Raw genomic sequence first — 57,671 nt, forward strand, 5'->3', positions numbered from 1 at the left:
AGCAGGCCCAGCCGATCTTCCACCCGGTGGCGTTGAAGGTCTTCGCGGCGCTCGACACCGTCACCGTGCGCTCGGCCATCCCGGGCAGCGTGGCGATCGGCACGTGCACCGCGTCGTCGAAGATCAGATGTTCGTAGACCTCGTCGGTCAGCACCAGCAGATCGTGCCGACGGGCGATGTCGGCGATCGCCTCGATGTCGGCCCGGGTGAAGACCGTGCCGGTCGGGTTGTGCGGGGAGTTGACCACGATCATCGCGGTCTTCTCGGTGACCGCCGCCTCGACCGCGGCCGCGTCGAGCCCGTAGCGGGTCCCGTCGAAGGTGAGCGCGACCGTGCGGCGCTCGGCGCCGGCCATCGCGACCGCCGCGGCGTACGAGTCGTAGTAGGGCTCGAGCAGGATCACCTCGCGGCCGGGTTCGACCAGCCCGAGGATCGTCGCGGCGATCGCCTCGGTGGCGCCCACGGTGACCAGCACCTCCCCGTCGGGGTTGTAGTCGACGCCGAACCGTGCCCGCTCGTCCGCGATCGCCTCCCGCAGCACCGGCATTCCGGGCCCCGGCGGGTATTGGTTGAGCCCGCCGGAGATCGCGGCACGGGCGGCTTCGAGCATGCTCGCCGGTCCATCGGAATCCGGAAATCCCTGCCCGAGGTTGACCGCGCCGGTGCGCACCGCCAGGGAGGTCATCTCGTGGAAGATCGTGCTGCCGAAGGGGCGCAGCCGAGCGACGGTAGGAATTTCACGCTCGCCCATGCTTCGCAGGGTAACCCGTAGGATTCGCGGCATGCGATTCGGCCTGTTCATTCCCCAGGGTTGGCGTTTGGATCTGGCGGATATTCCGCCGGAGCGGCAGTGGGAGACGATGACCTCGGTCGCCGCCCGCGCCGACGTGGGTCCCTGGGAGTCGGTCTGGGTATACGACCACTTCCACACCGTTCCGGTACCGACCACCGAGGCGACCCACGAGGCGTGGACGCTGATGGCGGCCTTGGCCCCGGTGACCAGCCGGGTGCGGTTGGGCCAGATGTGCACCGCGATCAGCTACCGCAACCCGGCCTATCTGGCGAAGGTGGCCGCCACCGTCGACGTGATCTCCGGCGGTCGGGTGGAGATGGGCATCGGCGCCGGCTGGTACGAGCAGGAATGGCGGGCCTACGGCTACGGCTTCCCGCCCGCCCGCGAACGCCTCGGCCGACTGCGCGAGGGCGTGCAGATCATGCGGCAGGCCTGGGCCGAGGGGGCGGCGACGCTCGACGGCGAGTACTACCAGGTCAACGAGGCGCGGGTCTATCCGAAGCCGCTGCAGGCCAACGGTATCCCGCTGTGGATCGCCGGCGGCGGGGAGAAGGTGACCTTGCGGATCGCGGCCCGGTACGCGCAGTACACCAACTTCGACGGGACGCTCGACGGGTTCCGCGGCAAGTCGCAGATCCTGCGCGACCACTGCGCGGACGTCGGCACCGACTACGACGCGATCGTGCGGTCGGCCAATTACAACGTCGTCATCGCGGAGACCGAGGCGCAGGTCGAGACGAAGCTGCAGCAGATCGAGGACAAGCTGGTGCACTTCGCCGGCGACGCCGGGCGCGCCTCGATGGGGGCCTACCGCGGGATGCCGGCGGTCGGAACGCCGGAGCAGATCGTCGCCAACCTGTCGGCGCTGCGCGACGCGGGGATGGGCTACGCGATCTGCTACTTCCCGGACGCCGCCTACGACCCGGCCTCTATCGAACTGTTCGAACGCGAGGTTGTTCCGCAACTCGCCTGAGGGCGCGTTCGATCGGAGTCGGTCCGACCGAAACGACATCGGCCGACCGGAGCGATTCCGGTCGGCCGATGCCGTCTGCGGGTCAGTTGTCGGTGCCGTCGTCCGGACGCAGGTCGTCCGGCAGTTCCGAGTCGTTCAGCTCGATGCGGCCCTCGGTGGTGCGGCGGGCGAGCTCGGCGCGATTGATATTCGCCGTCAGCACCTGCCACTCCGCGTCGTCGATCTGCGATTCCGCCTTGCGCACGACGGCCATATCGGCCGTCCCCCAGGCGATCGGCATAACCGAGGCCAGCTGCCAGGTATCGGAGGAGTGGCGGGTGCGATCGGAGAGGATCCCGATCGAGGGCACCCGTTCACCGACGGCCATCTTGTGGCCGGGCAGGGTGCGCACCTGGCGAGCGACCAGGGCGGGGCGGGATTCGTTGCCGGGCTTGGCGACGTCGATCAAGCCCAACAGCGTTGCGCCGCGGGGACCGACCTCGGCGATCACCGCGGGGACCAGGGGGCCCTTGGCGTACAGGTCCGCCATCGACCCCACCCGTCGGGGCGCCCAGAACGAGATGAAGACACAGCCCAACGCGGCGACCCCCAGCGCGGCGGCGATCACCAATTCCCAGGTCTGCCCGTCGCGGCTGACCCAGAGGGCGATCGCGGCGAAGACCAGCCCGAGGATCAAGGCCGAAAGCCTGAGTCGACGCACGTCGGCCAGAGTCTCGTTGGACTTGCTCGCGTGTCGCTGGTCGACGTCGAACTCGAACGTACGCACGACTCATTCCTAGCACGTCGATGACGGTCGACGACGCAGCACACGACCCTGCCGGGCGGTCGGCCGCACGGAAATCTCCCGAACGTCATTCCGTTCGGTCTATTCCTTTGGCGCAGCGTCCGTTCGGGCGCACCGAAGATATTCGGACAATTCGGTCGGAGTTCGCCGGAGATCCATCGGTGGTTCGATCATTGGCGCTGCACATCGACGCCGGGGGGTTTACGTTTCCCCCATAAATTTACGGAAGGAGGCCGCCATGGCCGTATCCCTGAGCGAGCAGTTGAAACGCCGCAAACCGATTGCCACGAAGTCGATCGCGGGCGAAGAACTGTCGCGAAACCTCGGAACGTTCTCGTTGATGATGTTCGGCGTCGGGGCCACGGTCGGTACCGGTATCTTCTTCGTGCTTCAGGAAGCCGTTCCGGACGCCGGACCGGCGGTCATCGTCGCCTTCCTCATCGCGGGCCTGGCGGCCGGCCTGTCGGCGATCTGTTACGCCGAGATGGCCAGTGCGATCCCGGTGAGCGGCTCGACCTATTCGTATACGTATCACGGTCTCGGCGAGCTGGTCGCGGTGATCATCGCCGCCTGCGTGCTGCTCGAATACGGTGTTGCCGCGTCGGCGGTCGCGGTCGGCTGGAGCGGCTACTTCAACGAACTGCTCGACAAGACGATCGGCCACTCGCTGCCGCAGGCCCTGTCGTACGCGCCGATCCCATTCGAGGACGCGCCGTCGGGCATCATCAACCTGCCCGCGGTCGTGCTGGTCTTCCTGTGCTGCCTGCTGCTGATCCGCGGCGCCAGCGAATCCGCGCGCGCCAACACGATCATGGTGCTGATCAAGCTCAGCGTGCTGGTGCTGTTCGTGGTCATCGCGATCACCGCCTTCCAGGCCGACCGCTTCGACAACTTCTTCGGCTCCGGCTTCCACGGCGTCAGCGCCGCGGCGGCGGTCATCTTCTTCTCCTTCATCGGACTCGACGCCGTCGCCACCGCCGGTGAAGAGGTCAAGAATCCGCAGAAGGCGCTGCCCACCGCCATCATCGGCGCCCTGGCGATCGTCGTGACCGTCTACTTGTTGGTGGCCTTCGCCGGCGTCGGCGCCCAGGACATCGAGGAGTTCTCGAACCCGGATCAGCAGAGCGCCGGGCTGTCGGTCATCCTCGAAAACATCACCGGCTCCGCGATTCCCGGCACGATCCTCGCCGCCGGCGCGGTGATCTCGGTCTTCTCGGTCACCCTGGTCACGCTCTACGGGCAGACCCGCATCCTGTTCGCCATGGGCCGCGACCGAATCATCTCGGAGAAGTTCGCCGAGGTGAATCCGCGCACGATGACCCCGGTCTTCAACACGATCGTCGTCTGCGTCGTCGTGGCGATCATCGCCGGCCTGGTGCCCGCCGGATACCTCTGGGACACCGTCTCGATCGGCACTCTGATCGCCTTCTCGGTGGTCGCCCTCGGCGTGATCGTGCTGCGCCAGACCAACCCCGATCTGCCCCGCCCCTTCAAGGTCCCCGGCTACCCGGTGACCCCGGTGTTGACCATCGTCATCTGCCTCTACGTGCTGTACGGCATCTCGCCGATCACCTGGGTGGTCTTCGGGATCTGGCTGCTGGTCGTCCTGGCGTTCTACTTCGCCTGGGGACGCAAGAATGCGCGCCTCAATGATCCGGAGGCGATGCGAGAGGTGTCGGAGTCATGACCCTGCTGGTGGGATTCGCCCCCGGCAAGGACGACCGCTCGGGCATCGAGTTTGCGGCCACCCTCGCCCGTTCGGTGACGCCGCAGGAGGATCTGCTGATCGTCTCGGTGGTCCCGGCGCCCTGGCCGACGCCGGTCGCCGGCAATACCGACCGGGAATTTGTCGAGTGGGCGGCCGGCCGTGGACAGGCCGCCGTCACCGAGGCCGAGGCCGTGCTGACCGAGTACTGCCCGGCGGTGACCGCCCGGGCGATCTGGGTACAGGGCCGATCGATCCCGACCACGCTGCTCGAGGAGGCCGAGAAGATCGGCGCCTCGACGATCGTGGTCGGCTCGGGCGACGACGGTGCCTACGGCGCCATCCACCTCAACTCGACCAGCGACCGGCTGCTGCACTCCTCGACCATCCCGGTCGCGATCGCCACCCGCGGCTACATCACCCGTCCGACGCCGCTGTCCCGGATCAGCTGCGCCTTCCGCGGTGACGAGGCCTCGAAGCGAACCCTGACCGCGGCGGCGGAGCTGGCGCTCAAGACCGGGGTCCCGCTGCGGGTGATCACCTTCGCGGTGCGCGGCCGCACGATGTATCCGCCGGAGATCGGCCTGAGGACCGAGGACGCGGTCCTCGAGAAGTGGGTCGAGCAGTCGAAGGTCGCGCAGGCGGCGGCGGAAACGCAGCTGCGGGCGGACGGTCGGGCGCCGGTCGAGATCGAATCGGTCGTCGCGGTCGGGCGCAGCTGGATGTCGACCGTCGACAGCGTCGAGTGGAACCGCGACGAGATTCTGGTGGTCGGCTCGTCGTCGACCAGCGTGCTCGAGCGGATCTTCCTGGGCTCGTCGGCCACCAAGATCGTCCGATACTCGCCGGTGCCGGTGATCGCGGTGCCCTGATACCGGGTGGGTGTGGAAGATGCCACCAATACGGGGAGCGAACACATATATGGTGTTCGCTCCCCGTATTCGTTCCGATTTCCACAGGCGGATCAGCCGATGGTCGGGCCCAACAGGTCGTCGGCGTCGGTGATCCGGTAGGCGTAGCCCTGTTCGGCCAGGAAGCGCTGCCGGTGCGCGGCGTAGTCGGCGTCGACGGTGTCGCGCGCGACCACCGAATAGAAGTACGCCTGGCTGCCGTCGTGCTTGGGCCGCAGCAGCCGGCCGAGACGCTGCGCCTCCTCCTGGCGGGAGCCGAAGGTGCCGGAGACCTGCACGGCGACCGACGCCTCGGGCAGGTCGATCGAGAAGTTCGCGACCTTGCTGACCACCAGCGTCCGGATCCGACCCTGGCGGAAGTCGTCGAACAGCTGCTCGCGTTCCTTGGTGCGGGTCGAGCCCTTGATCACCGGGGCGCCGAGCACCTCGCCGAGCTCGTCGAGCTGGTCGATATAGGCGCCGATCACCAGGGTCGAGGCGTCCGGGTGCTCGTCGAGGATCGAGCGCACCACCGCGACCTTGGTATGGGCGGTCGAGCAGAGCTTGTAGCGCTCCTCCGGCTCGGCCACCGCATAGGCCATCCGCTCGGCCTCGGTCAGCGTCACCCGGACCTCGATGCACTCCGCCGGCGCGATCCAGCCCTGCGCCTCGATGTCCTTCCACGGCGCGTCGTAGCGCTTCGGGCCGATCAGCGAGAAGACGTCGCCCTCGCGGCCGTCCTCGCGCACCAGAGTGGCGGTCAGGCCGAGGCGGCGGCGCGACTGCAGGTCCGCGGTCAGCCGGAAGACCGGCGCGGGCAGCAGGTGCACCTCGTCGTAGATGATCAGACCCCAGTCGCGGGAGTCGAAGATCTCCAGGTTCTTGTACTCACCCTTGGTCTTGCGGGTGATCACCTGATAGGTCGCGATCGTGACCGGGCGGATCTCCTTGCGCTCGCCGGAGTATTCGCCGATCTCCTCGTCGGTCAGCGAGGTGCGGGCGATCAGCTCGCGTCGCCACTGCCGCCCGGCGACGGTATTGGTCACCAGGATCAGCGTGGTCGCGCCGGCCTTGGCCATCGCCGCCGCGCCGACCATCGTCTTGCCGGCGCCACAGGGCAGCACGACGACGCCGGAGCCGCCGGCCCAGAACGAGTCGGCCGCCATCTGCTGGTAGTCGCGCAACTCCCAGGTGTCGTCGTGGAAGTCGAGGTCGATCGCGTGGGCTTCGCCGTCGACGTAGCCGGCGAGATCCTCGGCCGGCCAGCCGACCTTCAGCAGCATCTGCTTGAGTCGGCCGCGTTCGGACGGGTGCACCACGACGGTGTCCTCGTCGACGCGGGCGCCGAGCATGGGGGAGATCTTCTTGTTGCGCAGCACCTCTTCGAGGACCGCGCGATCGAAGCTGACCAGCGTCAGCCCGTGCGCCGGGTTCTTCACCAGCTGCAGCCGGCCGTAGCGGGCCATCGTGTCGACGACGTCGACCAACAGCGGCTGCGGTACCGCGAAGCGGGAGTAGCGCACCAGCGCGTCGACGACCTGCTCGGCGTCGTGCCCGGCGGCGCGGGCGTTCCACAACGCCAACGGGGTCACCCGGTAGGTGTGGACGTGTTCGGGGGCGCGTTCGAGCTCGGCGAACGGGGCGATCGCGGCGCGCGCCTCACCGGCCAGCGCGTGGTCGACCTCGAGCAGCAGCGTCTTGTCCGATTGGACGATCAGTGGGCCATCGGCCATACGGGCGCTTCCTCTCCAACTGTCCGGCGATCAGCTCATTGTTCACCGTCACCGCGACATCTGTCGTCGCCAGGCGGGTTGCGCCTGCCGTCGGCAGTACAACCACCACACCCCTGTGGTTGTTCCGCCGGGGTGGGCGCACGGGTGCTGCGTCGGGTCAGCGAGCGGCCGGGTCGCCGAGGACCGCGAGCAGCAGGCCGGGGAAGCGGGCGTCGAGGTCGTCGTGGCGCAGCGTCAACCGCCGATTGCGACCCTGCAGCTCGCTGATGATCACCCCGGCCTCGCGCAGCACCTTGACCTGGTGCGAGCGGGTCGACTTGGGCCGGTCCGGGCCGAGCGCGGAACAGTCGACCATGTCCAACGGGCCGGACGACAACTCGCGGACCAGGGCGAGGCGGGCCGGGTCGCTCAGGGCGAACAGCACCTCGGTCAGCTCGATCTCGTCGCGGGTGGGATGGGGGAATCGACTCACCTCCGACATGATTCGACAATAGTCGAACTGTTTCGCGGGTTCTCGCGTAGGCTCACGTTTCGTGACGGTTCCAGATAATTCGAACCATTCGGCAGTTGTTGTCGGTGAACCGGAGACACCGGACTTCGGTAGGCGGGGTCGGTTCGGGTTCGCGTTGGTGCTCTTCGCCCTCGCGGTGATGATGGTCGGCGCCGCGGCGCCGACGCCCTTCTATCCGGTGCTCGCCGAGCGTCTCGCGCTCAGTCCGCTGGTCATGACGCTGGTCTTCGCGGTCTACGCCGTCGCCCTGCTCATCGCGCTGCTCACCCTCGGCTCGCTGTCCGATCACATCGGGCGCAAGCCGGTGATCGCGGCCGGCTTCGTTCTGCTCGCCGCGGCGGCGGTGCTGTTCTGGCAGGCGGACAGCGCCGCCCTGCTACTGGGCGCCCGGGTATTGCAGGGGGTGGCCAGCGGCGTGCTGCTCGCCGCCCTGTCCGCCGCCGCGGTCGACCTGGAACCGCCGGACCGCCCCGGATCCGCGACGATCAGCAACGCGGTCTTCCCGCTGGTCGGCCTGGCGGTCGGCGCGCTGCTGTCCGCGGTGATTCTCGACCGGGTCGGCGCCGGAGCGATCGGCGCGGTCTTCGGCTCGCTCGCGGTCTGCTACCTGCTGCTCGTGGTCGCGGTGCTGACGCTGCCCGAGACCGTCGGACGGCGCGGCGGCGTGCTCGCCTCGCTGCTGCCTCGCGTCTCGCTGTCCCCGGAGGCGGCGCCGGTCTTCTGGCGCGGCGCCCCCGCCGTCGCGGCCGGCTGGGCCACCGGCGGGCTCTACCTGGCCTTGGGCCCGTCGATCATCGCCAACGAATTCGGTGGGCGGACCCATCTTTCGGGCGGCATCGTGGTGACCCTGCTCGCGGGTACCGGCGCCGCGGCCGGCTGGATCATGCGCAACCGCACCCCGCGGGCGATCAGCCTCTACGGCGCCACCCTGCTCGCCGTCGGCACCGCCGGCACGCTGGTCGCGATCGCCGTCCAGTGGCTGCCGGCCTATTACGCGACGATCATGATCGCCGGTCTCGGCTTCGGTACCGCCTTCTTCGGCGTCCTGCGCACGGTCGTCCCGCTGACCCACCCCGACGATCGCGCCGAGAATATCGCCGCGATCCTGGTGGTCTCCTACCTCGCCTTCGGGATACCCACCGTGATCGCGGGCCTGCTGATCCCGCGGATCGGTCTCGACGCCGCCGTCTACGGATACGGCACCCTGGTGATCCTCGCCGCCGGAACCGCCGCGCTGATGCGGCGCTTCGGCAGTTCCGACTGAGCCGAACCGGCCGGACCGGGCAGACCGGGGGTCCATCGGCCGGATCGATCGGCCGGGGTCGGTCGGCCGGTGCCCGTCGGCTGGGTGTCGGTCGGTCGGGTATCGGTCGGTGGGGTATCAGTCGGTGGGGGGAAGGTCCGCGCCGGTGACCGTCGTGGCGTATCCGCGCATCAACCGCAGGCCGGTCGCCCGGTCGATCTGCGGATCGCGCGCGACGATCCGGTAGCCGAAGTAGTCCTCCATCGCCATCAGCGTCATCGCGATGTCGGTGCTCTCGCCGACCAGGGTGAACGCCCCCGACCGCGCGCCGCGGGCGAGCACCTCGGCGTAGAGGCCGACCTGCCGGTGATAGATGCCCTGCACGTCGGAGCGCCGATCCAGCTCGAACCCGGCGGCCAGGATCGCCCGCCAGATCACCCGCCACTCCGCGTCCTCGGCGTCGGTGGGCAGCCCACCCGCGATCATCACGGCCAATTGCTCCGCGCTCGACGGAGTCCGCTCGACCAGCGCCTTGCGCTCGTCGTAGAAGCGCTGATCCGAGCGCAGCGCCAGGTGGGACAGCAGCGTGTCCATGTCCTTGTAGTAGTAGCGCACCGCATTGGCGGTCAGTCCGAGAGCGTCGGCGATATCGGTCAGCCGCAGGGTGGCCAGGTCGTGGCCCTCGATCAGCCGAATCGACGCGTCGAGGATCTCGCGGCGACGCTCGTTCTGCCGGTTGGGCCGCCCCACGGCCGGCCTGTAGTCGCCGGCCCCGCCCGGTTTGTCGCCGGCCGGCGCCTCGGCATCGGGCGCTGCCTCGGCGTCGGGCGATGTCAGGGTCTCGTCTGATGCCACGGTCATCGGTCCTACCACGAATCGGAACACGGAGTTAACGCTCGGGGCTTGTCTCGAAGGCGACGGTATCGCATTCTTTTCGTCAACGGAAAAAAATGCTCGATCAATGGCGCTCCGCTCCACCTCGAGGAGATTCTGATGTCTGCTGCGCCCCACGACCAACAGCCCCAACAACAGGCCCGCCTGGACGGTCGCCTCGGCCCCGTCGCCGTGGTGTTCATGGTGGTCGCGGCCGCCGCGCCACTGACGGTCATCGGCGGCAATATGCCGTTGGCCATCGGCATCGGCAACGGGGCGGGAGCGCCGGTCGGCTTCGTGATCGCCTCGCTGGTGCTGCTGGTCTTCAGCGTCGGCTTCGTGACGATGACGCCGCACGTCAAGGAGGCCGGGGCCTTCTTCTCCTATGTCAACGCCGGACTCGGCGACCGCGCCGGCACCGGCATCGCCGCGGTCGCCCTGATCGCGTACACCGCCATTCAGGTCGGTATCTACGGCTACATCGGCTGGGCGCTCGACGACACCGTGACCTTCTACGGCGGCCCGTCGATCCCGTGGCCGGTCTACTCCTTTGTGGTACTCGCGATCGTCGCCCTGCTCGGCTACCGGCATATCGGCCTGAGCGCCAAGGTCCTCGGCATCGCTCTGGCGTTGGAGATCGCGGTCGTCGTGGTGCTCGACGTGGTGATCTTCACCGACCCGGGGCCGGACGGCATCACCTTGCAGCCCTTCGTTCCGGACGTCTTCACCCAGGGCAGCATCGGCGTGGCGATCCTCTTCGCGCTGACCGGCTTCATCGGATTCGAGGCGACCGCGGTCTTCCGCGACGAGGCCCGCGACCCCGACCGGACCATCCCGCGCGCCACCTACGCCGCGGTGCTGATCATCGGCGGCTTCTACGCGCTGACCACCTGGGTCTTCGTGATCGCCTACGGCGTCGACCAGGTCCAGGGCGTCGCCCAACAGACCCTGGACGGCAACGCGAACATGCTGCTCGACACCACCGACGCGATGCTCGGCCGGGTCGGCCGCGACATCGTCAACGTGCTGCTGCTGACCAGCCTCTTCGCCTGCGTGCTGTCGTTCCACAATGTGATCGCCCGCTACCAGTTCGTCCTGGCGAACAAGGGCTATCTGCCCGCCCGGCTCGGCGAGGTGCACGAGAAGCATCAGTCGCCGGCGCGCAGCTCGGTGGTCCAGACGATCACGGCGATCGTCCTGGTGGCCCTGTTCGCGGTCTTCGGGGTCGAACCGCTGGTCGGCGTCTTCGGGTCGATGGCCGGCGTCGCGACCGTCGGCATGATGATCCTGCTGTTCACCACCTCGGCCGCCGTGCTGGTCTTCTTCGCCCGCAACTCCGACAAGGCCGCCGGCCGACCCTGGCAGACCCGGATCGCCCCGGCGCTCGCCTGCCTGGGCCTGCTGGGCTGTCTGTGGATCGTGCTGTCGAACTTCACCCTCGTCACCGGCGGAAGCGTCGCGCTGAGCACCTTCCTCGCGGCGATTCCGTTCATCGGCTTCGCCCTCGGCTACCTCGTCGGACCCCGCCTGGCCGCCCGCCCCTGACCGGCCCGGTCCCTCCGCGCCCCCCGCCGCCCCCTCCACACTGCCGACGCGAGAGTGACGATTTCTGCGGTTCAACCGTAGGAATCGTCACTCTCGCGGTCTGTGGCGGCGGGGGGTGGGCCAGTTCGGGCCGTGGAGGCGGGCGAGGGGCCCCGGGGCGAGGGCTTTGCGGGTTCCCGGTGGGTCAGTCGACGTCGGAGACGTCGGTGATCCGGTGCAGGGCGAAGGTGCGCATCGCCCCGGCGGCGGCGTCGAAGGCCTCCAACCGACCACCGCCGACGGCCACCGGATCGACGACGCGGCGGTGCGCGGTGCCGTGCGCGTCGACGTAGCCGATCGTCACCGAGCGCTGCGCCTTGGCCGCGGCCTGCAGGGCGGCCAGGGATTGGGCGCCGGTGATGCGGCTGCCGCCCGCGGTCTGCGTCGCCCGATCGCCGGCCCGGATCTCGCGGATCATCCGGTTGAGCTGGGTGTCGTCGGCCACCGCCGGCCCGCGCGCGGCCGGGCGGGCGCGCCGCACGTGCACCCGCGCCGCCCGGGGGCGCAGGTCGACGATCGCCCCGGACGAATCCTCGCCCGCCGGTGCGAAACCCGCCCGCCGCAACAGGTCGAGGACTTCGGCCAGCGGGGCCTGGGAGATCGCGACGGTCGCCGCGACCGGCCGCAGCGCCAACTCCGCGGCCGCCGGCGAGTTGAGCACCTCGGTCAACAGCGCCGGATCGTCGCAGCGCACGAACGCGGAGGCGACGCCCGCGCGCAGCCGACCGTGGCGTCGCGCGATGTCGTCGATCAGGTACTCGAGCGACTGCGGGACCGGGGTGCGCGAGTGGGCGGCGAAGAAGGCGTGGATCCGGTCGGCGGTCAGGCCCGCGTCGAGGCCCCGGCGCAGCGAGGCCTCCGACAGCCGGTACATCGTCGCGGCGCCCGCCGACTCGATATCCGCCAGCAGCGTCATCCGCTCGGCGAGCTCGCCGACCAGCGGCCCGGGCGCGATCACGGTCAGATCGGCCTGGACGAGGACATGATCGACCGGGGCGGGCAGCGCCTTGTCCATCGCGGTGACCGTCGCGGCCGCGGTGTCCTCGTCGGCCGGGTTCTCGGCCAGCAGGGCGCGCCCGGCGTTCGACAGGCCGTTGTGCGCGATCACCGCGACGGCGGTGGCCTCCCGCACGATCCGCTCGACCTGGGCGGTGGAGAAGCGGCCGGCGATGCGCGGCCGGCGGCGGCGCAGCACCGCGGCGAGCTCGCCCGGCGTCGCCGCGCCGTCGACCCCGAACTCGGCGAGGGTGGCCAGGATGTGGCCGCGCTCGCGGGCGGCGGCGGGGGAGCGCACCTCGTCGGACAGGGCGGCGATCGGCTTGTCGGCCGAGTCGCGCCCGCCGATCAGCCCGGGCTGCCGCGGTAGGTGCAGCCAGGCGCGGGCGAGCACCGCCCAACGATGCGCGGTATCGGACTCGAACCAGCCGTCGGCGGCGACGGTCGGCGCCCAGAAATCGTCGACCTGGTCGCCGTCCGGCAGCGGCTCGGGGGAGCCCGCGGCGATCAGACCGGCGCCGGCGAGGATCTCGATCAGCAGGCCGGTGCGCTCCTCGTCGACGGCGGCGGTGCGCGCGAGGCGCCGCAGTTCGCGCACCCCGAGCCCGCCGGCCTTGAGCACCGGGGCGGGCGCGGATCCGAGCGCGTCGAGCAGCCGTTCGCTGTCGCGGATCAGCTCCTGCGCCTCGCCAGCGGCGGTGGCGTCGATATCGGCGCGCGGCGCCAGATCGGGCAGCGGGTCGGCCAGATCGGCGGGATCGACCACGGTCTCGCCGCGCAGATACTGGCCGACCTGAACCGGCAGTTCCACGGTGCGGTCGTCGAGGCGGATCAACAGTCCCGCGCGCAGCAGCCGCGGGACCGGGGCGTCGGCGGGCGCACCGGGCGCAGCATCGCGGGTCTGCCCGATCGGGGACGCCCCGGCGAGGGTGTCGAGAACCTTGCGCGCCGAACCGGCCGTCGCCGCGCCCTCCTCGGTCGCGATGGCCGCCAGCCCTTCGGCGATCGCGGCCGGCGTCAGCACCGGGGTCTCGACGAAGCGGCCGATACGCCACGGGATGGCGGTGCGGGCGGCGGAGACCATGCGCACCGCATCGGTGCGGGTGGCGGTCCCGCTCGGGCCGTAGACCAGCGCGAGGTCGAGCAGCCGTTGGATCGAGCGGCGCGCCGCCGGGGCGACGGCGGACGCGCGCAGCCCGGCCCGTTTGGCCCGTTCGGTGACGGTCGCGATCACCTCGTCGACCGTGACCGGCGCGCTGTCGGCCTCGGCGAGGGCCAGCACCTCGAGCACGGTCATATCGGCGGTGTCGAGTTCCTCGGCGGCGCGCAGGACCGAGGCGCGCTGCTCGGCGCGGGTGGCCAGCACCCGGGTCGAGCCGGGCGGGGGAATCGTCAGATCCGGTCGCCGCCGCAGCAGGGCGCCGAGGCGCTCGTCGGACGCGGACGCCAACCAGTCGGCGAGGGTTGGTGCGGTCGCCGACTTGGTCACCCGGACCAGCCTAGATACCGCTTCCTCGCCGTTCGACGGCAGGCGGTGGCAGAATGCAAGCCATGGCGCAGCAGAATTCCTATGTCGATCCCGGTTGGCCCGCCGTCGCGGATGAGGGTGATCACCCGGTGACCGAACTGGTCGCCGCCCGCGCGGGCTCGTTGTCCCCCTTCGGCGAGGACATGGCGTTCCCCGTTCCGGTGGAAACCCTTCCCTATGTGCACCCGGTGACCGTTATCAACCGCTGACCCAGCGCCGCGTTCGCGGCGACCCGGCCCCGCCACGAGATGGCTTCGACGCCCCCCGCCCGCGCGGGGGGCGTTTGCCGTTCGCCTCACCCCCGCAGCTTTCGGCGCAGCAGCTTCCCGGTCGCCGACCGCGGCAGCGAGCCGACCAATTCGACCTCGCGGGGGTACTTGTAGGCCGCCATCCGTTCGCGGCAGTAGGCGACCAGGTCGGACTCGGTGGTCGTGCTGCCCGCGGCGAGCACCACGTAGGCCTTCGCCGACTCCCCGCGATAGTCGTCCGGGATGCCGACGATCGCCGCCTCGACGACGTCGGGATGACGCCCCAGCACCACCTCGACCTCGTGCGGCATGATCTTGTACCCGGACGCGTTGATGACATCCGTGCTCCGGTCGACGACGTAGAACCAGCCGTCCGCATCCATGAAGCCGATATCGCCGGTGCGCAGTTCGCCGCCGGTCAGCGCGGCCGCGGTCGCCTCGGGGTCGTCCCAATAGGCGTCGATCACCTGTGGGCCGCTGGTGATCAGTTCGCCGATCTCGCCGGCCGGCAGATCCCGACCGTCGTCGTCGACGATCCGGACCATCGTGTCGGAGACCGGGACCCCGACCGACAGGACGCCGGTCTCCGCGTCGACCGGCGAGCGCGTCTCCGGCGGCACGATGTGGGTCGGCGAGGTCGTCTCGGTCTGGCCGTAGATGTTGTGGATGTAGCCGCCGAGGGCCGCCTCCAGGCGTTCGGCGACGTCGGGTTCGACCGGCGCTCCGCCGGAGTACCGCAGCCGCAGCGGGGCCATCTCGTCCGGGGTGATGTCCGATTCGTCGGCGAGCGCGATGTAGGCGGTGATCGCCGCGACCGCGAAGGCGGGGCGATGTTCCCGGATCGCGTCGGCGACCACGCCGGGATGGATGCGGTGGGTCAGCACCAGCGGTGCGCGCACCAGCATCGCGAGCGTGACCGCCCCGACGAGGCCGGTCACGTGGAAGATCGGGGCCAGCGCCAGGATCGGCTCGCCGGCGCGCAGACCGGTCCACAGCTGGTAGGTCCGGGTATTGAAGGTCAGGTTCGCGTGGCTGATGCGCGCGCCCTTCGGGAAGCCGGTGGTCCCCGAGGTGGCGAGCAGGACCGCGACGTCGTCCGGCCGGACCGGGGGGCGCGGTGGTGCGGCGCCGTCGAAGCCGGCGATCAACGCCGCCAGATCGACCGTGTCCGGTGGGCGCAGCGGCTCGACCCCGGCGAAAAGCCTTTGGTCGTCGCGTTTTTGGAGATCGCGGGCGGAGGTGGTCACGACGATCGGCACCGCTATCGCGGTATCGGCGGCCACGGCCGGACGCACGACCCGGATGTAGAGGTCGTCGAGCGCCAGCAGCGCCGTCGGCCGGTAGCGGCGCAGCAGCCAGGCGAGCTCGTCGGTCTTGCTCATCGGGCTGATCGCCGCTGGTATGCCGCCGACCTTCCAGGCCGCGAGCACCCCGACGACGAACGCCGGGTCGTTCTGGACGTAGATCGCCAGCCGGTCACCCGGCCGGAAGCCGCGGGCCACGAGCAGGGCGGCCAGCGCGTCGGCGGCGCGATCCAACTCGGCGCGGGTGATCGTCGCATCGAAGTAGAGCACCGCGGGCTCGTGCGGCCCGGCGGCGACCGCGGCCTCCCAGATGTCGAGGGCGGTATCGAATTCGACGGGCAGGTGGGCCGGTCGACCACCGTAGTGGGCGAGCCAGGGCCGGTCGGCGTATCCGCTCACGCGACCCTCACTTCGCCACACTCCTACCCGGACGACACCGCCGCCCGGCTGCAGTCTACGGGCGGACAGCGGTGGGTGGTGGGGGTTACCTTGTTCAGCATGGCCGAACAGAATCCGATCGGGGCGACCGTACGGCGGGCCCGCGCGCAGTCCGGACGGACCCTGCGGGATCTGGCGGCCGGGATCGGCGTCAGCGTCGGGACGATGAGCGCGATCGAGAACGGCAAGGTGGCGCTGACGATCGACCGGCTCCACGAGATCGCCCGTTACCTGGACGTTCCGGCGTCCGAGCTGCTCGCCCCGCAGCCCGATCAGCCGCCCGCCGAACCGCCGGCGGGAGCGACCGGGCCTGCCGGGGCGACCGGCGGGGCCTGGCGCACCTTCGCCGAGCTCGACCTCGACCCGGCGCTGCGGGCGGCGGTGCAGGTCTTCACCGACCTGGGCTATCACGGTGCGACGATGCGGCTGGTGGCGCACGCCGCCGACAGCAGCGTCGCCGGGATCTACCACTACCACCGCAGCAAGCAGCAGCTGCTGGCCACGCTGATGACCCGCACGATGGAGGACATCGAGTGGCGGGTGGCCGCCGCCGACGCCGAGGGCGGCTCGCCCGCCGAACGGTTCGCCCTGATGGTGGAGGCGATCGCCCTGTGCCACACCGTTCGTCGCGATCCGGCGTTCATCACCGCGACCGAGACGCGCAGCCTCGAGGAGCCGGCCCGCAGCGCCGTCGCCGAGGCGCGCCGGCGCATCCAACGCCGGCTCGATCGGGCGGCTATCGCGGCCGCCGCGGACGGTTCGTTCGCCGCACCCGACCCGCGCAATACCGCCCGGGTGGTCGCCACGATGTGCATGGCGCTGCCCTATTGGTTCAGCTCCGAGGGGCCCGCGTCCTCGGCCGAGGTCGCCCGCGACTACGCCGCCCACGCCCTCGCGATGATGCAGGTTCAGCCACGCTGAACCGCAAAGTCGCTGTCCGAGGGTGGAATTCGATACCAACCGATGCTTGACCGATGCCGCGTTCGCATGTGACCCTGGTCTCACTGAACCGGTCGAACGTTCGATCGGGATGTTCAGTTCTCGATTCGAGTCATTGGAGAGGTAGACATGACCACCACCCCCGATCTCACCGAACTTCTTGCGCAGGCCCCGTCCAACTGGGGCAAGTGGGGAGACGACGACGAGGTGGGCAGCCTGAATTACCTGACCGCCGAGCAGGTCCTCGCCGGCGTCGGCCTGATCCGCAAGGGCGCCCTGTTCACCCTGCAGCGGCTGATCGGCGATCCCAACGGCGACCCGGTGTGGCCCGGCCGCAGCCCCGCGACGCGGGAGATGATCCTCGACGAATCGCATTGGGACGAGGGTGGCGACGGCCCCGCGTTCCCCGGTGGTCTGCACTACGCCGACGACAAGATCAACGCCTTCCTCCAGGGCAGCACGCAGTACGACGCGCTCGGTCACGTCTGGTACGACGGCCGGATCTACAACGGCTACGACGCGCGCACCACCGTCGGCGGACTGGACAAGGCGAGCGTCGAGCCGATCGCGCAGCGCGGTGTCGCCGGTCGCGCGGTCCTGCTGGACATGGCGCGCTTCCGGGGCGTCGAGCACCTCGGCGCCGCCGAGACCTTCGACCACACCGATCTCGAGAAGTGTGCCGCCGCACAGGGAATCGAGATCAAGCCGCGCGACATCCTGCTGATCCGCACCAATCATCTCGACCTGTTCTTCCAGGACGCGGATGCCTTCTACGGCAGCTTCTGCGAGCCGGGCCTGGTGTACTCGGCGGAACTGGTGAAGTGGTTCCAGGACAAGGAGATTCCGAACCTGGTGACCGACACGATCGCCAACGAGGTCACCACCGATCCGCACAACGGCGTCGCCCTGGTGCTGCACAACGCGCTGATGCGCAACCTGGGCATCGCGTTCACCGAGATCTGCGATCTCGAGAAGCTCGCCGAGGACTGCGCGCAGGACGGCGTCTACGAGTTCTTCTACGTCGCGGCCCCGCTGAAGATCCATCGGGCCACCGGTTCGCCGGTCAACCCGGTGGTGATCAAGTGAGCTACCGCGACCGGCCCTGGCTCGCCCGCTATCCGGCCGGTACCCCCGCGGATATCGCGGTCGAGTACGAGACCGCGCTGGCGGTCTTCGACGCCGCGGTGGCGGCGGACGGCGAGCGCCCCCTGGTGCACTACTTCGACGCGACGCTGACCTTCGCCGATATCGATCGGGCCGCGAACGCGTTGGCCGCCGCCCTGGTCGCGGACGGCTTCGCCGCGGGGGATCGCCTGGCGGTCTACGTCCAGAACAACCCCGCCTACCTGATCGGCATCGTCGCGGCGTGGAAGGCCGGCGGGATCGCGGTGGCGATCAATCCGATGAACAAGGCGCGCGAACTGACGTACATGCTCGTCGACTCGGGGGCGACGGCGCTGCTGACCCTCGACGACCTCTGGGCCGACGTCGCCGCGGGGGTGATCGCCGACGGCGCCACCGCCGTGCGCACGGTGGTGACGACCTCGCCGCTGGACTTCCAGACCCGCGACGATCCGCGACTGTTCGCCGCCACCGTGCGGCGGCGCGCGGAGGGCACCCGGGATCTGGTCGAGATCATCGAGTCCTACGACGGCACGCCGCTCCCGGCGCCCGAGCTGTCCGCCGGCGACGTCGCGGTCCTGACCTATACCTCCGGGACCACGGGCGAGCCCAAGGGCGCGATGAATACCCACGGCAATCTGGCGTTCAATGCGCAGACCTATCGGGAATGGACGGGACTCGCGCCCGGCGAAGGGGTGCTCGGCATCGCGCCGCTGTTCCACATCACCGGACTGGTCGGCCACGTGATGGTCGCGATGCTGTCCCGTTCGCCGGTTGTGTTGACGCACCGCTTCGCCCCGGAGGTCACGCTCGACGCGATCCGCGAGTGGAAGCCGGTATTCACCGTCGCGGCGATCACCGCCTTCAACGCGCTGTCGGTCGCGCCCGGCGCCACGCCCGGCGACTTCTCCAGTCTGCGGGTGCTCTACTCCGGCGGCGCCCCGATCGCGCCGGCGATCGCCGATCGCCTCGAGGGGATCTTCGGGGCCTATATCCACAACATCTACGGCCTGACCGAGACCTCGTCGCCCTCGCACGGTGTGCCGCGCGGGGTGCGTGCCCCGGTCGATCCGACGTCGGGCGCCCTGTCGGTCGGTGTCCCGGTGTTCAACACCGTGGTGCGCGTCGTCGGCGACGACGGCGAGGAGGTGCCGGTCGGTGCGGTGGGGGAGCTGGTCACCTCCGGCCCCCAGGTGGTCGGCGGCTACTGGAACAAGCCCGACAAGACCGCGGAGTCGATCCCCGGTGGCGAGCTGCGGACCGGTGATGTCGGGTTCATGGACGCCGACGGCTGGTTCTACGTCGTCGACCGCAAGAAGGACATGATCAACGCGTCCGGATACAAGGTGTGGCCGCGCGAGGTGGAGGACGTGCTCTACTCCCATCCCGCGGTGCGCGAGGCCGCGGTGGTAGGTGTGCCCGACGAGTACCGGGGCGAGACGGTCAAGGCCTACGTCTCGTTGCGGGACGGGCAGTCGGCGACCGCCGACGAACTCGCCGCGTACTGCAAGGAGCGGATGGCGGCCTACAAGTACCCGCGGAGCATCGAGTTCCTCGACGAACTGCCCAAGACCGTCACCGGCAAGATCCTGCGGCGGCAGCTGCGGGCTCCGATCTGAGTCGCCCGGTGTGATGACCCGGTGGTGATCGCCCCGGAAATGCCGAAGGCCCGCACCGTACGGTGCGGGCCTTCGTGCGTTGCTCGGCTCAGAAGAACGGGAGCGGCGGCAGCTCGGGAAGCGGCGGCAGTGCCGGCGGCGGGCCACCGATCACCAGCGGGTGGAAGGCGATGCCCTGACCCTGGCCGTCGACGATCTGGTCGCGCAGCTGCTCGTTGCCGGTGAGGGCGACGACGATGTCCGCGGCACCCTCGGCGACCGGGTTGGCCGGCTCGCCCGGAACCAGCGGGGCGATCGCGGGCGGCAGCACGGCGGGGGCGTTGTCCTGGACGGCGGTGACCGTGTCGTCGACGGCGCTGACCGCGGGTGCGTCGCGCTGCGTCGGGGCGGAGGTCAGGCCGAGCTTGGAGGAGCAGGACGGCCAGGCGTTCCAGCCCTGGCCCTCGAGGACGCGCTCCGCGACGACGATCTGCTGCTCACGGGTGGCCTTGTAGGCCACCGGCGCGTAATCGCCGCCTCCGTAGGCGTTCCAGGTGCTCGGGGAGAACTGCAGGCCACCGTGGTAGCCGTTGCCGGTGTTGATACCCCAGTTGCCGCTCGACTCGCAGTTGGCGAGGCGATCCCAGTCGGAATCGGGTGCGGCCTGCGCGACACCGGAGAACACGATCCCCGCGGTGCCCATGATGGCGCCGGTGACGGCAACCTTCGCGACGGTCGCTCCCGCCGGAGCCGGCTTTCGATGGCGTCCGCTCATCAGGCGAATTCCTCTCCCGTTCGCATCGTCACGAGGCTTTCCCGCTTCGGCTGCGACCTATGTGTCCGGTCTGCCGCTTCCCCGTCGGGCCGACGGTGTGTACCGGTCGAGCCCGTCCCGTTGGGGAAGCCTCCCGAGACGGTACGAGATTTCCTCCGCCGCGTCACTACTTCGTGACCATCCGTCCGCGCCGCTTTCGGCGCCCGTCCGCTCGGGCTGCTCGTATTTTTGCAGGCCATGTCCATTGTTTGCCGTTCCCACGCCGATATTCGGGCTCAAAACCGACCAAGAAAATGTGATACAGATCACAAGGTCACGATACGATCAAGATCTATGGCAACGGCGTTCCGGACGCGTCAGCGCGTGCGTCGTCCGGAGGACAGTGCGTAGACGAGTCCGACGACAAATCCGGCGGGCGCGCACATCGCGAGCAGATAGAGCCACGGGCCCGGCTGGGATACCCCGAAGATCAACAGGCCGAAGATCACGATCGTCGCCACGAGGCCGAGGATGAACAGGCCCAGGGCGAGCGGATAGAGCACGCTGCGCGGGCGTGGCTCGGGCGGTGGGGGTACCGGCCGGGGGGACGCGGGGGATGCGGGGGGAACAGGCTCAGGGGTCGACACCGCCCCACGGTATCCGGCCGGCGGTGCGCCGGTCGTAGCCCGCTGCCCGGCGCACCCGGCGCCGGACGTGGGCCGGTACGTCGGCGGCAGCCGTTCGGCTAGACTTGTCCCAGCGCGTTCCGCTCATCGGCGGGGCGCTTTATTTCGTGGTTGGCCCGACCGAATCGGCCCACCACGATCCGTGAGCGAGAGATGCGGCGGACCCGTGGGCCCGCCTCGAGGACGAGTGGGTGACTGCGGTGCCGACCGGCAGGGTGAAGTGGTACGACGTCGACAAGGGCTTCGGTTTCCTGGCCCAGGACGACGGTGAGGACGTCTACGTCCGTGCGTCCGCTCTGCCGGCAGGTGTCGAGGGGCTCAAGTCCGGTCAGCGCGTCGAGTTCGGGATGGCGGCGGGCCGCCGCGGCCCGCAGGCGCTGAGCGTGACGCTGCTCGAGCCGACGCCCTCGGTCCGGCAGAACATCGCCGCCGCCCGCAAGGAGGCCGCAGCGGCCAATCGGCGGTCCCCGGACGAGCTGCACGGGATGGTCGAGGACATGATCACCCTGCTCGAGGCGAAGATTCAGCCCGAACTGCGCCGTGGGCGCTACCCCGACCGCAAGACCGCGGAGCGGATCTCCGAGGTCGTGCGGGCGGTCGCCCAGCAACTCGGCGAGTAGCTCTGCGGATCGGGGCGGGCTCGGATCGGGGCGGCGGAGACGACACGAAGGGGCGCCCGGCACATTCCGTGCCGGGCGCCCCTTCGTATCCGTCCCGACCGGGGCCTACTGGGGCGCGTCCTCGGCGGACGACTCGACGGCCGCTCCGGGTGTGGTCTTGATCGACCACACCGCGTGGCTGACGATCGTCTCCTGCATCGTCTGGGCGTCGATGATGCCCGCGGGCAGCCGCACCTCGACGCCGACCAGCGGGCGGCCCTGCGCGTCGATGGGGGCGACGGTGACCGCCGACGGCGCCTGGCCGGAGTCGAACCACTGGTCGTACTCGACCAGCGCGGAACCGGCGTCGTAGAACGACGCGAGCAGCCACGGGGCGTCGGCGACCTCCTTGGGGACCGACAGCTGCAGCGGATGCTTGTCGCGCACCGGCACATCGACCGTCGGACCCTGCTCGGCGGCGCAGAGCGGCTCCTGGACGGGGCAATAACGGTAGGGCGGGACCGATACCGTGCGGCCGTCGGCATAGGCGGTCAGCCGCGGCGGCTCGGAGTGGCTGCCGCGCAGCCCGGTGACGATGGCCACGATGGTGCCGATGGCGACCGCCAGCACCAGCACGGCCGCGCCGATCAGCAGGAGACGGCCGCGGATCGTCGTGCTCACGAGTGCATCTCCTGGGTGGCGTGCCGGGGCCGGGCACCGCCGAGCCCGGGTATGAGCGAAGAACCTCGGTAGGTCACCAGTGTTTGCACGAATCCGATCGTAAGGATCGCCGCGACGCAGGCGAAACCGATCCAGAATTCGGTGGGTAACAACACGCCCATCGCCCCGCCGAGCACCCAGCTCAGCTGCAGGACGGTCTCCGATCGGCCGAATCCGGAGGCGATCGACTCGACCGGCAGATCCTCCTGCAGGGCGGCGTCCAGCGAGACCTTCGCCAGCGCGCTCGCCCCGGCGGCGACCACGGCGAGAGCGGCGACCGCGACGATCGAATCGGCCAGCGCCGCGACCGCGGCGCCGACGGTGACCGCGGCGGCGCAGATCACCACGGTGCGCGACGGTTTGACCGGCTTGACCCGACTGCCGACGAAGTTGCCGGTGAAGTTGCCGATCGCCGCACCCGCTCCGACCATGCCGAGCATCGCCGCCTGCTGCAGCGGCTCGTGCTCGGTATGCGCCTTGGCGACGAAGGCGGTGAAGAGGGTCAGGAAGCCGGTCAGGATGCGGATGGTGCCGTTGCCCCACAGACCGGTCAGCACATCGCGGCCCAACGGCTGGCGGCGTTTGCGCGGTTCGACATCCGACGACTCGTCGAGCGGGTCGCCGGGCGCCGGTTCCGGGGCGGCCGATCGATTGCGGCGCTGCCACCAGCGGCCCGGGGTGTCCTCGGCCGTCGGGCCGCCCGTCGCCCCGCCGTGCCCCGTCGTCCCGCCGTGCCCCGTCGCCCCGCCGTGCCCCGTCGTCCCGGCCTGCCCCGTCGTCCCGGCCTGCCCTGTGGCACCGCCCGGAGGTGTCGCTCCGCCCGGCTCGGCGAGCGGGTCGTTGTCGGGCTTGGTAGCGGGTCCGGCCTCGATCGCCCGCAGCCCGAGCACGCGGGTATGGGCCTGCTCCTCGGACGGATCGTGCAGATAGGTCAGGGTCGTTTCGACCTCGCCCTCGGTGACCTCCACCCAGGCCGGGATGCGCATCGACAGATACGCGCCGCCCACCGCGATCACCGCGGCGAACCACAGCGCCCCCGCCGAACCGAACAGCCAGGCGATGCCCGCGGCCATGGCGCCCGCGACGATGCTGCCGCCGATCAGCCCCCAGATGGTCAGGCGGGCGTTGACCCGGACGAGGTCCATTCCCGGTGGCACCACCCGCGGGGTCACCGCGGATTTCAGGACGGTGAACGACTTGCTCAGCACCATCATCGCCAGTGCGGCCGGATAGAGCATCCAGGTGTCGAACTCGAAGACCAGGATGATCGCCAGCACCACCCGCACCGCGAACGAGCCCGCCAGCGCGAGCCGGCGCCCGGTCTGCAGACGGTCGAGCAGGGGGCCGATCAGCGGGGCGATCAGCGCGAAGGGCGCGATCGTGATCAGCAGGTAGAGCGCGACCCCGGTCCGGTCCTCGCCGGTCGCGGCGGAGAAGAAGAGGGTATTGGCCAGGGCGACGGCCATCGCGGCGTCGGCGGCGAAGTTGGCCATCAGCGCGAAGGTCAACGCGGTCAACCCCGACTGGCCGGCCCCGTCCGCGGTGACCGCGCGCCGGAATGCGCCGACCGATCGGCCGGTCAACTCCCGGCTGCGCATCATCGCGACCCGGGTGACGGTCAGCTTCTTGGGGATCCGCTGCCCGGCCGCGTCGAAACGCACCGTCGGGTCCTCGTGCGGTGGGATGTCGTGCGGTGGGATGTCCCGCGGCGGGTCGGTCTCGTCGGGGGACGCCGATGCGGATTCCGCGCGGGTGTACGCGCCGGAGGTCGACCGATCAGCGGCGCCGCCCGGCGGGGCGGGCCGTTCGCGCGGGTCGCCGGTCCATTCCCACATGTGGTGGGTGCGGGCGCCGCTGTCCGGACCGCCGGACGCGCCGGCTGCCGAATCCAGCGGCGCGGACGGGCGGGCTCCGGAATCTCGCGGCGGGGCCGGGCGGGCCGAATCGTCCGCCGGCGGCCCGGCCGGGCGTCCGGAGTGATCCGACGCGCGGAAGACCCGGGTATCGCCGGGGGAGCGGGGATCGGACCGATTCGGTACCCGCTGGGTCGGCGCCTCCGAGGCGCCCGCGGGCGTCTGTCGGTCGCGTTGCGGCTCGGTCGCCGCCTCCGCCGAACCGGTCGGTCGGCCGCGCCCGAAGGGTGGGCGTCCCCATCCGGAGCGCCGACGCGGCGAACCGCCGTCGTCCGGCGCCACAAATCGGGTCACGAGGTCGATTGTGCCGCTAACTCGACCTCGTAGGCGACCGGCCACAGCTTTCCGGTCAGCAGGAACCGATCGGTCCCCGGGATCGCGGCCACCCCGTTGAGCACATCGATCCCGGCGGAGTCCGGCCGCTGCTCGACCGCCCGGCGCAGCGGCGACGCGTCGATGGTCGCGGTGACCCGGCCGGTATTCGGATCGATCCTCACCAGGCGATCCGTGGTCCAGATATTGGCGTAGACCCCTTCCGGAGTGCACTCCAATTCGTTGAGGCGATCGACCGATCCACCGGCGTCGGTGACGCGAACGGTGCCGAGCACGTGGAAGTCGACCGGATCGTGAAAGGTCAGGGTGTCTGATCCGTCACTGCGCACCAGTCGGTCGCCCAGCGCGCAGATCCCCCAGCCCTCGCCGTCGTAGGTGACGGTGCGCAATTGGTCGAGGGTCGCGGGGTCGCGGGCGATCGCGGTGTGGTCGCGCCAGGTCAACTGCCACAGCACCGGACCCTGATCGGTATCGGCGATCGTGATGCCCTCCCCGAACCACGGCTGCGTGACATCGGCGCGGGCGATCTCGGTATCGGCCGGCCAGGTGGACGACCGCACGTAGGTGCTGCCGACCCGGCCGGTCGACTCGTAGAGCACGTCGCCGCGGAACTCGAGGCCCTGGGTGAAGGCGGTCGGATCGTGCGGATAGTCGGCGACGATGTGGGTGACCAGGGCCTCCGGCGGGGGGCCTGCGGACTCGGCCGACCCGGCCGGGATCGACGAGCCGGCCGGGGAGGCGGCGCACGACATCGGGACCAGCAGCAATGCCGCGGCGACGAGTATCGGAATCCGGCGGGCGATCGGGATCCGGAGGTGCACGGCCATCCGCCCATGATCGCGGCAGCCGGTTGTCAGGTCTCCATCGGGGTGTCGAGCACCTTCGCCAGTCGGCGTTCCAATTCCCGGACCTGGTCGAGGACGGGCAGCTCCGGATGCAGGACGTGCAACCACAGGACGTCGCCGTCGACGCGGGCGGACAACGACCCGGGCATCAGGTTCATCAGGTCGACGACGAAGACCCGGCCGGGGCCCGGCGGCAGTCCGAAACGGTGTTCGACGAACAACGGGTCGACATTCACCGGGCGTGAGATCGCCCGCCGGGCAACATCCCACCCACCGACGAAGGACCGCTGCAGGAACCAGCCGAACAGCCCGACCGCCGCCGGTATCCGACGCGCCCAGCCGCCCGGCCGCGGTGTGCGCGGTGGCAGCGTCGCGACGCCGGCGGCGACGGCGAGCGGAACCACGACCACCGCGTAGCGCAGCGTCGAGGTATCGCCCTCGGTCAGCAGCCACCACAGCAGGCCGAACAGCAGCAGGCGCAGCACCACCGCCAGGGCCATGCCGAGTCTTCGGTTCACCACACCACCACCAGGGCCACCCCGATCGTCACCACGCACAGGGTCAGCACCAGCAGACCCGATCCCGTCCGGGAGCCGAGCGCATCCTGTACCCGGGTCGTTGGGCCACCGATGCCCGGTAGCCGCGCGGCGGTCGCCGTCGCCGCCGCATACCGGTCGGCCAGCCCGTCGCTGATCGTGGTCAGCCGGCGGCCGATCGACCGCGCCCACCGTTCCTCGAGGACGACGACGTCACCGGGCGGCACGGTGTCACCGTGTGGATGCGCGATCCAATCGGGGATCTCCTCGCGGCGGGAGAGCCGCATCGCGATCGCCGCGGCTGTCACCCCGAGCAGGATCGGCCAGCTCTGGTCGAACCAGGTGGATGCCGACCACAGCGACGGCACCACGATCTGATCGGAGCGCGCGTTCGCGAGCCAATACGTGTAGCCGAAGCCGGCGAGGATCAGCGCCCACCACGTCCACAGCGGGGTGCCGGCGGGGCGCGCCTCGGTGGTGGTGCGGGTGGCCAGCACGATCGCCGCCCGGATCAGCAGCACCGTCGAGCCCAGCCCGACCCAGGGCAGGATGGTCGCGATCTCGATCCCGGCGAAGGTCGCCTCGCCCGTGGCCTGCTTGGCCGCGTACTTCGCGATGTATCCACTGGTCAACGGGGCCCCGGCGACCGCGAGCGCGGCGAGCACCCAGCCCGCCGCGACCACGAATCGGTACCGGCCGCCGCCCAGGGACTTCCACAGTGCGATCCCCAGGAACAACGCGCCCTTGGCGGCGCCGTGATGGACCGTGTACACGATCGCCGCGATCGTGCAGGCCGTCGCCAGCTGCGGGTGGTTGAGCGCGACCCCGATCAGGACGGCGACGAACCCCATCTGGGAGATGCTGCTGTACGCCAGGATCACTTTCGGATTGTCCTGCAACAGGCCCACCGGTACCGCCAGGAAGGCCCCGGCCAGGGCGACGGTGACGAAGGCGGTCGACCAGTTCGGCAGGGCGATCTCGCCGAGCGGCAGGAACCGCAGCCACCCGACGATGCCGGCGGCGATCATCACACCGGAGAGCGCGGCGCTGGCCGGCGTCGGCGCGCTGGGGTGGGCGAGCGGCAGCCATACGTGCAGGGGCACCGTGCCGGCTTTGACGCCGAACCCGATCAGCAGCATCGCGATGATCAGGTTGCGGTGGTCCGATTCGGCGATCGCAGCCGGGGCGTCGGCGACCAGGTAGCCGCCGTCGAAGGCCGTCAGAATCATCGCGACCAGCACGGCCGCTTCGCCGATCACGGTCATCACCAGATAGATCCGTCCGGCGCGGCGAGCCGGATCGGTGCGGTCGTGGATCACCAGCAGGTAGCCGACGAAGCTCATCACCGTGAACGACAGATAGAACGTCACCACGTCGGCGGCCATGAAGACACCGATATTGCCGGCGAAGCAGACCAGCAGCGACCCGCTCAGCGCCGGCGCGCGTTCGATGGTGCCGTCGGCGATGAAGACCAGGGCGACCGCGTAGAGCGCCGCGGCGAGCGCGGTCATCGCGCGGGCGGTGGAGTCGAGGTACAGCGAGCTGTCGCCGAGCAGGAACCAGCCGAGGTCGACGTCGCGCCCGTCGCCGCCGATCACCGCGGCGATCAGCGCCGGGATCGTCGTCAGCGGCGCCACCCGGGTCAGCCCCATGCGCAGGCGTCGGCGTGCCCGGCCGTAGAGCAGGCCGCTCGCGGCGATACCGGCGGCGACCGTCAGCGGTGCGATGAAGGCGCACAGGATCGCGATCGTCATATCGGTCCGTCCTGTCCTCGTCGCCGCCCGGTCATCGGCCCGGGTACCCGTCGTCGCCGATCAGTTCCGCGATCGACAGGGGCGAATAGGGGAAGCCGGCGATCAGGCCGGCGATCACCGCGAGGGCGGCGACCGCGACCGTCGGCCACAACAGTGCGCCCGGCGCCTCGATCCGGTTGCGCTGGCGGTACACCGGGGTATGCCAGTGCGCGTCCGGCTTCGGCTTGACGAACCACAGCGTGTAGACGATCGGCAGGAAGTAGACGGCGTTGAGCAGGGTCGAGGTCATCAGCACCGCGATCACCCAGTCCTGGTCGGCCTCCAAGGCGCCGATGCCCAGCTGCCATTTGGAGACGAAACCGGCCACCGGCGGCAGCCCGATCATGCCGAACGCGCCGATGGTGAAGCAGGTCGCCGTGAGCGGCATCCGGCGGCCGACCCCGCCGAGTTCGGAGACCTTGTGCAGTTCGAGGGTCTCGGCGAACAGGCCCGCGCAGAAGAACAGGGTGATCTTCATCAGCCCCTGATGGACGATGTGCACGATCGCGCCCGTGGTCGCCGCGATCCCGAACATCGCCGCCCCGAGCACGATGTACGACACCTGACTGATCGTCGAATACGCCAACCGCTGTTTGAGCCCATCCTTGGTGATCGCCTGCAGCGACCCGTAGATGATCGTGAACGCGGCGAGGGCCGCCAATGGGCCGAGCACCCCGAGGTCGCGGGCGACGCCGATGCCGTACACGTCGTGCACGACGCGGATGATGCCGAAGGCGCCCGCCTTGACCACGGCCACCGCGTGCAGCAGGGCGCTGACCGGGGCGGGGGCGACCATCGCCTGCGGCAGCCAGCCGTGCAGCGGGAAGATCGCCGCCTTGACCCCGACGCCCGCGATCAGCAGCACGAAGATCGTCGTCGCCGTCACCGGATCCTCGGCGGCCAGGCGTCCGACCGCGTCGATCCCGCCGGCGTCGAATTCCAGCGGACCGACCACGTAGGTCAACCAGGCGACGCCGAACAACAGCAGTCCGCCGCCGGAGAGGGTGTAGATCAGGTAGGTGCGGGCGCTGCGCAGCGACTGGCCGGTGCCGCGGTGAGCCACCAACGGGTAGGTGACCAGGGTGAGCATCTCGTAGAACAGCAGGAAGGTCAGCAGGTTGCCGGACAGGGCGATGCCGGTGGTCGCGGTGACGCAGAGGCTGAAGAACCCGAAGAAGCGGCTGCGATTGGGCGCCTTCTCCAGATAGCCGATCGCGTAGATGGTGGTGGCCAACCACAGCGGTGCCGACAGCCCGACGAAGAGCATGGCCAGCGGGTCGGTGGACAGCAGCAGGTCGACGCCGGGGACCAGCGGGGCGCGCCATTGCAGGAGGGTGCCCTGGATGACCGGTGGAATCAGCGCGATCACGAAGGCGACCTTGAGGATCGCGCCGGTCATATTGAGCACGGTTCGGGTGCGCACCGCCGGCTCGGGCAGCGTGAAGATGATCAGACCCGGGACCAGCGAGGTCAGCAACATCAACAGCGGGATGATGCTGTACCCGACCGTGGTGTCCTCGATCATCAGCCACCACCTCCCGGGGTCGCACGGGCGACGAATTCGAGCAGCGGATAGGCCGTGACGCCGAGGATCACCGACAGCGCCGCCAGCGACATCGCGATGATCTGCATCCGCTTCGGCACCGGTCGCGGCTCGGGGATCTCGGCGGCATCATCGCGATTGAACGTCGCGCCGACCGCCAGCGCGGTATAGCCGAAGGTCAACAGTCCGCCGAGGATCAGCACGATCGCCCACCACCATTGCCCGGTGCCGAACGCCGCCTGGAGCAACTGCCATTTGCCGATGAATCCGAACGTCGGCGGCAGCCCGGCGATGCTGACGCCCGCCACGGCGAACGCCCCGACGCTCAGCGGCATCCGGGTGACCGCGCCGACCATGCCGGCGGTGCGGTCGCTGCCGTAGCCGGCGGCGAGGTTGCCGGCGGCGAAGAACATCGCGGCCTTGGCGATGCCGTGCGAGAGCAGCAGCACGATCGCACCGGTCCACGCCGCTGCGGCGGTGGCGCTGCCCGGTTCGAGCAGCGCGAAGACCAGGAAGAAGTAGCCGACCTGCGCGACGGTCGAGTAGGCGACCACGCGCTTGAGATGGGTCTGCTGGAAGGCCATGATCGCGCCCCAGACCACGGCGGCGGAGCCGAGGCAGCCGAGCACCAGCTGCAACGGGATCTCCGGTGCGGTGGGGAACAGTTCGAACCACAGCCGCATCAGGATGTAGATCGACGCCTTGACCACCAGCGCCGAGAGGACCGGACTGACCGCCGACGGCGCGGCCGAGTGTGCCGTCGGCAACCACGAGTGCAGCGGGAACAGCGCGGTCTTGAACGCCATCCCGGTCGCGACCAGACCGAGCGCCACCGCGGCGACCGGCCCGGATTCGAGCCTCGTGGCGGCGAAGGCGATGTCGAGCGATTCGGTCTGCGCGTAGATCAACGCGACGGCCAGCAGATAGAGCAGCGAACCGACCACCGCGACGTAGAGATAGGTCAGCGCCGGACCGTGCGCGCGACGGCCACCGAGCGCCACCATGCCCACCGCGCACAGGCCCATCAGTTCCAGGCAGACGTACAGGTTGAACAGGTCGCCGGAGACGTAGACCCCGTTGAGCGCCGCCCACAACCCCAACCACAGCGGCCAGTAGCCGTCGTGGCCGCGGACCTTGTCCATCCCGGACGCGTACCAGGTGGCCGCGACACCGATCAGCGCGGTCAGGCCGAGCATCACCGCGCTGAATTCGTCGACGCGCAGCCGGATGCCGAGGGGCACAGGATCGGGGCCGGCGTCCGCCGGAATCGGATTCCAGCCGCCGAGGTCGAGGGCGAGCGGACCGGTGCGGGCGATCGCGACGATCAGCACCACGGTGGCGAGGGCGGTCACCGCCGAGGTGGCGGCCGCTGCGGTGATCGCCGCTCGTCCGCGCAGGGGTGCGGCGACCATCGCCCCGATGAGGGGGGCGAAGACGACCACCGCGATCAGTTCGGCCGACGCGATCATGCGCGATCACCGCCGTCCGCCGGGGACGGGTCGTCCGGGCGGTCGTGGGAATCGGTCTCGTCGGCGGTGTCCTCGGCCGCTTCGATCGTGCGGATCAACGCCAACGCCACGGCGGTGACCGCGACCATGATCACGATGCCGGTCAGTACCAGTGCCTGCGGTACCGGGTCGGGTTGGTCGGGATCGGCCCGGAAGGCCAGGACGATCAGCAGCATCATCACTCCGCCGCTGCCGATGTTCAGCGCGACGATGCGGCGGATGTTGTCGCGGGCGAGCAGCGCGACGGTGATACCGAGCGCCGCCAGTCCGACCGCGACGGCCATCAGCAGGTCCGGGCGCGTCATCCGGTCGGGCTCTCGGGCTGTTCGGCGGCAGCGGGGGCCGCATCCGCCGCCGGCCTGCTCGCCAGGAAGAGGTGGACCAGCGCGTAGGCGATGCTGATCGTCAACGCCACTTCGATCAGCAGGATCACCGTTCCGGCCGCGGGCGGCTCGAGGACCAGCCACCCGCCGCCCAGAGCCGCCGTGCCGACCGCCACCAGGGTGAAGACCACCAATCCGAGCAGCACACTGGGCCAGAACAGCCGCCGCCGCGGCACCACTCGGGCCCACCCGTTGAGGTGCAGCACGATCAGGCCGGCCGCAAAGAGGGCTCCGGCCTGGAAGGCGCCGCCCGGCCGGCTGGTACCCGCGACCAGCACCCATCCGACCAGCAGCACACCGAGGGGGACCGCCATCCGCAGCAGACCGTCGAGGGCGAGATTGGTTCGCGACGGATCGGCGTCGGGGTCGGTCGGCCGCCACCCGAAGGGCTGTACGGCGAGCACCGCGAAGAGGGCCGCCACCAGCACCGCGATCTCCAGCAGGGTGTCGTAGGCCCGAAAGTTCAGCAGCACGGCGGTCACCGGATAGTCGACCCCACTGTCGGGGACGGCATCGAGCGCACGTCGTCCCATCGTGTTGGTCGGCTCGGGCATCATCCGCACCGCCGTCACCAGCACGGCGGCGAAGGCCGCGCCCAGTACGCCTCCGGCGGCGACGGCGAATCGGCGCCCCCATCCCCGTCGGGAGGCCGCTTCGGCCGATGCTCGACGATGGACCGCGTCGATCAGCAGAGCGCCGGTGATGCCGGTACCGATCACCGCCTCCACCAGGGCGATATCCGGCGCCCGCAGCCGAGCCCACAGCACGGCGAGCAGGACACCGAAGATCAGGAAGAACACCACCCGCCCGGTGCGGCGGGGATGGGCCAACGCGAGCCCGGCGGTACCGACCAGGCCGACGACGAGGACGACGTCGAACAGCTCGGCGGCGCTCATCGAATCGTCCGATCGGCCGGTGGGGCGTCCGGATCGGGCTCCGTCGGCGGCGCGGCATCCGCATCGGACACCGCCGGTGAAGACGCGGCCGGTGAGGTGGCCAGCAGGTGGCCGGCGGTCGCGGAGGACACCAGCGCGACCACCCAGATCAGCACGAGCTTGCCGGCGACCGCGAGCGAGCCCGCGTGCAGGGCCGCGCCGGCCAGGACGAGCCCGAGTCCGAGATTGTCGGCCTTGGCCAGGGCGTGCAGCCGGGTGTTGAGGTCGCCGAAGCGGATGATGCCGACGGTCCCGGCGATGAAGAAGAGGCAGCCGGTGACGATCAGCGCGATCACCACGATGTCGCGGATCATGCCGTCCCTCCCGGACCCCCGGTCTCGGCCGACCCGACCGATCCCGGCCGGCTCACCGCTGATCCCCGGTGCCGCGGATCCGCACGATCACCACCACCGTCGCCAACAGCACCACCACCAGCGCCGCATCCCGTAGCGCCGGGATGTCGAGCGCCGCCGCCAGCACCACCAGCAGGGCGACCCCGGTGGTACCGAGCAACAGCAAGACCGCGATGCGGTCGCCGGCGGTCGGCCCCCGCCAGGCTCGGTAGAGGCCCGCGACCATCGAGATCACCAGCACGGTCGCGGCGAGGTAAAGGGCCGCGTCGACCACGGCGGCGGAATCAGGCACCGCGGTCCTTCGGGATGCGGTGTGCGGCGGCGGACGCGGCCGAGGGAGAGGCCGCCACCCTGCGGTGCCGCGGGGGTAGCGGCGGAGGGAGGGGCTGCACCCGCACGAATCTAGTTGACCATCTCTTTACTTTCGCGAACGGCGGGGTGATTGCGGGCCGGATCACGATCGGCGGTCCGTGCCGCCGAGGTCAACGGATCGCGCGCCGATCCTCTACCGTCGTGTCGTGACGAAGCGATTCGCGAACTCGGGTGAGCGCCGGTACGTACGACGCGCGACCGCGCGCATCCTGCTGATCGACGATCGCGACCGACTGCTGCTCTTCGCCGACAGTGACCCCGGCTCCGACGCCCGCTGGTGGATCACGCCCGGCGGCGGGATCGATGCGGGGGAGACACCGCGCGAGGCCGCGTTGCGCGAATTGGTCGAGGAAACCGGATTGCATCTGCCCGCCGAGCGGTTGATCGGGCCGGTCGCCACCCGGATCGGCGTGCATCACTACAGCAACCGCAGCGTGGAAAACGCCGATACCTACTTCGCCGCGCGGGTCCCGGCGTTCGAGGTCGACGAATCCGGCCATACCGAGGACGAGAAGGTCACGATGCTCGGTCACCGGTGGTGGAGCCGGGATGAACTGGGTGCGACCACCGAATGGATCGTCCCCGGTGGTTTGACCGCGGTGTGGGATCGCCTCGACGGTCCCGCCGGCGCCGAGCCGATCGATCTCGGCCGCGACGATCTCGACATGGGAATGGGGTCGGCGACCGCCTGATCGGGCGCGGCGGGGCGGGTCGTCGCGGGTGCGATCGGCACGTGTGTGCCCGTCCAAGGGATGGACGCTGCGGCCGGTCCGGCGCCCGGGGCGGTTTCGACGGCGAGGATAAGGCAAAATGGAGGCGTGAATCTGCTCGACCCACCTGCCGCCACCGACGCCGTTGCCGAGGGCGATCTCCGGGCTCTGCTGCTCGGAGCGTCCGATCTGGCCCGCACCGCACTGATCGACAGTGAGGATGCCGAGGCCGGCGAGCACCTGGGATTCGAGATGGTCGGCGATACCGCCGGCATCCACCGCTTCGCCGCCGAGCTGAACGGCTACCGCGGCTGGCAGTGGGCGGTCGTGGTGGCCGCCGTCGCCGGCGCCGACGTGGCGACCGTCAGCGAGACCGCGTTGCTGCCCGGACCGGACGCGATCCTCGCGCCGGAGTGGGTGCCGTGGAAGGACCGGGTCCGTCCCGGCGACCTGTCGCCCGGTGATCTGCTGCCGCCGCATCAGGACGACCCGCGCCTCGAGCCCGGCTACGTCGCGACCGGTGATCCGGAGATCGACGACGTCGCCCTCGAGCTCGGTTTGGGCCGGCCGGTGGTCATGAGCCGCGAGGGTCGCCTCGACACCGCCGAGCGCTGGGGGTCGGGCGACTTCGGGCCGGACGCCGATATGGCCAAGGCGGCGCCCGGACACTGCATCACCTGCGGGTTCTTCCTGTCGCTGGCCGGCTCGCTGCGCGCGGCCTTCGGGGTCTGCGGCAACGAGATGGCCGCCGACGGTCGCGTGGTGCACGTGCAATACGGCTGCGGCGCGCATTCGCGGGTGCGCCCGACGGTCGGAGCGGGCTCCCCGGTGGGTGAGCCCTTCGACGACAACGCGATCGACGCGCTGCGCCTGCCGCCGCCGCTGCCCTTCGAGTCCGATTTCGCGAGTACCGACGCCGCCGAGGTCATCGTCGCGGAGGCGGCCGACGTCGTTGCCGACGAGGTTGTCGCGGAAGCAGCCGTCGCTGACGCTGCCGACGAGGTTGTCGCCGAGGCCGAGGCCGAGGCCGAGCCGGTGACGGTCGATGTCGCCGTCTCGGTGGTCGAGGTCGAGGCGCTCGAGCCTGTGGTGGCCGAGGCGACCGAGCCTGTGGTGGCCGAGGCCGCCGTGGTCGAATCCGTGGTCGAGCCCGCCGAGAGCGAGAGCACCCCATAGCCGACCCCGGCGATCCGTTCGACACCGCCGGTCTGCGCGAGGCGGTCCTCACCGCGTGGCAGACGTCCCCGACGCGGCTGCGCGAGGACGCCGCCGCCGAGGCGGATCTGGTGCGCGGCGGCTACCGCGACCGGTTGCTGACCGAGCTCGCCCAGAACGCGGTCGACGCCGCCGTCGCCGCGAATGTTCCTGCGCGCTTGCATGTTCGACGAGTCGACGACGCCATCAGGGTGGCGAACGTCGGCATCGCGCTCGACCGCTCCGGCGTCGAAGCGCTCGCCTCGCTGCGCGCCTCCGACAAGGCTTCCGCCGACGGTCGCACCGGGCGCTACGGGGTGGGCTTCACCGCGGTGCGCACCATCGCCGACCGCATCGAGGTGCGTTCCCGCAACGGATCGGTCGGCTTCGACGTCGACGCGACCGCCGCCGCCCTGCGCGACCGGGGCATCGCCGGCGACGCGCTCGACCGGCACGACCTGCCGCTGCCGGGACTGCGCCTGCCGTGGCCGATCGCCGACGCACCCGCCGAGGGGTGGGATACCGAGATCGTGCTGTACCCGCGGGCGGACCTCGACATCGATGCGTTGCTGACCGGCCTGGCCGCCGACGCCCCCGACGTCATGCTCGACCTGGCCGGGCTGACCGAACTGACCGTCGTCGACCCTCCGGTCGCGCTGACCCGAACGACCGAGCGGCGCGACGACGACATCGAGATCCTCACCATCCGGGACGGCGACACCCCCGCGAAGCGCTGGTGGGTGACCACCTCGGAGGCGCCGGCCTCCCGGACACCGGTGCGCTGGCTGTGGCCGCAGGTCGACGGCGGCCCGGGCCGGGCGACGCCCGACGTGCTGCGCGCCCCCACCCGCTCGGACGAACCGCTGACCCTGCCGGCCCTGGTGGTCGCCGACCTGCCGCTGCAGCCCGATCGCCGCCGGCTGATGCCGACGGTCGACGCCGCCGGGATCGTCGGTGACTACGCGGCGATGGTCGCCCGGCTGCCCGCGGCGGTCCGCACGGTCGCGGTCCCAGAACCGGGCCTGCCCGCGGGCGAAGTCGACGCCGCCCTGCGCGAGGCGATCGTGCGGCGGCTGCGGACCGACCCGTGGATCGACGACACCGACCGCCGGCCGATCCGCGGCGCCGATGCGGTGGTCCTGCCCGATGCGGACGCACCGGCGGCGGAGGTCTTCGCCGATCTGATCCCCGGCCTGGTCCACCCGGATATGTCGACCCGCCGCGATGTCGCCTTGTTGCGGTCGGTCGGGGCGCGGGTCCTCGGCGTCGCCGATCTGGTCGACGCCCTCGCCGGGCAGTCGCGGCCGCCGAGCTGGTGGCGTCGGGTCTACGACGTGCTCGACCGGCGGGTGCTCGACGCGGTCGACCGGGACAACTGCGGATCGCTGCCGGTACCGCTGGCCGACGGACGCCTGGTCACCGGACCGCGCACCGTGTTCATCGCCGACGGCTTCGATATCCCCGAGAGTTCCGACACCCCCGAAGGCTCGGATGGTCCGGCCGCCGTCGACTGGGTGCGGGTGGTCCACCCGGATGCGGTACATCCGCTGTTGACCACGCTCGGTGCCCCCGACGCCCGCCCGGCGGACCTGCTGGCCGACCCGGCGCTGGGCGAGCGCATCCTCGCCGTCGACGATCTGACCGCCGACCGCCCCGACGATCCGGAGGCCCGCGACGAGGCGCTGCGGCTCGCCCGAACGGTCCTGGCCCTCGCGGCGGCGATCGCCGGCCCGCCCGAACCCCTCGCGATCCCCGGCCTCGGGTCCGTCCTGCTCGACGACGTCGACGGGTACCTGCGGGCCGCCGACGAATTGCTCCTCCCGGACGCGCCGCTGTGGGAGGTACTCGCCGAGGACGCCCCGGTCGGCCGACCCGCCCCACACTGGATCGACCGCTTCGGCGCCGCCGCGCTGCGCCGCATCGGCGTCGGCTGGGACTTCACCATCGTGGTCGACGAGGCGCCGACCGCACCGGAACACCTCCTCGACGACGAGGAGACCTGGTGGGACGCGCTGCCCGTCGAACCGCCGACGATGGTGGCGATCCGCGACCTCGACCTGATCGCCCCCGACCGGTGGGTGCACGCGATCGACATGATGCTCGACCGGCCGGAGACCGCGGCGGCCTTCGACGACCCGGACGGCTACACCCCCTGGTGGATTCGCCGGCACGCCCGCGTCGACGGACTCTCGCCCGCCCTGTTCACCGCCGGCGACGGGCCGCTGACCGGCCTGCTCGACCCCTGGCCCGGCCGGCGGCGACCTCCGGCCGGACTGCTCGCGGGCGATACGGTCACCGACGCCGATCAGGCCGCGGAACTGCTGCGCCGGCTGGCCGACCCCAACCGTTCGGTGCCCGGGGCGACCGCGATCCGCGTCCACGACCTGCTCGGGCAGGCGGTCGCCGACGGGCGCCTCGACCCCGCCGCGATCGACCCGCCCGATCGGGTGCGCACCCCGACCGGCGAGACCGTCGACGCCGCCGACGCCTACGTCCTCGACCGGCCGTGGCTGGTCGCGGTGATCGACCCGACGGTGACGGTGGTCGGATCGCTCGCCGGCGCCGAGGATCTCGCCGAACTGCTCGACCTCGATATCGCCTCGACCGCCCTGGATGCCCGGGTGACCTCGACCGGATCGGCTCGGCAGTGGGCCGCCGATCCGCGCCGACTGGCCGCGGCGGTCGCCGCCGGGGTGCAACCGCCGACGGGGACGGTGACGGTGCATCCGGAACTGCGGGTGCGGCCGGCCGGGACCGCCGACATCCGGGTGGCCTATTGGTGCGACGACGACGGCGTCCACATCGACGAGGTCTTCGGGCCCGCCGCGGTCGCGACCATCGCGCGTGTGCTCGGCGGCGACCCGGCCGACCGTGCTGCGGCGGCGGGGTTTACAGCGACGCCATGATCAGGCGCGCCACCTCGTTCGCGGGGGCGCGGCCGTCCGGCGCGAACTGCAGCGTCGTCAACACCACCAGTGTCGTCCCGGTCTGCAGGTCGTGGCCCAGGAACGACTGGAAGCCCGGCAGCGAACCGTCGTGGCCGAGCATCGGGCCGAACCGGGCCAGGGCCAGTCCGTAACTCGCGCTGTCGGGGTTGTCCGGGTCGATCGGCACGACGCTGTCGATGCGGGTGCGCTGCAACTCGTCCGGCAGCAGGCCCCCGCCGACCAGCGCCTCGACCCAGCGGGCGAGGTCCTGCGCGGTCGAGATGCCGGCGCCGGCCGCCCACCCCCAGGACGGGTTCATATCGGTGACGTCGTTCGGCAGCAGCGTCCCCGCGCGGGCCTGCGCCAATTCCGGTTCGGGCAGGGCGGCGGACTCGATGGTCGAGACGTTGGTGCCGTAGAGATAGCCCTGCGGATGCGGATCGGTCAGCGAGTTGTCGGTGATCGCCGGGAAGCGGGTGCCCGCGAGGTCGAGCGGATCGAACAGCGTCTCGCGCAGTCGCGTTCCCAGATCGGTGCCGCTGACCTCCTCGACTATCAGTCCGGCGAGCACCGTATTGGTATTCGAGTACAGGAAGGTGGTGCCGGGGTCGCCGACCGGCGGTAGGGCGGTACCCAGCGCCGCGAGCTCCCGCGGCTCCCATACCCGGGTCGGATCCTCGTCGAGCACCCGGTTGAACGACACCTCGGTGGTGTAACTGTCGAGGCCGGAGCGCATGTCGAGCAGGTCGGTGATCGTGATCCGGTCCCCGCCCGGTACATCCGGCAGGTAATCGGCGACCGGGTCGTCGAGGGCGACCTGCCCCTCGGCCACCAATTGCAGCAGGGCCGTTCCGGTCATCGTCTTGGTGATCGAGCCGATGCGGAAGTGATCGCCGGTCTCGACCGGTGCGCCGCCGTCGAGACTGCGGGTACCGAAGGCCTCCAGATAACGCTGCTCACCGGTGTCGACCAGGACAACCGCGCCGGGGACCGACATGTCGTCGAGCAGGTCCCGCACGATCGGGGTCAGCCGATCGAGGGAGGCCCCGCCCCCGGACGACGCATCGGCGCTCGACGCGCTATCGGTGGACGGGGCGGTGGTCGACGGGCCGGTGGTCGACGTGCCGGACGACGTTGTACAGCCGGCTCCGACCAGCAGGATCGCGGTCACCGCGGCGGTCAGACGGGCGCGCAGTCGGCTGGTCCTCATGACACCATCCCGGGATGTGGGCGGGCAGATGTTGCCCACCCCCACGGAAAACCGGGCGTATCGGGCCAGCGAAGTATATACAGACTCGTTGGTACTCGACGGGGTTAACGGGGGTCCGCGGGATCGGGTGCCCGGCGGTCGACGAGCCCCTCCTGCGCGCCCCGCGAACCACGCCGCGCCGCGCGCAGCTGCCAGGCGAACAGGGCCCCGCCGAGCAGGCCGACGACCACCCCCGCCCAGGCGACCGCGGCAACGCCCGCGCCGCTCGCTCCGACGGCGGTGGCCACGATCGCGAGCACCGCCCACAGCGCCGTTCCGACCACCACCACCGGCAACGGATTGGTCCAGCGTCGACCGAGCAACGGGGGAGTCGGCGTGCGGTCGGTCATGCCCACAAATCTAGTGCGTATTGTCAGTGGCCATGGTGGGCAGCGGTCATGATGGGCAGCGGAGCACGACGGGCGGCGCATCGTGACGAGTGACGAGCCGGCTGAGGTCAACCGGGTGGCCGGCGATCTGTCGATCGCCGTGTTGCGGCTGTCCCGGTGCCTGCGTGCCCAGCGCAGCAATCGCATCACCCTGACCCAGCTGAGCACCCTGGCGGTGCTGCGCCGGCTCGGTCCGATGGCGCCGAGCGCGATCGCCGCCCACGAGCGGGTCCAGCCCCCGTCGATGACCCGGGTGGTCGCCTCGCTGGTCGACCTCGGATTGGTCACCCGCGAACAGCATCCCTCCGACGGGCGCCAGGTGATCGTGGCGATCTCGGAGGAGGGCGGCCGGATCATCGACGAACAGGTCGGTGCCGGGCGCGACTGGTTGGCCGCCCGCCTCGACGCCCTGACACCGGAGCAGGTGCAGGAGCTGGCGCGCGCGGCCGCCCTGCTCGACCTGCTGGTCGTCGACGAGTGACCCCGGCCGAATCCGCCGCCCGCGACCGAGCGGGATCGTGACCGACGCCGAACCGACCGCCGGTTCGGGCCGGGTCTCGATGTTCACCGCCCTGAAAACGCGCAACTACCGGCTGTGGGCCTCGGGACAGATCGTCTCGCTGGTCGGCACCTGGATGCAGCGCGTCGCCCAGGACTGGCTGGTGCTCAGCCTCAGCGACGGCAATGCCTTCGCCCTCGGCGTCGTGATGGCCCTGCAGTTCGGTCCGACCCTGGTGCTGTCGATGTGGGGCGGCGTCCTGGCCGACCGATACGACAAGCGGCGCATCCTGATCGGCACCCAGAGCATCGCCGCCCTGCTCGGGCTGATCCTCGGGCTGCTCGACGTCACCGGACAGGTGCAGCTCTGGCACGTCGGGCTGTTGGCGCTGCTGCTCGGCTGCTCCTCGGCGATCGATGCCCCTGTGCGGCAGTCGTTCACGATCGAGATGGTCGGCCGCGACCGGCTGTCGAATGCGATCGCGCTCAACTCGATGACCTTCAACACCGCTCGGGTGATCGGACCGGCGGTTGCCGGCATCCTGATCGCTGCCGTCGGCACCGGGTGGGCCTTCCTGATCAACGCGGGATCCTTTGTCGCGGTGCTGATCGGGTTGCTGCTGATGCGCACCGCCGACCTGTACCCGGTACCGCACGCGCCGCGCGAGAAGGGGCAGGTGCGCGCCGGGGTGCGGTACGTCTTCGCGCGGCCGGATCTGCGGCTGACCCTGCTGATCGTCGTGGCGGCCTCCGGTTTCGGCGCGCAATTCCCGCTGAGCCTGTCGGTCCTGACCCGCAACGGATTCGGCGGCGGCGCGGACGCCTACGGCATGCTGACGACCATCCTCGCCTGCGGCACCCTGCTCGGCGCCGGGCTCGCCGCCCGGCGCTCACGCGTCCTCGGTCTCGGGGCGCTCACCGGGGCGGCGATCGCCTTCGGGATCTCGTTGATCGTCGTCGGCCTGATGCCGGGATATCTCTGGGTGGCAATCGCGCTCGTCCCCGCCGGGGTGCTGTCGCTGACGGTGAGCAATGCGGCGATGGGCATCATGCAGGCCCGCGTGCCCGCCGAGATGCGCGGCCGGGTGATGGGGCTGTACACGATGTTCTTCCTCGGCTCGACCCCGATCGGCTCGATGATCCTCGGCTACCTGGCCAATGCGGTCGATCCGCGCGCACCGCTCTGGTTCGGCGGCGCGATCACCGTCGTCGTCGGCATCATCGGCTCGGTCCTGGTCGCCGGTGGCCTGCGCGTCACCGATGCCGGCGATCCCGGTCCGCCCGCCGCGGACCCGCAGTCGCTCACCGCCTGAACGCACCGGCCGGTCGCTTCTTCCCGGCCTGTCGAATGCTGTCCGAAATGCCCGGGTCGGCCGGTTGGTCAAGTGTCCCTTGCGGTTCGCGCTCGCGCAGGTGTGACGCACGAGACCGGGGGGCCCGGAGTAGCGTTTGCAGTCATGTCGGATCTGACTGATTTGCTCAACGAGGAACGAATCGCTCTCGACGTGCAGGTCGACACCCGTGACGAGGCGCTGCGCGCCGCCGGCGGCCTGCTCGAGAGCGGCGGAATTGCCGATCGCGCTTATACGGACGCGATGATCGACAATGTCGAAACCAATGGCCCGTACATCGTGGTCGCCCCGGGCTTCGCGTTCGCGCACGCCCGACCGTCCGAGGCGGTGCATCGCACCGGGATGTCGTGGATCCGCCTCGCGAAACCGGTGACCTTCGGGCACAAGACAAATGACCCCGTCACCCTGGTGGTGGCGTTGGCGGCCGTCGATGCGACCGCCCACCGCTCGGCGATGGCCGCGCTCGCGAAGGTCCTGGGGGACCCGCAGAAGCGTGCCGCCCTCGACAGTGTCGCGACCCCGGCGCAGCTGCTGGAACTGCTCGACGATCGCCCCGCCGCGTCCGCCGAGGCGGCTCCGGCGTCCACCTCGGGAGCCGCCGCCGGCTCGTCGACCTCCAAGAACCTGATCCTGACCGTCTGCGGAAACGGGTTGGGCACCAGCCTGTTCTTGAAGAACACCCTCGAACAGGTGCTCGGTACCTGGGGCTGGGGGTCGTACATCACCGTCGAGGCCACCGACACGATCTCGGCCAAGGGCCGCGCCAAGGAAGCGGACCTGATCCTCACCTCCGGTGAGATCGCCAAGACGTTGGGCGATGTGGGCATCCCGGTCAAGGTGATCGACGACTTCACCTCCACCCGGGAAGTCGACGCCGCACTGCGCGACTCCTACGACGTCTAACCGCCACCCGCGCACCGCGCGACCTTTTCTGCCCGAGGAGAACCGATGAACATTCTCGTGTCCATTGCCGAGTTCATCGTCAACGAAATACTGTCCGTACCTGCCTATCTCATCGGTATCATCACCGCCGTGGGTCTGATCGCCCTGCGCAAGTCGGTGGGTCAGGTGATCGGCGGCGCGCTGAAAGCCACCCTGGGCTTTCTGCTGATCGGAGCCGGCGCCGGGTTGGTCACCTCGTCGCTGCGACCGCTCGGCGTGATGATCCAGGGCGCCGCCGGCTCGCAGGGCGTCGTGCCGACCAACGAGGCGATCGTCGGTATCGCCCAGGACGAGTTCGGGGCCCGGGTCGCCTGGCTGATGATTCTCGGCTTCGCGATCAGCCTGGTGCTGGCCCGCTTCACCCCGCTGCGCTACGTCTTCCTGACCGGTCACCACACCCTGTTCATGGCGACCCTGCTGACGATCGTGCTGGCCACCGCCGGCCTTCCCGGCGTGACCGTCGTCGCCGTCGGCGGCATCCTGCTCGGTGTCGTGATGGTGGCGCTGCCCGCGATCGCGCAACCGTGGACCAAGCGGATCACCGGCGACAACTCGATCGCCATCGGCCACTTCGGCACCCTCGGCTATATCGCCTCCGGTGTCACCGGCCGGTTCGTCGGCGGCCGCAAGAGCCCCTCGACCGAGGATCTCAAACTTCCGGAATCGCTGCGCTTCCTGCGTGATTCGATGGTCGCGACCGCCCTGTCGATGGTGCTGATGTACCTCGTCGTCGGCCTGATCTACCTCGGCCGGGCCGGATCGGAGACCGCTTTCGCCGCCTTCGCCGACGACTCGGGCGCCGGCGCGGCCACCGACGTCGGCAACTACCTGATGATGGGCGTCACCCAGGGTCTGGGCTTCGGCGTCGCGGTCGCGGTGATCCTCTTCGGTGTGCGGACCATCCTCGGCGAGCTGGTGCCCGCCTTCCAGGGCATCGCCAAGCGCGTTGTGCCCGGCGCGGTTCCGGCGCTCGACGCCCCGATCGTGTTCCCGTACGCGCAGAACGCCGTGCTGATCGGCTTCGTGTCGAGCTTCGTCGCCGGCCTGGTCGGCCTCGCGGTGCTCTCGCTCTGGCTCGGACCGGCCTTCGGGTGGATCCTGGTGCTGCCCGGTCTGGTGCCGCACTTCTTCACCGGTGGCGCCGCGGGCGTCTACGGCAATGCGACCGGTGGACGTCGGGGCGCGATCGCCGGCGCCTTCGTCAACGGCCTGTTGATCACCTTCCTGCCGGCGCTGCTGGTGCGGGTACTCGGCTCGTTCGGCTCGGAGAACACCACCTTCGGTGACACCGACTTCGGCTGGTACGGCATCCTGCTCGGCAACGCCGCCAAGCTCGGCACCGTCTGGGGTGTGGTCACCATGCTGCTGATCGGCGCGATCCTGCTGCTGGTCGCCGTCGCAGTGCAGCGCAAGCTCGTCGACACCGACTGGGATCCGTCGGGTGGTCGGCCGCGCGCCGCAGCCGCCGCACCGGTCGATGGCGACGTTCCGGTCGCGGCCGGACGGACCTACGCCCGGATCGCACCGCCGCGTGGAGCGCCGACCCCGCCGCCGCCGCCGGCCGAGTAATCCACGGCAACTGTTACAAACGGAACCTGTACGGGGAGCGCACACGATAATCGTGGCCGCGACCGGTGCAGGTTCCGTTTGCAATACGTAGGAGGCCCAGTGCACGTCGTCGACATCGACGACCCGACCGATCCGCGGGTGGACGACTTCCGCGACCTCAACTCGGTCGACCGCCGCCCCGACCTGCCCGGTGGGCGCGGCCTGGTGATCGCCGAGGGCGTCCTGGTGGTGCAGCGCATGCTGGTCTCGCGGTACCGGCCGATCGCCCTGCTCGGGGTGCAGCGCCGCCTCGACGAACTCGGCGACGACCTGGCCGATGTCGATGTCCCCTTCTACCGGGCCGACGCCGACGTGATGGCGAAGGTGGTCGGCTTCCACCTCAACCGCGGGGTGCTCGCCGCCGCCCGCCGCCTCGACCCGCTACCGCTGGCCGAGGTGCTGGGGGCGGAGATGATCACCGTGCTCGAGGGGGTCAACGACCACGAGAACATCGGTTCGATCTTCCGCAATGCCGCCGGCATGGACGTCGGCGCGGTGGTCCTCGGGCCGGGCTGCGCCGACCCGCTGTACCGCAGGTCGGTGCGGGTGTCGATGGGCCACGCCCTGCGGATTCCGTACGCGGTGACCTCGCGTTGGCCGGCCGATCTGGCGACGATCCGCGAGTCCGGCTACCGGGTGGTCGCGATGACGCCGAGCCCGGATGCGGTCCCGCTGGCCCGGGCCGTGGGCGAGGGGCCGGTGGCGGTGATGCTCGGCGCCGAGGGCCCGGGTCTGACCGAGCACGCGATGCGCGCGGCGGATGTGCGGGCCCGCATCCCGATGTCGCCCGGTACCGATTCGTTGAACGTGGCGACCGCCGCCGGGTTGGCGTTCTACGAGCGTGTCAGAATGCGTCCGTGATGGCGCCCGAGCACCGGCCCCCGACATCCGGCGGGGTGCTGCCGGTGCCCGCCGACGAGGTTCCCCGCCTGGATAGGCAGCGCGTCCCGTCCGACAGTTGGTGGACCGGGGTCACCCTGCTGGCGTTCTCCGCGGTGTTGACCGGGGTGGGGATCGCGACCCTGGGCGGATTGTTGGCTCAGGTCGCCGGCTCGATCGCCGCGATCGTCTACGTCGTCGGACTGTCTTTCGCGGGGCCGATAATGCTGCGCCGATGGTTGAACGTCCCGGTATGGCGCTGGTGCGCGCGCGGGGCGGGGCTCGGCGGAATCCTCGGCATCCTGGCGTTGCCGATCCTGCTGGCCGTCTGAACGAAACGGGCCGGGCATCCGTGGATGCCCGGCCCGATCGATGTTCTGTGCCAATGCGGCTCGCGTGGACTACTGTCCGGCGCTGCGGACCCCCAACAGCACGTCCTCCCAGGACGGCATCGCGGGCTTGCCACGCTTATTGCGCGGGGCGGGCTTCGGACGGGCGGCCGCGTTCGGACGCGAGGCGGAACCGTCCCGACCGGCGGTACCGGTGGCGGCCCGATCGTCGCGGACCGGCTCGGCCTGCGGCTCGTCGACCTCGGCGATGACCTCCGGCTCCGGCGAGGCGGCCGCGGTACGGCGCGGGGCCGGTGCCTCGGAGCGCCGCGGCGCGGGCGTCTCCGAACGACGCGGCGCGGGAGCTTCCGGGCGGGGCTCGATGACCCGCGATTCCGGCTCCGAGTAACTGATCGCGGAGATCGCGCGCAGGCCGTGGCTGGTATCCGGGTCGATCAATTCGCCGGCCGCGGTGTCCAGCGGATGCACGCTGCCGCCGTGACCGTCCGGGGCGAACCGCCAATGGGCCGAGATCGTCGAGGCGCCCGCCTGCCACTGCAGCCGGGTGACCCAGTGATCGTCGTCCTTCCAGGCGTCCCAGGTCAGTCCCTCGGGGGCGTGGCCGCGCTCGCGGAACGCCGCCTCGACCACCTCCTCGAGGGTTTCCACCGCGGGCCCGTTGGCCCGGACCGGATGAGCGGCACGGGCCAACTGGGCGGCGCGGTCACGTTCGAGGAGGACGGGGTGAGCGAAACGCTCCACCTTGTCCGCCGGCATGCCCGACTCGGCGGCAATCGATTCCACCGAGGCGCCCGCACGAATACGGGCCTGGATTTCGCGTGGTCGCATCGCTGCATCCATTTCGATTTCGATTTGCCCGAGGCGGGCGAGATCACCGCGAGCGGCGGCCCGCAGTGTGTCGTCGGCGACCAGACGGAACTTCTCGCCGGTCTCCGGATCGGAGCACACCACGTGCTTGCGGTCGGAGGCTAGGCCGATGACTCGAATGTCTCGCACGGGGCCTCCCTCGCGGTCGTCGATCGGTGGCGCTCGAAGAACCACACTAGTGTAATTCGCGACCCATAACGGTTCGGACACGCCGCCGACTCGACATCACTTCGGCTCGGTGATCACTTCAGGTGTTCGACCACGTAGTCGATCGACTGGGTGAGCTTGGTGACATCGTCGGGCTCGATCGCCGGGAACAGGCCGACGCGCAACTGGTTGCGGCCCAGCTTGCGGTACGGCTCGGTGTCGACGATTCCGTTGGCGCGCAGGGTCTTCGCGACCGCAGCGGCGTCGATGGCGTCGTCGAAGTCGATCGTGCCGACCACCTGCGAGCGCAGGGCCGGATCGGCGACGAAGGGCGTCGCGTAGGCGGACGCCTCGGCCCAGTCGTAGAGCCGCGAGGACGAGGTCGCGGTCCGGTCGACGGCCCACTTCAGCCCGCCCTGACCGTTGATCCACTCGATCTGGTCGGCGAACAGCAGCAGGGTGGTCACCGCCGGGGTGTTGTACGTCTGGTCCTTGGAGCTGTTGTCGATCGCGATCGGCAGCGACAGGAAGTCCGGCACCCAGCGGCCCGACGCGGCGATCCGCTCGACCCGCTCGATCGCGGCCGGGCTCATCAGCGCGATCCACAGCCCGCCGTCGGCGGCGAAGCACTTCTGCGGCGCGAAGTAGTAGACGTCGGCGTCGGTGATCGTCACCGGCAGGCCGCCGGCGCCCGAGGTCGCGTCGATCGCGATCAGCGCGTCGGTATCGGCCGGGCGGGTCACCGGGAGGGCGACACCGGTCGAGGTCTCGTTGTGCGCCCAGCCGATCAGATCGGCGGACGGGTCGACGACCAGCTCGGGCGCGGTACCCGGATCGGACGACTGCACGATCGGGTCGCCGATGAACGGGTTGGCCGCGGCGACCGAGGCGAACTTCTTGCTGAACTCACCGAAGGTCAAGTGCTGCGAGCGCTGGTCGATCAGACCGAAGGCGGCGGCGTCCCAGAACGCGGTGGTACCACCGTTGCCCAGGACGACCTGGTAGTCGTCCGGCAGCGAGAACAGCTCGCGCAGGCCGGAGCGGACCCGGCCGACGACGTTCTTGACCGGCTTCTGGCGATGGCTGGTGCCGATCACCGAGGATCCCACCTCAACCAGAGCGGAGAGCTGTTCGGGGCGGACCTTCGACGGGCCGCAACCGAACCGTCCGTCGCCGGGGAGCAGGTCGCTGGGGATGGTGATGTCGGCCATGAGAACGCAAGCCGTCCTTCCTGGTACTGGTGGATCGATAGCCCTTTTCGGACATCACCACGATAGTGCCGGGTCCGGTTGCGCCTGCCGGCGGCGTCCTGTCCCGGAACGATCGGTAGGTTCCCGCCGGGCGATTCGAGCCGCCGCTTCAGGATCGAGGCGGCGCCGCCTCCGTCAGAGCGGGTCGATTCCGATCGAGGCGTGGGCGAGGCCGGCTCCCAGCAGCCAGGACCCGCGGACCCGGAATCTGTTACCCGTCACCGCCGGAACCGGGATCAATTTGGTGCCGTTCAGGCTCGGATAATCGGCCAGCCATCGGGCGCCGAATCGCATCGTCCCACCAAGCCGTAGCGCGTTGACCTCGGTCTCGGCCGGTAGCGAGATCGTGTACGAGAACGTCACCTCTGGATCCACCACCTCGGTGAAGTCGGTCTGCCACACCTGCTGCCAAGGGGAGACGTCGGTGACCCGCGGAGTCTCCCAGCGTCCGGTGTCGGCGTAGTGGGGCCATTCGTGTCGGATGACAGGGATCACGTACCCGTAGAACCGGTTGTCGGTGTGGACGAGCTGGACCGCGGTCCGGTAGCCGGCGGGGAGCATCCTGGTGTTCTCGGTGATCACGCGCCGTTCGCGGAGCGTGTTGACCACCGGGACCAGGGTTTCGTCGATCAGCGCAGTGTCGATGAGTTCGGCGATCACCACATCCGCCGACGGTAGGTCGGCGGTTCTCACGTCGCCTTCGACGACCTCGATGGTGTCGGCGAACCCATTGGCATCGGCGGCGGCTCGCAAGGACTCGGCCAGCAACGGGTTCATTTCGACGGCGACGACCCGACCCGCTCCGGCTGCGGCCGCGGTCAGCGAGAGGATGCCTGTGCCCGCGCCGGCTTCGACGACGGTATCGCCGGGGCGTACAACCTCGGTCACCGCGGTCATCAACGCCGACGTGCGTGCCCGGTCGACCAGGCACTCGTAGGGGAAATCGGTATTAGACCAGTAGGTTTCGAGATGCTCGTGATCCTTCTCGGACAGGGCTTCTGCGACGTCGGCGCGGGTCATGATGTCCTTTCGGTCAGGGGCCAGATTCTGGCGATGCGTTCGAGCTGGTCGTGATCCACCGACCACCGGGCACCGGGATCGGTCGGGGGTGAGTCGCGGCCGTTGATGGCATTGCGAATGCTGGTGGCCAATACGGCCGTCTCGTACCGGTCGTCGCCGAAGCGGGCGCGGGCCACGGCCCGTTCCTCCCCGGAGACGTGCAGGTATGGGGCCAGGACCGTCATGGCATCGGCGATATCGGTCAGCATCCAGGTTTCCCGTTCGCGGGCGCTGATCGCTCCGACGGTCAGGGATGCCTCGGGCACGCTGACGGTCAGGTCTCGCCACAGCGGCGCGAGCGTCGCCACCCGGCGCGATGCTCGACGTTCGTCGAGGGCGCGGGTGAATGGGCCGACCCCGGCAACCACGGCGAGCGCCACGAGGTAGTAGGCCGGGCTGAGGCCACCGGTAACGAAGGCGATGGCAGCCTGCAACTCCGGCGTCAATCGTCCCGCCGCCACGGCCGGAGCCCAGGCGAGCATCAGGAAGAGCTGAAGTAGGCCGATGACGGATACGACCAGGAGCAACCCGACCGCGGCGCGGTCTCGTGTGGTGACAAGGTGTCGAATCCTACTGGCCGAGACGTAGAGGGCGAGCACAGCCGCCGCCGCGAGTGGGCCGGAGGCAAGGACGAGAAAGGCACCGGTACGCGCGGATGCCTCCATCTGTCCGTCGGGAACCGAAGGCGAAGCGGGCAGCGTCGCCAGCCAACAGAACAGGTATGCCGATCCGCTCGCGATCAACAATGGCCGCCGAGCCGGCAGCCACGATCGCCAGCCCGTCAACGATGCTGCGATCCAGAACATCCCCACATCGCCGGCCAGTAGCCACAGCCAGAACGCGTAGGTCGTCGGTACGGTCGGGCCCGCGATCTCGGCGAGAACGGGCAACGTGGCAGCGATGGCCCAGCAGATCAGGACTGCGGTGACCAGCCGATGGACCGGGCTGGTCAGCAGCGGTACGCGGATGCAGATGACCACCCATCCGGCCGCGACGATCGCGACCAGAAGTGGTTCAGAAGGTAGCAAGGAGTCGGTCGATCACGGGGTCCCGATGTCGTGCACGACGTCCACCGGTGACCGCCAGGCGTGCGAAGACCTCTGCTTCGATCTCCTCCACCGATCCGTAGCTGGCACGGTGGTGCGGGATCGCGCCGCGTCCTCTGGCGATCGTGGAGGCAACGCGCTCGTCGGTGGGGTTCGGCCAGGAACGGATCATTCCCCCGAGTACCGGATCGGGTGTGTGGCGCAAGACGATATGTCCGAGCTCGTGAGCGACCACGACGGCCAGGCGCTCCTTGCTCTCGGCGCGATCGTGCACGATGAGGTTCTCGGGCGTGCTGGTCCTGATCCACAAGCCGTCGATCCCCGGTGGCATGTGGGGCACGCCACACAGCCGGATCGGTTCGCCGATGCGCTCGGTGGCGGCGGCGACGGTTTCGGCAATGTCGAAGCGCCCGGACAGTCGCAGTCCGTTCAACGTTGCGCGCGCTCGCTGTGCTGCAGCGTCCGATGGGGCGGTGTCGCTCATCTCCCGGTTCCTCCCCGGTGGGTTCGAAGCACGCGTCCGGCCACCTGCAAGCCTGCGAAGCCGCTCGTGCCGACGCTCATTACCGTTGTGGATCTCTGTGATCGCCGGAATCTTTGGTGGGTAGGTGCTCCAGAATTCGAATCAGCGCCTCCACCGCCTCGCTGTCCAGTACCGTGCCCTCGGCTGTCCGCGGGGTGCCTCGGGCCGCGATTCCGTCGACCCCGACTCGATCGAGTTCGTAGAGCAGTCGAGAGTGCTGTTGGAGGTCGTGCTCGGAGAACGGACGTACTTCCAGGGGAATGGGCTCGCCACCCTGGAGCAGTCGCGCGGCGCTACCTGGCTGCCACTGGAGGCGGGCATCCAACTTCCCCAGCGTGCCCGGGCCGGGATCCGGTCCGTAGCCCTGCTCGATCTGGGTCAGCGTTTTCGTGGACGGCCCCGAACCGCCGTCCCATACCTGCGCCTGCGTCATGCCGAGATACTTGCGACGCTTGGCGACCAGTTCCCCGAAGCGTCGTCGCGTCTCCTTCATGACAGCGAATCGTAACGCCGAATTCGAATCGACGCTTGCCGATCTCCCTGTGCATGTCGGGTCCACTACTGTTAGAATTCCGAAAAATTACAGATATGCCTGTTCGTTGCGTTGCCGAAACTGCTTGATCCGTTCGGAAATCCATGCTGGAGGAGTGTCCGGTACAGATTACCGGACGTGCGGTCGCTGTTCACCGGAAGCGGCTGGCCCGATTCGGATGTCGATCTCGACCGAGCGGTGCGTCGATCGAGATACGGCGCTCGGCCGACCTTTCGGTCGATCCTGCCCGCCGTGCGGTACATCAACGGTGAGAGCTGGGACGCGGACGGGTGGCGTCGGCGGACAAGCCGTCAGCAGGCGGCGCAGTCGCTCGGGCATCGGCGAGCAGGAAGGCTAGGCGACAGATGATCCTCGAGCCCGTATTTCTGGCCGTATCGGCCACCCGTTGGGACGGGGGTCGGCTGTGGGAGATCGCACTCGCTCCACGGGTCGGTCCGGCAACGGTCTGGTACATCCGGTCCGAATTCCTCGATCTCGGATCCGCCGACCCGGACTGTCTGAGTACGACGGGCTTTCAGCGCCGACATCCCCAACCTCGTCCGGGAGTGCCGGTTGACTCCACGCTCGTCGGGGGTGCCGGCGATGTCCGGGTATCGGATCCCGACACGGTCGCCTGGGAGGTCTACGAAGCCACCCGAGGCCGCCAGATCGTCGGGATGACCGCGGTCACCGATGTTCCACAGCTGGATCTGCTTCTGCGCAGGCACAAGCTGTGCCCGAGCTGGTATCGGCAGTTCATCGACCTCGGTGTTCTCGCGTCCGGCTTTCTGCGGCGCAGAGATCCCGGGGTCACCGTGTCGACGCTGATCGATCGCCTCGCGAGGACGGGCCTCGACGTCGGCGAACCGATCATCGGCACCGAGACGCCCGTTCGACAGGTCGAAGCGTGTCGACGCATCTTCGAGGCCCTCACCACCGGTGAGCGTGGACCGACGATCGACACCGCGGCCGCTGCGGCGGTCGACAGCCACTGCGCCTGATCCACGGCGCACCCGGGTGCACGTAGCACCCGATCACACAGCGCCGACCGACGCGCCTGTGGGCTGGTGCGCGCCGGTCGGTGGGGCGAAGTGATTCAGCTCTGGGCGATGCTGGCCCAGCCCTCGACCGACTCGGGGGAGCGCGGTTCGGGACCGGTGTAGATCGCGGCCGGGCGGACCAGCTTGCCCAGGCGCTTCTGCTCGAGGATGTGCGCGCACCAGCCGGCGGTGCGGCCGCAGGTGAACATCGCGGGCATCATGTGGGCCGGCACCTCGGCGAAGTCGAGGATCACCGCCGCCCAGAACTCGACGTTGGTCTCGATCGCCCGGTCGGGGCGCCGCTCGCGCAGCTCGGTCAGCGCCGCCTGCTCCAGGGCGGCGGCCACCTCGTAGCGCGGGGCGTCGAGGCGCTTGGCGGTCGCGCGCAGCACCCGCGCGCGCGGGTCCTCGGCCCGGTAGACCCGGTGACCGAAGCCCATCAGCTTCTCCTTGCGGTCGAGGATGCCCTTGACCAGGCCGCGGGCGTCCCCGGTGCGCTCGACCTCCTCGATCATCGGCAGCACCCGGGCGGGGGCGCCGCCGTGCAGCGGGCCGGACATCGCGCCGATCGCGCCGGACAGGCATGCGGCGGCGTCCGCTCCGGTCGAGGCGATCACCCGGGCGGTGAAGGTCGAGGCGTTGAGGCCGTGCTCGGCGGCGGAGACCCAGTAGGCGTCGATCGCCTCGATATGGCGGGGGTCGGGCTCACCCTTCCAACGGGTCATGAAACGAGCGGTCACCGTGGGACATTGGTCGATGATCTGCTGCGGCACCGCCGGCTGGTGGATGCCGCGCGCCGACTGGGCCACGTAGGACAGTGCCATCACCGAGGCGCGCGCGAGGTTCTCCCGCGCGGTGGACTCGTCGATGTCGAGCAACGGCCGGTAGCCCCAGATCGGGGCGAGCATCGCCAGGCCGGCCTGCACGTCGACGCGCACGTCCCCGGTGTGGATCGGCAGGGGGAACGGCTCGGCCGGTGGCAGTCCCGGTCCGAACCGGCCGTCGACCAGCAGGGCCCAGACGTTGCCGAAGGTCACCTTCCGGTCGACCAGATCTTCGATGTCGACTCCGCGGTAGCGCAGGGCGCCACCGTCCTTGTCGGGCTCGGCGATATCGGTGGTGAAGGCGACCACGCCCTCCAGGCCACTGACAAAATTCTCGGGGACGGTGACTGCGCTCGACATGGCCACTCCTAGATGACTCACTCCGCCGGTTAACGCGGATGAACTGACATCGAGAATATCCTGCGAACGAATGACATTCCCGTCCTGTACCCCAATCGGTTACGCGCGAGTAGCGTCTGCGGTTGTGACCGATGCGCAGCCCCCTTCCGAAGCAGTGGCCGATGCTCGACGGGAGGCGCCGTCGGTGGACGTTGCGGACCTACGGGTGGCCTACCGATTCGGGGAACTTGCCGATGGTGGACTGGCCGACGGCTGGTTGACGCTGGCGCGAACCTGGATCGAGGAGGCGATCGCCGCGCGGCTGCCGGAGCCGAACGCGATCGTCCTGGCGACGATCGACGCGGACGGGGCACCGGCGACGCGCACCGTGCTGTGCAAGGCGATCGACGAGCGCGGCATCGTCTTCTACACCGGTACCCGGTCGAACAAGGGACAGGAACTCGCCGCCCACCCGGTCGCGGCCGTCACCTTCCCCCTGATCGGGATGGAGCGCCAGATCCACCTGCGCGGACCGGTTGAACGGGTCTCCGCCGAGGAGACCCTGGAGTACTGGAACCACCGCCCGCGCGGCTCCCAACTCGGGGCCTGGGCCTCGCACCAGTCGGCGCCGATCGCCACCCGCGAGGACCTGGAAGCCCAGTTGGTGGAGGTCACCGCCCGGTTCGCCGACGTCGACCCGATTCCGGTGCCGCCACACTGGGGTGGCTACCTGCTGCGCCCGCGGTTGATCGAGTTCTGGCAGGGCCGCGCCGACCGATTGCACGACCGATTGCGGATCCACCCGCCGGATCCCACCGTGATCCGTCTGCAACCGTGAGGCTGTTCGCCGACACGACACCGCTTCGCACACCCGCTTTCCGCCGACTGTGGACCGCCGGGGTCATCACGGTCATCGGTGCGCAGATGTCGGTCTTCGCCGTGCCGCTGCAGCTCTACGCGATCACCCAGAACTCGGCCTATGTCGGCCTGGCGGGCCTGTTCGCGCTGGTCCCGCTGGTCGGCTTCGGACTCTGGGGCGGCGCCCTCGCCGACGTGATGGACCGGCGCAAACTGCTGATGGTCAGCACCACCGGTCTGATCGGTTCCTCGGTCGCGTTGTGGATCAACGCCGCCGCCGGACTCGAAAACGTCTGGCTGGTGCTGATCCTGCTGTCGATCCAGCAGTCGTTCTTCGCGATCAATCAGCCGACCCGCACCGCACTGTTGCCGCGCATCCTGCCCGCCGAGCAACTGCCCGCGGCCAATTCGCTGAACATGACCGTCCTCCAGTTCGGATCGATCGCCGGACCGGTGCTGGCCGGCGTGCTGATCGGCGGCATCGGCCCGCTGCCGAGCATGTCGCTCTCGACGCTCTATCTGCTCGACGCGATCGCGCTGCTGTTCACCATGTGGGCGGTGATCCGACTGCCCGCGATCCCGCCGACCGGCAATACCCGCCGGGCCGGGCTCAAGCAGGTCTGGGAGGGTTTCGTCTACCTGGCCGGGCATCGGGTGCTGCTGGCGTCGTTTGTCATGGACATCATCGCGATGGTCTTCGGTATGCCGCGCGCGTTGTTCCCGGAGATGGCGCACGTCAACTTCGGTGATCCGGTCGACGGTGGCACCGCGCTCGGGGTGCTGTCGGCGGGCATCGCCATCGGCGCGGTGGTCGGCGGCATCTTCTCGGGCTGGCTGCCGCGGGTGAGCCGGCAGGGCCTGACCGTCGTGGTCTGCATCATCGTGTGGGGCGCCGCGATGCTCGGCTTCGGCCTGGTGGTCGGCATGTCCGACGGCACGGCCGGCGCCTTCCTGTGGTTGGCGGTGCTGATGTTGGCGATCGGCGGCGCGGCGGACGTCTTCTCCGCGGCCGTGCGCTCGACGATGCTGCTCGAGGCAGCCGACGACGACGTGCGCGGCCGGCTGCAGGGTGTCTTCACCGTCGTCGTCGCCGGTGGACCGCGCGTCGGCGACCTGGTGCACGGCGGCGCCGCCGCGGTGGTCGGTGCCTCGGCCGCAGCTGCGGGCGGTGGCGCTCTGGTGATCGTCGGGGTGGTGGTCGCCTCGGTCGCCTTCCCGGCGTTCGTGCGCTACCGGGTGACCCGCCCACGGACCTGATCGGCGTCGGCCCCGGCTCATTCCGCCGGCTTCCGGCGACGATTCGGCACCGTTACCCGCGGTAGGCGCGGCTAACGGTGCCGAATCGTCGGGAGATCCGTTGGGGATCGGTCAGTAGTCGGGGACGTTGATACGGCGGAAGCCGCGCGTCACGTCCTCCGACACGCCAGGGTCGTCGTCACCCAGCGCCCACCGCACCGTTTCCAGCAGGTCCGCGATCAGGTCCTGCTCCGGGTGGTCGCTTCCGGGTTCCGGATCGAGTCCGGTAGTCACGACGAAATCGTGCACGGCAGCGTCCCGCGAGCCGATCACGCTCGCGCCGCAGAAGACCAGCCGTCCGACCCCCTCGACGGTGAGGCCCTCGACGAGGGCGCGGTAGACGCGCAGGCGCCCCTCGGTGGGCACCGCGCGACCGGGCGGGCGGCGCAGCTTCACGTAGAGCGCGCTGCACCCCGTCAGCTTCATCGCATCCAGGCGCGCCCACGTCCGACCCATGTCGTCGCGATGATGGACATCGGCGAGGAGCCGTCGGGTGGCGTCCCCGAGCCCGGCCACGTCGGTGGGTTCGACAATGATGACGCGGAACCACTCCCGCTCCGCGCCTGTCCTTGCGTAGCCCACCCGCGTCCTCGGGCCGGTCCACACCTTCTTGGGCTGCTCGACCACCGGCGGCGCGCTCGGGGCGGGGCGGGGCGGTTGGTTGCGGGCATCGCGCTCACCCTGCGCCACGTCGACGGGGTTCTGATCGTTGGCGAAGGCCAACATCATCAGGTAGATGGGCAGAACAACCACGTCGATGACCCCGCCGGTGAGGAGTCCGGCCCAGAAGCCGCCTCCTCCGGAGAACAGCATGATCACGGCGACGAGACTGCCGACCGGAACGGCCGCCGCGGCCAGCAACGCCAACGCGTGGCAGGCGTGAAGCACGAAGGTGCACACTCGACGCCCCAGCGTCCACGACGGACGGCGCGCCCGGGCACTCGCGCCCCAGAAGATGCGGCCGATCAGCAGCACGTACACCGCGAACCACGCGGGTAGCCACACCAGCGCCAGGAGCAGCCCGCCCACATACTGCAGCGGAACCTCCCCGTCCGCGGTGACGGATGGGTGAGGATGCTACCTGCGGGCCGCTCCGGCCGATCGGGACGAGACGACCACACGTGGCGACGATCCGGGACGGTAACCCGCGGTTGGCGCGGCCAACCGTGCCCGATCGTCGGCGCATCGGCGCGGCCGGATCGGGGTCAGGCCAGCTGTTCCCAGGCGCCGGAGGCGTTGAAGAAGGTGCCGTCCGGCGAGGTGATGTTGGTGTGCACCCGGCCCTCGGCGAAGTCCTCCACATGGCTGACGGTCGTGCCGCCGGCCTCCTGCCAGTAGACCAGGAACAGGCCCTGGCGCAGGGGAACCGCGGTGTACTCGACCGTCTGATTGCCCTCGGCGGCCTGCTCGGTGCCGATCGCCGCGAATGCCAGCTTGCGGCCGTCCGGATCGAAATCCAGGCGGAAGGCGAGATCGCCGAAGTGGGCAGCCCAGCTGTGGCCGGGCGCCGGGAAGGTGGTGTCCGACATGGTGATTGTCCTCTCGTGCGATGGGATGGTGGTGCGCCGGGCGGGTCAGCCCCAGGCGAGTTCGCCGGTGGCGACCTTGGTGCCCAGGCCGACGGCGACGAGCATTCCGGCGTCCGGGTACTGCGCGAGCAGCGCCTTCTCGGCCGCGGCGGCGTCCGCCGACTCCGCGATGGTCTTGTCGAAGAACCGCAGGTACTCGCGGGTGTAGTCGATCGCGCTGAGGTCGGTCGGGGAACCGGCGACGCGGTGGCCGGCGACGACGTAGCTCGGGTTCAACGCCTCGAGGGCGTCGAGCGCCGCGAGCCACGCGGCGCGGGCCTCGACGGTGCCGGTATCGGCGGTCCAGACGTGCAGGCCCTCGAACAGCAGGATGCCACCGACGGAGGCGCGCTGCTGCGCGTCCCACAGATGCCAGCCGCGGTCACCGAGGCCGTCGGCGATACGGCGCAGCTCCAGGGTGTGGCCCTCGAGGTCGTAGTCGCCCTCGAAGTCCTCCAGCGTGACCAGTCGGGTCGGCAGATTCGCGCCCAGCGAGGCCCAGGCGTCCAGCTTGCCGGCGTAGGTCTCGCGGATATGCGTCGCGACATCGGCCGGGGCGAGGAAGCGGACGGTCGGGAAGGCGTCGGCGATGACCTCGGCACCGAAGTAGAAGTCCGGGTCGCCGGCGGTGACGAAGACCGCGGTCGGCTGGGTGCCGGCGTCGAGCAGGGCAGCGACGATGCGGTGTCCGTCGGCGCGGGTGAATCCGGCGTCGACGACGACGGCCTGCTGCTCCCCGCCGATGATCACGGCCGCCTTGTTCAGCGACGAATCGGCGAGATCGATGATGGTGTAGGTGAGCTCGCTCATGGCGATTCCTTCTTTCCGGAACTCTTTTCCTGTACTGCGATCGACATTAGGTTTGGCCGAATGAGCCCGGCAGAGCGTTTTGGGACAGCGGATGGTGATATCCGGACAGCGCAGATTCGGCCGGTTTCCTACGCCCCCGGGGCGGCCTCGCGGACCGCGGAGTTCACCGATATCGCCACATTCCGGAGGCGGGCGGGGACCGCGGAGTTCGTTGCGCCGCAGCGGCTCGGCTTCGAGATGATCGTGCGGGTCGGATCGGGGCGGGCCTCCCACGAGGTCGACTTCGTGACCCACCCGCTCGAACCGGGAGATGTGTTGTGGGTGCACACCGGGCAGGTCCAGCGGTGGGGCGATATCGGCCGCTTCGACGGGGAGGTGTTGCTCTTCCCGCCGGAGATCCTCGACACCGTCGACATCGCGGCGCTGCGTCGTACCGGCGCCCGGCGCACCAATCGGTGGCCCGGCATCGCCCCGGCCGGCTCCGCGCTCGCCGACGCCTTTGCCTATCTGCAGCGCTGGTACGACGGCATCGTCAGGGAGAGCCCGACCCACGCCACCGTCCGCGAGGCGGCGATCGGCCACGCCGCCGCCGCGCTGGCCCTGCAGGTCGCCGCGCACGACATCGCCTCCGACACCGCATCGACCACCGACGGCGACGGGCCGGGCGGCCGCGACGAGGTCTTCGACTGGCTCACCGAACGGATCGACGCCGACTTCACCCGCACCCGCACCGTGGCCGACTACGCCGACCGCATCGGCTACTCCGAGCGCACCCTCAATCGGGTCTCACAACGCAACTCCGGGCTGACGGTCAAGCAACTCATCGACGCGCGTGTTGTCCTGGAGGCCAAGCGGATGCTGGTGCACGACGACGCGACG

55 protein-coding genes (2 of these 55 running past the window's edge) are annotated in these 57,671 nt (G+C 70.1%); 23 read left to right on the top strand and 32 right to left on the bottom strand.

Translation table 11 applies throughout. The annotated features are described in order from the left end of the window. Positions 1–751 carry the 5' portion of a pyridoxal phosphate-dependent aminotransferase gene (locus tag MB1_RS14875; protein WP_066908733.1) on the bottom strand. The gene continues 428 nt to the left of window position 1, outside the view, so only the first 751 of its 1,179 coding nucleotides appear in the window; it begins with the start codon at positions 749–751; the stop codon falls past the left edge of the window. 31 nt (positions 752–782) lie between these two features. On the opposite strand from MB1_RS14875, the gene MB1_RS14880 reads away from it, so the two are divergent. Next, on the top strand, positions 783–1,766 hold the full coding sequence (locus MB1_RS14880; protein WP_066908736.1) for an LLM class F420-dependent oxidoreductase: 984 nt from the start codon (positions 783–785) through the stop codon (positions 1,764–1,766). An 82-nt stretch (positions 1,767–1,848) separates the two neighbouring features. Here MB1_RS14880 and MB1_RS14885 read toward each other — a convergent pair whose 3' ends face one another. After that, positions 1,849–2,532 (bottom strand): DUF3239 domain-containing protein, encoded by a 684-nt coding sequence (locus MB1_RS14885; RefSeq protein ID WP_066908739.1) that lies wholly within the window; start codon positions 2,530–2,532, stop codon positions 1,849–1,851. 256 nt (positions 2,533–2,788) lie between these two features. Here MB1_RS14885 and MB1_RS14890 point away from each other — a divergent pair, with 256 nt between their 5' ends. Beyond that, positions 2,789–4,237, top strand: coding sequence for an APC family permease (locus MB1_RS14890; RefSeq protein WP_066908742.1), 1,449 nt, complete (start codon positions 2,789–2,791; stop codon positions 4,235–4,237). Continuing rightward, positions 4,234–5,127: a universal stress protein gene (locus MB1_RS14895; protein WP_066908746.1), complete on the top strand. Its 894-nt coding sequence runs from the start codon at positions 4,234–4,236 to the stop codon at positions 5,125–5,127. Before MB1_RS14890 ends, MB1_RS14895 begins: the two co-directional genes overlap by 4 nt. A 92-nt stretch (positions 5,128–5,219) precedes the next feature. Here the strand turns inward: MB1_RS14895 and MB1_RS14900 are convergent, their stop codons facing one another. Together MB1_RS14900 and MB1_RS14905 are read right to left on the bottom strand one after the other, a co-directional pair. Continuing rightward, a complete protein-coding gene (locus MB1_RS14900) occupies positions 5,220–6,878 on the bottom strand; it encodes a DNA repair helicase XPB (protein ID WP_066908749.1) in 1,659 nt (552 codons plus the stop codon). Positions 6,879–7,035: 157 nt separating this feature from the next. After that, entirely contained in the window at positions 7,036–7,359 is a 324-nt protein-coding gene (locus MB1_RS14905; RefSeq protein WP_066908750.1) for an ArsR/SmtB family transcription factor, read from the bottom strand. Between the two features lie 52 nt (positions 7,360–7,411). On the opposite strand from MB1_RS14905, the gene MB1_RS14910 reads away from it, so the two are divergent. Then, positions 7,412–8,653 carry an MFS transporter gene (locus MB1_RS14910; protein WP_066908752.1) on the top strand — a complete coding sequence of 414 codons (1,242 nt, stop codon included), beginning with the start codon at positions 7,412–7,414 and terminating at the stop codon, positions 8,651–8,653. A gap of 117 nt (positions 8,654–8,770) precedes the next feature. On the opposite strand, the gene MB1_RS14915 is transcribed toward MB1_RS14910, so the two are convergent. Then, a complete protein-coding gene (locus MB1_RS14915) occupies positions 8,771–9,382 on the bottom strand; it encodes a TetR/AcrR family transcriptional regulator (RefSeq protein ID WP_066909136.1) in 612 nt (203 codons plus the stop codon). Positions 9,383–9,625: 243 nt separating this feature from the next. Between MB1_RS14915 and MB1_RS14920 the strand changes: the two genes are divergently transcribed. Further along, complete coding sequence (locus MB1_RS14920) at positions 9,626–11,050, top strand: APC family permease (protein ID WP_066908754.1); 1,425 nt, start codon at positions 9,626–9,628, stop codon at positions 11,048–11,050. 184 nt (positions 11,051–11,234) lie between these two features. Here the strand turns inward: MB1_RS14920 and MB1_RS14925 are convergent, their stop codons facing one another. After that, positions 11,235–13,574, bottom strand: a complete 2,340-nt coding sequence (locus MB1_RS14925; RefSeq protein WP_066908756.1) for a helicase-associated domain-containing protein — start codon at positions 13,572–13,574, stop codon at positions 11,235–11,237. A gap of 62 nt (positions 13,575–13,636) precedes the next feature. Here MB1_RS14925 and MB1_RS14930 point away from each other — a divergent pair, with 62 nt between their 5' ends. Continuing rightward, on the top strand, positions 13,637–13,822 hold the full coding sequence (locus MB1_RS14930; RefSeq protein ID WP_066908757.1) for a hypothetical protein: 186 nt from the start codon (positions 13,637–13,639) through the stop codon (positions 13,820–13,822). 86 nt (positions 13,823–13,908) lie between these two features. On the opposite strand, the gene MB1_RS14935 is transcribed toward MB1_RS14930, so the two are convergent. Next, positions 13,909–15,564 (bottom strand): class I adenylate-forming enzyme family protein, encoded by a 1,656-nt coding sequence (locus MB1_RS14935; RefSeq protein ID WP_066908758.1) that lies wholly within the window; start codon positions 15,562–15,564, stop codon positions 13,909–13,911. 99 nt (positions 15,565–15,663) lie between these two features. Between MB1_RS14935 and MB1_RS14940 the strand changes: the two genes are divergently transcribed. The 3 genes from MB1_RS14940 (at position 15,664) to MB1_RS14950 (ending at position 19,283) form a co-directional block, all read left to right on the top strand. Beyond that, the gene (locus MB1_RS14940; RefSeq protein WP_066909139.1) at positions 15,664–16,524 is read left to right on the top strand and encodes a TetR-type transcription factor C-terminal domain-containing protein; all 861 of its coding nucleotides are present in this window, start codon (positions 15,664–15,666) and stop codon (positions 16,522–16,524) included. Between the two features lie 147 nt (positions 16,525–16,671). Continuing rightward, positions 16,672–17,628 carry a cyclase family protein gene (locus tag MB1_RS14945; protein ID WP_066908769.1) on the top strand — a complete coding sequence of 319 codons (957 nt, stop codon included), beginning with the start codon at positions 16,672–16,674 and terminating at the stop codon, positions 17,626–17,628. After that, a complete protein-coding gene (locus MB1_RS14950) occupies positions 17,625–19,283 on the top strand; it encodes an AMP-binding protein (protein ID WP_066908772.1) in 1,659 nt (552 codons plus the stop codon). The genes MB1_RS14945 and MB1_RS14950 overlap by 4 nt, the downstream gene beginning before the upstream one ends. Before the next feature lie 88 nt (positions 19,284–19,371). Here the strand turns inward: MB1_RS14950 and MB1_RS25155 are convergent, their stop codons facing one another. Both MB1_RS25155 and MB1_RS14960 read right to left on the bottom strand, forming a co-directional pair. Further along, positions 19,372–20,037 carry a transglycosylase family protein gene (locus tag MB1_RS25155; protein ID WP_084351834.1) on the bottom strand — a complete coding sequence of 222 codons (666 nt, stop codon included), beginning with the start codon at positions 20,035–20,037 and terminating at the stop codon, positions 19,372–19,374. A 356-nt stretch (positions 20,038–20,393) separates the two neighbouring features. After that, positions 20,394–20,579 (bottom strand): hypothetical protein, encoded by a 186-nt coding sequence (locus MB1_RS14960; RefSeq protein WP_066908775.1) that lies wholly within the window; start codon positions 20,577–20,579, stop codon positions 20,394–20,396. A gap of 323 nt (positions 20,580–20,902) precedes the next feature. Here MB1_RS14960 and MB1_RS14965 point away from each other — a divergent pair, with 323 nt between their 5' ends. Beyond that, a complete protein-coding gene (locus MB1_RS14965) occupies positions 20,903–21,322 on the top strand; it encodes a cold-shock protein (protein ID WP_174531969.1) in 420 nt (139 codons plus the stop codon). 105 nt (positions 21,323–21,427) lie between these two features. Here MB1_RS14965 and MB1_RS26060 read toward each other — a convergent pair whose 3' ends face one another. The 11 genes from MB1_RS26060 to MB1_RS15020 form a co-directional block, all read right to left on the bottom strand. Further along, a complete protein-coding gene (locus MB1_RS26060; protein ID WP_066908780.1) occupies positions 21,428–21,982 on the bottom strand; it encodes a DUF2771 family protein in 555 nt (184 codons plus the stop codon). Then, the gene (locus MB1_RS25160; RefSeq protein WP_084351904.1) at positions 21,979–23,856 is read right to left on the bottom strand and encodes an MFS transporter; all 1,878 of its coding nucleotides are present in this window, start codon (positions 23,854–23,856) and stop codon (positions 21,979–21,981) included. The genes MB1_RS26060 and MB1_RS25160 overlap by 4 nt, the downstream gene beginning before the upstream one ends. A gap of 368 nt (positions 23,857–24,224) precedes the next feature. Continuing rightward, complete coding sequence (locus tag MB1_RS14980) at positions 24,225–25,019, bottom strand: glutaminyl-peptide cyclotransferase (protein ID WP_439646951.1); 795 nt, start codon at positions 25,017–25,019, stop codon at positions 24,225–24,227. A gap of 101 nt (positions 25,020–25,120) precedes the next feature. Beyond that, positions 25,121–25,630, bottom strand: coding sequence for a Na+/H+ antiporter subunit E (locus MB1_RS14985; protein WP_157084090.1), 510 nt, complete (start codon positions 25,628–25,630; stop codon positions 25,121–25,123). After that, positions 25,627–27,402 (bottom strand): complex I subunit 5 family protein, encoded by a 1,776-nt coding sequence (locus MB1_RS14990; RefSeq protein WP_066908789.1) that lies wholly within the window; start codon positions 27,400–27,402, stop codon positions 25,627–25,629. The genes MB1_RS14985 and MB1_RS14990 overlap by 4 nt, the downstream gene beginning before the upstream one ends. 31 nt (positions 27,403–27,433) lie before the next feature. Beyond that, positions 27,434–28,966 (bottom strand): complex I subunit 5 family protein, encoded by a 1,533-nt coding sequence (locus MB1_RS14995; protein ID WP_066908792.1) that lies wholly within the window; start codon positions 28,964–28,966, stop codon positions 27,434–27,436. Then, entirely contained in the window at positions 28,966–30,453 is a 1,488-nt protein-coding gene (locus MB1_RS15000; RefSeq protein WP_066908795.1) for a complex I subunit 5 family protein, read from the bottom strand. Before MB1_RS15000 ends, MB1_RS14995 begins: the two co-directional genes overlap by 1 nt. After that, complete coding sequence (locus MB1_RS15005) at positions 30,450–30,797, bottom strand: NADH-quinone oxidoreductase subunit K (RefSeq protein WP_084351836.1); 348 nt, start codon at positions 30,795–30,797, stop codon at positions 30,450–30,452. Before MB1_RS15005 ends, MB1_RS15000 begins: the two co-directional genes overlap by 4 nt. After that, on the bottom strand, positions 30,794–31,771 hold the full coding sequence (locus tag MB1_RS15010) for a hydrogenase subunit MbhD domain-containing protein (protein ID WP_066908799.1): 978 nt from the start codon (positions 31,769–31,771) through the stop codon (positions 30,794–30,796). Before MB1_RS15010 ends, MB1_RS15005 begins: the two co-directional genes overlap by 4 nt. Next, a complete protein-coding gene (locus MB1_RS15015) occupies positions 31,768–32,124 on the bottom strand; it encodes a cation:proton antiporter (protein ID WP_084351838.1) in 357 nt (118 codons plus the stop codon). Before MB1_RS15015 ends, MB1_RS15010 begins: the two co-directional genes overlap by 4 nt. Positions 32,125–32,176: 52 nt before the next feature. Further along, entirely contained in the window at positions 32,177–32,455 is a 279-nt protein-coding gene (locus tag MB1_RS15020) for an MrpF/PhaF family protein (RefSeq protein WP_245650208.1), read from the bottom strand. 226 nt (positions 32,456–32,681) lie between these two features. Between MB1_RS15020 and MB1_RS15025 the strand changes: the two genes are divergently transcribed. From MB1_RS15025 to MB1_RS15035, 3 genes are all read left to right on the top strand, one after another. Continuing rightward, a complete protein-coding gene (locus MB1_RS15025) occupies positions 32,682–33,227 on the top strand; it encodes an NUDIX hydrolase (RefSeq protein ID WP_066908802.1) in 546 nt (181 codons plus the stop codon). 126 nt (positions 33,228–33,353) lie between these two features. Next, on the top strand, positions 33,354–34,421 hold the full coding sequence (locus tag MB1_RS15030) for a DUF3027 domain-containing protein (RefSeq protein WP_369406872.1): 1,068 nt from the start codon (positions 33,354–33,356) through the stop codon (positions 34,419–34,421). 110 nt (positions 34,422–34,531) lie between these two features. Beyond that, positions 34,532–37,345: a sacsin N-terminal ATP-binding-like domain-containing protein gene (locus MB1_RS15035; protein WP_066908805.1), complete on the top strand. Its 2,814-nt coding sequence runs from the start codon at positions 34,532–34,534 to the stop codon at positions 37,343–37,345. Here the strand turns inward: MB1_RS15035 and MB1_RS15040 are convergent. Then, a complete protein-coding gene (locus MB1_RS15040) occupies positions 37,329–38,576 on the bottom strand; it encodes a serine hydrolase domain-containing protein (protein ID WP_084351906.1) in 1,248 nt (415 codons plus the stop codon). The genes MB1_RS15035 and MB1_RS15040 overlap by 17 nt on opposite strands. A gap of 104 nt (positions 38,577–38,680) precedes the next feature. Then, entirely contained in the window at positions 38,681–38,965 is a 285-nt protein-coding gene (locus MB1_RS15045) for a DUF2530 domain-containing protein (RefSeq protein WP_066908808.1), read from the bottom strand. Between the two features lie 82 nt (positions 38,966–39,047). Between MB1_RS15045 and MB1_RS15050 the strand changes: the two genes are divergently transcribed. The 6 genes from MB1_RS15050 to MB1_RS15075 all read left to right on the top strand — a co-directional run bounded on the left by MB1_RS15050 (position 39,048) and on the right by MB1_RS15075 (position 44,615). After that, positions 39,048–39,485, top strand: a complete 438-nt coding sequence (locus MB1_RS15050) for a MarR family winged helix-turn-helix transcriptional regulator (RefSeq protein WP_066908811.1) — start codon at positions 39,048–39,050, stop codon at positions 39,483–39,485. Between the two features lie 79 nt (positions 39,486–39,564). Beyond that, positions 39,565–40,815, top strand: a complete 1,251-nt coding sequence (locus MB1_RS15055) for an MFS transporter (protein ID WP_084351908.1) — start codon at positions 39,565–39,567, stop codon at positions 40,813–40,815. Between the two features lie 144 nt (positions 40,816–40,959). Continuing rightward, entirely contained in the window at positions 40,960–41,757 is a 798-nt protein-coding gene (locus MB1_RS15060) for a PTS sugar transporter subunit IIAB (RefSeq protein WP_066908814.1), read from the top strand. Positions 41,758–41,802: 45 nt separating this feature from the next. Further along, positions 41,803–43,365, top strand: coding sequence for a PTS ascorbate transporter subunit IIC (ulaA, locus tag MB1_RS15065; protein ID WP_066908817.1), 1,563 nt, complete (start codon positions 41,803–41,805; stop codon positions 43,363–43,365). A 99-nt stretch (positions 43,366–43,464) separates the two neighbouring features. After that, positions 43,465–44,265: a TrmH family RNA methyltransferase gene (locus MB1_RS15070; RefSeq protein WP_066908819.1), complete on the top strand. Its 801-nt coding sequence runs from the start codon at positions 43,465–43,467 to the stop codon at positions 44,263–44,265. Then, entirely contained in the window at positions 44,265–44,615 is a 351-nt protein-coding gene (locus MB1_RS15075; protein WP_066908822.1) for a DUF2537 domain-containing protein, read from the top strand. The genes MB1_RS15070 and MB1_RS15075 overlap by 1 nt, the downstream gene beginning before the upstream one ends. A 69-nt stretch (positions 44,616–44,684) precedes the next feature. Here MB1_RS15075 and sepH read toward each other — a convergent pair whose 3' ends face one another. The 6 genes from sepH to MB1_RS15105 form a co-directional block, all read right to left on the bottom strand. Then, positions 44,685–45,629 (bottom strand): septation protein SepH, encoded by a 945-nt coding sequence (sepH, locus tag MB1_RS15080; protein ID WP_066908825.1) that lies wholly within the window; start codon positions 45,627–45,629, stop codon positions 44,685–44,687. A gap of 113 nt (positions 45,630–45,742) precedes the next feature. Beyond that, the gene (serC, locus tag MB1_RS15085; protein ID WP_066908828.1) at positions 45,743–46,858 is read right to left on the bottom strand and encodes a phosphoserine transaminase; all 1,116 of its coding nucleotides are present in this window, start codon (positions 46,856–46,858) and stop codon (positions 45,743–45,745) included. Positions 46,859–47,032: 174 nt separating this feature from the next. Continuing rightward, on the bottom strand, positions 47,033–47,917 hold the full coding sequence (locus MB1_RS15090) for a 50S ribosomal protein L11 methyltransferase (protein WP_066908831.1): 885 nt from the start codon (positions 47,915–47,917) through the stop codon (positions 47,033–47,035). Beyond that, positions 47,914–48,984: a DUF6545 domain-containing protein gene (locus tag MB1_RS15095; protein WP_157084092.1), complete on the bottom strand. Its 1,071-nt coding sequence runs from the start codon at positions 48,982–48,984 to the stop codon at positions 47,914–47,916. The genes MB1_RS15090 and MB1_RS15095 overlap by 4 nt, the downstream gene beginning before the upstream one ends. Continuing rightward, positions 48,971–49,486: an ImmA/IrrE family metallo-endopeptidase gene (locus tag MB1_RS15100; protein WP_157084093.1), complete on the bottom strand. Its 516-nt coding sequence runs from the start codon at positions 49,484–49,486 to the stop codon at positions 48,971–48,973. The genes MB1_RS15095 and MB1_RS15100 overlap by 14 nt, the downstream gene beginning before the upstream one ends. Positions 49,487–49,565: 79 nt before the next feature. Then, positions 49,566–50,018 carry a helix-turn-helix domain-containing protein gene (locus tag MB1_RS15105; RefSeq protein ID WP_066908839.1) on the bottom strand — a complete coding sequence of 151 codons (453 nt, stop codon included), beginning with the start codon at positions 50,016–50,018 and terminating at the stop codon, positions 49,566–49,568. A 605-nt stretch (positions 50,019–50,623) separates the two neighbouring features. Here MB1_RS15105 and MB1_RS15110 point away from each other — a divergent pair. Further along, complete coding sequence (locus tag MB1_RS15110) at positions 50,624–51,058, top strand: hypothetical protein (protein ID WP_157084094.1); 435 nt, start codon at positions 50,624–50,626, stop codon at positions 51,056–51,058. 95 nt (positions 51,059–51,153) lie between these two features. On the opposite strand, the gene MB1_RS15115 is transcribed toward MB1_RS15110, so the two are convergent. Next, entirely contained in the window at positions 51,154–52,281 is a 1,128-nt protein-coding gene (locus tag MB1_RS15115; RefSeq protein ID WP_066908845.1) for a citrate synthase 2, read from the bottom strand. Positions 52,282–52,465: 184 nt separating this feature from the next. Between MB1_RS15115 and pdxH the strand changes: the two genes are divergently transcribed. Both pdxH and MB1_RS15125 read left to right on the top strand, forming a co-directional pair. Next, positions 52,466–53,098, top strand: a complete 633-nt coding sequence (gene pdxH, locus MB1_RS15120) for a pyridoxamine 5'-phosphate oxidase (protein ID WP_245650209.1) — start codon at positions 52,466–52,468, stop codon at positions 53,096–53,098. Then, entirely contained in the window at positions 53,095–54,375 is a 1,281-nt protein-coding gene (locus MB1_RS15125; protein ID WP_066908851.1) for an MFS transporter, read from the top strand. Before pdxH ends, MB1_RS15125 begins: the two co-directional genes overlap by 4 nt. A 111-nt stretch (positions 54,376–54,486) precedes the next feature. On the opposite strand, the gene MB1_RS15130 is transcribed toward MB1_RS15125, so the two are convergent. The 3 genes from MB1_RS15130 to MB1_RS15140 all read right to left on the bottom strand — a co-directional run bounded on the left by MB1_RS15130 (position 54,487) and on the right by MB1_RS15140 (position 56,792). After that, positions 54,487–55,443, bottom strand: a complete 957-nt coding sequence (locus MB1_RS15130) for a hypothetical protein (protein WP_066908854.1) — start codon at positions 55,441–55,443, stop codon at positions 54,487–54,489. Between the two features lie 176 nt (positions 55,444–55,619). Beyond that, positions 55,620–55,943 carry a MoaF-related domain-containing protein gene (locus MB1_RS15135; protein WP_066908857.1) on the bottom strand — a complete coding sequence of 108 codons (324 nt, stop codon included), beginning with the start codon at positions 55,941–55,943 and terminating at the stop codon, positions 55,620–55,622. Between the two features lie 45 nt (positions 55,944–55,988). Then, positions 55,989–56,792, bottom strand: a complete 804-nt coding sequence (locus MB1_RS15140; protein WP_066908860.1) for an MBL fold metallo-hydrolase — start codon at positions 56,790–56,792, stop codon at positions 55,989–55,991. Between the two features lie 60 nt (positions 56,793–56,852). Here MB1_RS15140 and MB1_RS15145 point away from each other — a divergent pair, with 60 nt between their 5' ends. After that, on the top strand, positions 56,853–57,671 hold the 5' portion of the coding sequence (locus MB1_RS15145) for a helix-turn-helix domain-containing protein (RefSeq protein WP_066908863.1). The gene runs 198 nt beyond the window's last position; 819 of the gene's 1,017 nt are visible here — the first part of the coding sequence; its start codon is at positions 56,853–56,855; the stop codon falls past the right edge of the window.

The organism is Millisia brevis NBRC 105863 (genome assembly GCF_001552615.1).
Classification (GTDB): domain Bacteria; phylum Actinomycetota; class Actinomycetes; order Mycobacteriales; family Mycobacteriaceae; genus Millisia; species Millisia brevis.

Coding starts and splice junctions, on each gene's coding strand:
- MB1_RS14880 (WP_066908736.1), top strand. CDS start 783: ATGCGATTCGGCCTGTTCATTCCCCAGGGTTGGCGTTTGGATCTGGCG.
- MB1_RS14890 (WP_066908742.1), top strand. CDS start 2,789: ATGGCCGTATCCCTGAGCGAGCAGTTGAAACGCCGCAAACCGATTGCC.
- MB1_RS14895 (WP_066908746.1), top strand. CDS start 4,234: ATGACCCTGCTGGTGGGATTCGCCCCCGGCAAGGACGACCGCTCGGGC.
- MB1_RS14900 (WP_066908749.1), bottom strand. CDS start 6,878: ATGGCCGATGGCCCACTGATCGTCCAATCGGACAAGACGCTGCTGCTC.
- MB1_RS14905 (WP_066908750.1), bottom strand. CDS start 7,359: ATGTCGGAGGTGAGTCGATTCCCCCATCCCACCCGCGACGAGATCGAG.
- MB1_RS14920 (WP_066908754.1), top strand. CDS start 9,626: ATGTCTGCTGCGCCCCACGACCAACAGCCCCAACAACAGGCCCGCCTG.
- MB1_RS14930 (WP_066908757.1), top strand. CDS start 13,637: ATGGCGCAGCAGAATTCCTATGTCGATCCCGGTTGGCCCGCCGTCGCG.
- MB1_RS14940 (WP_066909139.1), top strand. CDS start 15,664: ATGGCCGAACAGAATCCGATCGGGGCGACCGTACGGCGGGCCCGCGCG.
- MB1_RS14945 (WP_066908769.1), top strand. CDS start 16,672: ATGACCACCACCCCCGATCTCACCGAACTTCTTGCGCAGGCCCCGTCC.
- MB1_RS25155 (WP_084351834.1), bottom strand. CDS start 20,037: ATGAGCGGACGCCATCGAAAGCCGGCTCCGGCGGGAGCGACCGTCGCG.
- MB1_RS25160 (WP_084351904.1), bottom strand. CDS start 23,856: ATGTGGGAATGGACCGGCGACCCGCGCGAACGGCCCGCCCCGCCGGGC.
- MB1_RS14980 (WP_439646951.1), bottom strand. CDS start 25,019: ATGTCGTGCGCCGCCTCCCCGGCCGGCTCGTCGATCCCGGCCGGGTCG.
- MB1_RS14990 (WP_066908789.1), bottom strand. CDS start 27,402: ATGACGATCGCGATCCTGTGCGCCTTCATCGCACCGCTGACGGTCGCC.
- MB1_RS14995 (WP_066908792.1), bottom strand. CDS start 28,966: ATGATCGAGGACACCACGGTCGGGTACAGCATCATCCCGCTGTTGATG.
- MB1_RS15000 (WP_066908795.1), bottom strand. CDS start 30,453: ATGATCGCGTCGGCCGAACTGATCGCGGTGGTCGTCTTCGCCCCCCTC.
- MB1_RS15005 (WP_084351836.1), bottom strand. CDS start 30,797: ATGACGCGCCCGGACCTGCTGATGGCCGTCGCGGTCGGACTGGCGGCG.
- MB1_RS15010 (WP_066908799.1), bottom strand. CDS start 31,771: ATGAGCGCCGCCGAGCTGTTCGACGTCGTCCTCGTCGTCGGCCTGGTC.
- MB1_RS15015 (WP_084351838.1), bottom strand. CDS start 32,124: ATGATCCGCGACATCGTGGTGATCGCGCTGATCGTCACCGGCTGCCTC.
- MB1_RS15040 (WP_084351906.1), bottom strand. CDS start 38,576: ATGAGGACCAGCCGACTGCGCGCCCGTCTGACCGCCGCGGTGACCGCG.
- MB1_RS15045 (WP_066908808.1), bottom strand. CDS start 38,965: ATGACCGACCGCACGCCGACTCCCCCGTTGCTCGGTCGACGCTGGACC.
- MB1_RS15055 (WP_084351908.1), top strand. CDS start 39,565: ATGTTCACCGCCCTGAAAACGCGCAACTACCGGCTGTGGGCCTCGGGA.
- MB1_RS15060 (WP_066908814.1), top strand. CDS start 40,960: ATGTCGGATCTGACTGATTTGCTCAACGAGGAACGAATCGCTCTCGAC.
- ulaA (WP_066908817.1), top strand. CDS start 41,803: ATGAACATTCTCGTGTCCATTGCCGAGTTCATCGTCAACGAAATACTG.
- MB1_RS15075 (WP_066908822.1), top strand. CDS start 44,265: ATGGCGCCCGAGCACCGGCCCCCGACATCCGGCGGGGTGCTGCCGGTG.
- serC (WP_066908828.1), bottom strand. CDS start 46,858: ATGGCCGACATCACCATCCCCAGCGACCTGCTCCCCGGCGACGGACGG.
- MB1_RS15090 (WP_066908831.1), bottom strand. CDS start 47,917: ATGACCCGCGCCGACGTCGCAGAAGCCCTGTCCGAGAAGGATCACGAG.
- MB1_RS15100 (WP_157084093.1), bottom strand. CDS start 49,486: ATGAGCGACACCGCCCCATCGGACGCTGCAGCACAGCGAGCGCGCGCA.
- MB1_RS15105 (WP_066908839.1), bottom strand. CDS start 50,018: ATGAAGGAGACGCGACGACGCTTCGGGGAACTGGTCGCCAAGCGTCGC.
- MB1_RS15115 (WP_066908845.1), bottom strand. CDS start 52,281: ATGTCGAGCGCAGTCACCGTCCCCGAGAATTTTGTCAGTGGCCTGGAG.
- MB1_RS15135 (WP_066908857.1), bottom strand. CDS start 55,943: ATGTCGGACACCACCTTCCCGGCGCCCGGCCACAGCTGGGCTGCCCAC.
- MB1_RS15140 (WP_066908860.1), bottom strand. CDS start 56,792: ATGAGCGAGCTCACCTACACCATCATCGATCTCGCCGATTCGTCGCTG.